The sequence below is a fragment of the Parabacteroides faecis genome, assembly GCF_014647375.1.
GTDB classification, from domain to species: Bacteria; Bacteroidota; Bacteroidia; order Bacteroidales; family Tannerellaceae; genus Parabacteroides; species Parabacteroides faecis.
Map to the genome: position 1 here is coordinate 173,014 of NZ_BMPB01000015.1, position 54,231 is coordinate 227,244.

General features: G+C 45.9%; 45 protein-coding genes (1 of these 45 only partly in view). 27 read left to right on the forward strand and 18 right to left on the reverse strand.

From position 1 onward, the window contains the following. Positions 1 to 53: the 3' portion of an MATE family efflux transporter gene (locus IEY67_RS20860; RefSeq protein WP_122376358.1), read on the forward strand. 1,231 nt of this gene lie to the left of the window's left edge; only the last 53 of its 1,284 coding nucleotides appear in the window; the start codon falls outside the window, past its left edge; its stop codon occupies positions 51 to 53. Between the two features lie 74 nt (positions 54 to 127). Here the strand turns inward: IEY67_RS20860 and IEY67_RS20865 are convergent, their stop codons facing one another. From IEY67_RS20865 to IEY67_RS20875, 3 genes are read right to left on the reverse strand one after another with little or no spacing between them, the layout of a single operon-like run. Continuing rightward, positions 128 to 1,834, reverse strand: a complete 1,707-nt coding sequence (locus IEY67_RS20865) for an acyl-CoA dehydrogenase family protein (RefSeq protein WP_183672269.1) — start codon at positions 1,832 to 1,834, stop codon at positions 128 to 130. Between the two features lie 3 nt (positions 1,835 to 1,837). Then, on the reverse strand, positions 1,838 to 2,857 hold the full coding sequence (locus IEY67_RS20870; RefSeq protein ID WP_122352331.1) for an electron transfer flavoprotein subunit alpha/FixB family protein: 1,020 nt from the start codon (positions 2,855 to 2,857) through the stop codon (positions 1,838 to 1,840). A gap of 4 nt (positions 2,858 to 2,861) precedes the next feature. Then, positions 2,862 to 3,770, reverse strand: a complete 909-nt coding sequence (locus IEY67_RS20875; protein ID WP_183672270.1) for an electron transfer flavoprotein subunit beta/FixA family protein — start codon at positions 3,768 to 3,770, stop codon at positions 2,862 to 2,864. A gap of 221 nt (positions 3,771 to 3,991) precedes the next feature. Here IEY67_RS20875 and IEY67_RS20880 point away from each other — a divergent pair, with 221 nt between their 5' ends. Then, positions 3,992 to 4,234, forward strand: coding sequence for a DUF6722 family protein (locus IEY67_RS20880; protein WP_122352333.1), 243 nt, complete (start codon positions 3,992 to 3,994; stop codon positions 4,232 to 4,234). A gap of 206 nt (positions 4,235 to 4,440) precedes the next feature. Here IEY67_RS20880 and IEY67_RS20885 read toward each other — a convergent pair whose 3' ends face one another. From IEY67_RS20885 to IEY67_RS20910, 6 genes are all read right to left on the reverse strand, one after another. Continuing rightward, positions 4,441 to 5,823 (reverse strand): MFS transporter, encoded by a 1,383-nt coding sequence (locus IEY67_RS20885; RefSeq protein WP_122352334.1) that lies wholly within the window; start codon positions 5,821 to 5,823, stop codon positions 4,441 to 4,443. Positions 5,824 to 5,940: 117 nt separating this feature from the next. Beyond that, on the reverse strand, positions 5,941 to 7,056 hold the full coding sequence (locus tag IEY67_RS20890; RefSeq protein WP_122352335.1) for a glycoside hydrolase family protein: 1,116 nt from the start codon (positions 7,054 to 7,056) through the stop codon (positions 5,941 to 5,943). A gap of 16 nt (positions 7,057 to 7,072) precedes the next feature. After that, entirely contained in the window at positions 7,073 to 9,925 is a 2,853-nt protein-coding gene (gcvP, locus tag IEY67_RS20895) for an aminomethyl-transferring glycine dehydrogenase (RefSeq protein WP_183672271.1), read from the reverse strand. A 15-nt stretch (positions 9,926 to 9,940) separates the two neighbouring features. After that, on the reverse strand, positions 9,941 to 10,579 hold the full coding sequence (locus tag IEY67_RS20900; RefSeq protein ID WP_183672272.1) for an MBL fold metallo-hydrolase: 639 nt from the start codon (positions 10,577 to 10,579) through the stop codon (positions 9,941 to 9,943). Next, positions 10,576 to 11,196 (reverse strand): 16S rRNA (guanine(527)-N(7))-methyltransferase RsmG, encoded by a 621-nt coding sequence (gene rsmG / locus IEY67_RS20905; protein WP_122363309.1) that lies wholly within the window; start codon positions 11,194 to 11,196, stop codon positions 10,576 to 10,578. Before rsmG ends, IEY67_RS20900 begins: the two co-directional genes overlap by 4 nt. A gap of 9 nt (positions 11,197 to 11,205) precedes the next feature. Next, the gene (locus IEY67_RS20910) at positions 11,206 to 12,054 is read right to left on the reverse strand and encodes a DUF3298 and DUF4163 domain-containing protein (RefSeq protein ID WP_122376349.1); all 849 of its coding nucleotides are present in this window, start codon (positions 12,052 to 12,054) and stop codon (positions 11,206 to 11,208) included. Positions 12,055 to 12,967: 913 nt separating this feature from the next. On the opposite strand from IEY67_RS20910, the gene IEY67_RS20915 reads away from it, so the two are divergent. Genes IEY67_RS20915 through IEY67_RS20930 form a run of 4 tightly spaced genes read left to right on the forward strand, consistent with a single transcriptional unit; the run spans position 12,968 to position 16,705 of the window. Beyond that, positions 12,968 to 14,194 (forward strand): quaternary amine ABC transporter ATP-binding protein, encoded by a 1,227-nt coding sequence (locus IEY67_RS20915; RefSeq protein WP_183672273.1) that lies wholly within the window; start codon positions 12,968 to 12,970, stop codon positions 14,192 to 14,194. Further along, positions 14,191 to 15,006 carry an ABC transporter permease gene (locus IEY67_RS20920; protein WP_122352341.1) on the forward strand — a complete coding sequence of 272 codons (816 nt, stop codon included), beginning with the start codon at positions 14,191 to 14,193 and terminating at the stop codon, positions 15,004 to 15,006. Before IEY67_RS20915 ends, IEY67_RS20920 begins: the two co-directional genes overlap by 4 nt. Positions 15,007 to 15,042: 36 nt before the next feature. After that, the gene (locus IEY67_RS20925; protein WP_183672274.1) at positions 15,043 to 15,981 is read left to right on the forward strand and encodes a glycine betaine ABC transporter substrate-binding protein; all 939 of its coding nucleotides are present in this window, start codon (positions 15,043 to 15,045) and stop codon (positions 15,979 to 15,981) included. Then, on the forward strand, positions 15,929 to 16,705 hold the full coding sequence (locus IEY67_RS20930) for an SGNH/GDSL hydrolase family protein (RefSeq protein WP_229801153.1): 777 nt from the start codon (positions 15,929 to 15,931) through the stop codon (positions 16,703 to 16,705). The genes IEY67_RS20925 and IEY67_RS20930 overlap by 53 nt, the downstream gene beginning before the upstream one ends. Positions 16,706 to 16,863: 158 nt before the next feature. Here the strand turns inward: IEY67_RS20930 and IEY67_RS20935 are convergent, their stop codons facing one another. Then, positions 16,864 to 17,346 (reverse strand): ferritin, encoded by a 483-nt coding sequence (locus tag IEY67_RS20935; RefSeq protein ID WP_183672275.1) that lies wholly within the window; start codon positions 17,344 to 17,346, stop codon positions 16,864 to 16,866. A 105-nt stretch (positions 17,347 to 17,451) separates the two neighbouring features. Here IEY67_RS20935 and IEY67_RS20940 point away from each other — a divergent pair, with 105 nt between their 5' ends. Beyond that, on the forward strand, positions 17,452 to 18,957 hold the full coding sequence (locus tag IEY67_RS20940; protein WP_183672276.1) for a DUF4153 domain-containing protein: 1,506 nt from the start codon (positions 17,452 to 17,454) through the stop codon (positions 18,955 to 18,957). 526 nt (positions 18,958 to 19,483) lie between these two features. Next, on the forward strand, positions 19,484 to 20,704 hold the full coding sequence (locus tag IEY67_RS20945) for a sugar MFS transporter (protein WP_183672277.1): 1,221 nt from the start codon (positions 19,484 to 19,486) through the stop codon (positions 20,702 to 20,704). A gap of 218 nt (positions 20,705 to 20,922) precedes the next feature. On the opposite strand, the gene IEY67_RS20950 is transcribed toward IEY67_RS20945, so the two are convergent. Beyond that, positions 20,923 to 21,774, reverse strand: coding sequence for an Rpn family recombination-promoting nuclease/putative transposase (locus tag IEY67_RS20950; RefSeq protein ID WP_183672278.1), 852 nt, complete (start codon positions 21,772 to 21,774; stop codon positions 20,923 to 20,925). 1,329 nt (positions 21,775 to 23,103) lie between these two features. Here IEY67_RS20950 and IEY67_RS20955 point away from each other — a divergent pair. From IEY67_RS20955 to IEY67_RS20965, 3 genes are all read left to right on the forward strand, one after another. Continuing rightward, on the forward strand, positions 23,104 to 23,895 hold the full coding sequence (locus IEY67_RS20955; RefSeq protein WP_183672279.1) for a DUF6261 family protein: 792 nt from the start codon (positions 23,104 to 23,106) through the stop codon (positions 23,893 to 23,895). Between the two features lie 45 nt (positions 23,896 to 23,940). Continuing rightward, positions 23,941 to 26,322 carry a hybrid sensor histidine kinase/response regulator gene (locus tag IEY67_RS20960; protein ID WP_183672280.1) on the forward strand — a complete coding sequence of 794 codons (2,382 nt, stop codon included), beginning with the start codon at positions 23,941 to 23,943 and terminating at the stop codon, positions 26,320 to 26,322. 297 nt (positions 26,323 to 26,619) lie between these two features. Then, positions 26,620 to 27,129 carry an RNA polymerase sigma factor gene (locus IEY67_RS20965; RefSeq protein ID WP_122376340.1) on the forward strand — a complete coding sequence of 170 codons (510 nt, stop codon included), beginning with the start codon at positions 26,620 to 26,622 and terminating at the stop codon, positions 27,127 to 27,129. A gap of 197 nt (positions 27,130 to 27,326) precedes the next feature. On the opposite strand, the gene IEY67_RS20970 is transcribed toward IEY67_RS20965, so the two are convergent. Next, positions 27,327 to 28,160 carry an OmpA/MotB family protein gene (locus tag IEY67_RS20970; protein WP_122357286.1) on the reverse strand — a complete coding sequence of 278 codons (834 nt, stop codon included), beginning with the start codon at positions 28,158 to 28,160 and terminating at the stop codon, positions 27,327 to 27,329. A 95-nt stretch (positions 28,161 to 28,255) separates the two neighbouring features. Between IEY67_RS20970 and nrfH the strand changes: the two genes are divergently transcribed. The 7 genes from nrfH to IEY67_RS21005 all read left to right on the forward strand — a co-directional run bounded on the left by nrfH (position 28,256) and on the right by IEY67_RS21005 (position 35,925). Beyond that, positions 28,256 to 28,843: a cytochrome c nitrite reductase small subunit gene (gene nrfH, locus IEY67_RS20975; protein ID WP_122357287.1), complete on the forward strand. Its 588-nt coding sequence runs from the start codon at positions 28,256 to 28,258 to the stop codon at positions 28,841 to 28,843. Positions 28,844 to 28,869: 26 nt separating this feature from the next. After that, complete coding sequence (gene nrfA, locus IEY67_RS20980; RefSeq protein WP_183672281.1) at positions 28,870 to 30,354, forward strand: ammonia-forming cytochrome c nitrite reductase; 1,485 nt, start codon at positions 28,870 to 28,872, stop codon at positions 30,352 to 30,354. A 4-nt stretch (positions 30,355 to 30,358) separates the two neighbouring features. Then, entirely contained in the window at positions 30,359 to 31,630 is a 1,272-nt protein-coding gene (locus IEY67_RS20985) for a cytochrome c biogenesis ResB family protein (RefSeq protein ID WP_183672282.1), read from the forward strand. Position 31,631: 1 nt separating this feature from the next. Next, positions 31,632 to 32,426 carry a cytochrome c biogenesis protein CcsA gene (gene ccsA / locus IEY67_RS20990; protein WP_183672283.1) on the forward strand — a complete coding sequence of 265 codons (795 nt, stop codon included), beginning with the start codon at positions 31,632 to 31,634 and terminating at the stop codon, positions 32,424 to 32,426. A gap of 37 nt (positions 32,427 to 32,463) precedes the next feature. Then, entirely contained in the window at positions 32,464 to 33,774 is a 1,311-nt protein-coding gene (locus tag IEY67_RS20995) for an alginate export family protein (protein ID WP_183672284.1), read from the forward strand. 63 nt (positions 33,775 to 33,837) lie between these two features. Then, the gene (locus IEY67_RS21000) at positions 33,838 to 34,503 is read left to right on the forward strand and encodes a Crp/Fnr family transcriptional regulator (protein WP_183672285.1); all 666 of its coding nucleotides are present in this window, start codon (positions 33,838 to 33,840) and stop codon (positions 34,501 to 34,503) included. A gap of 81 nt (positions 34,504 to 34,584) precedes the next feature. Beyond that, a complete protein-coding gene (locus IEY67_RS21005; RefSeq protein WP_183672286.1) occupies positions 34,585 to 35,925 on the forward strand; it encodes a sigma-54-dependent transcriptional regulator in 1,341 nt (446 codons plus the stop codon). 89 nt (positions 35,926 to 36,014) lie between these two features. Here the strand turns inward: IEY67_RS21005 and IEY67_RS21010 are convergent, their stop codons facing one another. Next, positions 36,015 to 36,683, reverse strand: a complete 669-nt coding sequence (locus IEY67_RS21010) for a CatA-like O-acetyltransferase (RefSeq protein WP_183672287.1) — start codon at positions 36,681 to 36,683, stop codon at positions 36,015 to 36,017. Positions 36,684 to 38,301: 1,618 nt separating this feature from the next. On the opposite strand from IEY67_RS21010, the gene IEY67_RS25465 reads away from it, so the two are divergent. The 8 genes from IEY67_RS25465 to IEY67_RS21050 are packed head-to-tail and all read left to right on the forward strand — an operon-like array spanning position 38,302 to position 47,882. Continuing rightward, a complete protein-coding gene (locus IEY67_RS25465) occupies positions 38,302 to 38,382 on the forward strand; it encodes a potassium-transporting ATPase subunit F (protein WP_122357294.1) in 81 nt (26 codons plus the stop codon). Positions 38,383 to 38,403: 21 nt separating this feature from the next. Continuing rightward, the gene (gene kdpA / locus IEY67_RS21020; protein ID WP_122363288.1) at positions 38,404 to 40,116 is read left to right on the forward strand and encodes a potassium-transporting ATPase subunit KdpA; all 1,713 of its coding nucleotides are present in this window, start codon (positions 38,404 to 38,406) and stop codon (positions 40,114 to 40,116) included. Between the two features lie 49 nt (positions 40,117 to 40,165). After that, positions 40,166 to 42,208 carry a potassium-transporting ATPase subunit KdpB gene (kdpB, locus tag IEY67_RS21025; RefSeq protein ID WP_122376332.1) on the forward strand — a complete coding sequence of 681 codons (2,043 nt, stop codon included), beginning with the start codon at positions 40,166 to 40,168 and terminating at the stop codon, positions 42,206 to 42,208. A 30-nt stretch (positions 42,209 to 42,238) separates the two neighbouring features. After that, a complete protein-coding gene (locus IEY67_RS21030) occupies positions 42,239 to 42,820 on the forward strand; it encodes a K(+)-transporting ATPase subunit C (RefSeq protein ID WP_183672288.1) in 582 nt (193 codons plus the stop codon). Positions 42,821 to 42,864: 44 nt separating this feature from the next. Next, the gene (locus IEY67_RS21035) at positions 42,865 to 43,638 is read left to right on the forward strand and encodes a TorF family putative porin (RefSeq protein WP_183672289.1); all 774 of its coding nucleotides are present in this window, start codon (positions 42,865 to 42,867) and stop codon (positions 43,636 to 43,638) included. Positions 43,639 to 43,655: 17 nt separating this feature from the next. Further along, positions 43,656 to 44,777 carry a sensor protein KdpD gene (locus IEY67_RS21040; RefSeq protein WP_183672290.1) on the forward strand — a complete coding sequence of 374 codons (1,122 nt, stop codon included), beginning with the start codon at positions 43,656 to 43,658 and terminating at the stop codon, positions 44,775 to 44,777. Positions 44,778 to 44,790: 13 nt separating this feature from the next. Further along, positions 44,791 to 46,509, forward strand: coding sequence for an ATP-binding protein (locus IEY67_RS21045; protein ID WP_183672299.1), 1,719 nt, complete (start codon positions 44,791 to 44,793; stop codon positions 46,507 to 46,509). A gap of 29 nt (positions 46,510 to 46,538) precedes the next feature. Beyond that, the gene (locus IEY67_RS21050) at positions 46,539 to 47,882 is read left to right on the forward strand and encodes an aspartate kinase (RefSeq protein ID WP_183672291.1); all 1,344 of its coding nucleotides are present in this window, start codon (positions 46,539 to 46,541) and stop codon (positions 47,880 to 47,882) included. An 85-nt stretch (positions 47,883 to 47,967) separates the two neighbouring features. On the opposite strand, the gene mscL is transcribed toward IEY67_RS21050, so the two are convergent. Both mscL and hcp read right to left on the reverse strand, forming a co-directional pair. Then, the gene (gene mscL / locus IEY67_RS21055; RefSeq protein ID WP_122357302.1) at positions 47,968 to 48,393 is read right to left on the reverse strand and encodes a large-conductance mechanosensitive channel protein MscL; all 426 of its coding nucleotides are present in this window, start codon (positions 48,391 to 48,393) and stop codon (positions 47,968 to 47,970) included. A gap of 74 nt (positions 48,394 to 48,467) precedes the next feature. Further along, positions 48,468 to 50,123: a hydroxylamine reductase gene (gene hcp, locus IEY67_RS21060; protein WP_183672292.1), complete on the reverse strand. Its 1,656-nt coding sequence runs from the start codon at positions 50,121 to 50,123 to the stop codon at positions 48,468 to 48,470. Positions 50,124 to 50,463: 340 nt separating this feature from the next. Between hcp and IEY67_RS21065 the strand changes: the two genes are divergently transcribed. Next, positions 50,464 to 51,132, forward strand: coding sequence for a Crp/Fnr family transcriptional regulator (locus IEY67_RS21065; protein ID WP_122357304.1), 669 nt, complete (start codon positions 50,464 to 50,466; stop codon positions 51,130 to 51,132). A 69-nt stretch (positions 51,133 to 51,201) separates the two neighbouring features. On the opposite strand, the gene IEY67_RS21070 is transcribed toward IEY67_RS21065, so the two are convergent. The 3 genes from IEY67_RS21070 to IEY67_RS21080 all read right to left on the reverse strand — a co-directional run bounded on the left by IEY67_RS21070 (position 51,202) and on the right by IEY67_RS21080 (position 53,992). After that, positions 51,202 to 51,711, reverse strand: coding sequence for a ferritin-like domain-containing protein (locus tag IEY67_RS21070; RefSeq protein WP_122376327.1), 510 nt, complete (start codon positions 51,709 to 51,711; stop codon positions 51,202 to 51,204). A gap of 114 nt (positions 51,712 to 51,825) precedes the next feature. Then, positions 51,826 to 52,986 carry a lactaldehyde reductase gene (fucO, locus tag IEY67_RS21075; RefSeq protein ID WP_183672293.1) on the reverse strand — a complete coding sequence of 387 codons (1,161 nt, stop codon included), beginning with the start codon at positions 52,984 to 52,986 and terminating at the stop codon, positions 51,826 to 51,828. A 127-nt stretch (positions 52,987 to 53,113) separates the two neighbouring features. After that, positions 53,114 to 53,992: a pirin family protein gene (locus tag IEY67_RS21080; RefSeq protein WP_122357307.1), complete on the reverse strand. Its 879-nt coding sequence runs from the start codon at positions 53,990 to 53,992 to the stop codon at positions 53,114 to 53,116. Between the last annotated feature and the right edge of the window lie 239 nt (positions 53,993 to 54,231).

The window sequence follows — 54,231 nt, forward strand, 5'->3', positions numbered from 1 at the left end:
ATTTATCGTTACGAGGATTTATGCAATGGATGTTATGGCATTACCATCGATAACACCTGCCTTTTTTGAAATAAAAAATCCGGATATCAAACGATACCCGGATTTTCTTTTTTATGAGATGGTTGTATTATGCTTGTCTGTAATACGCCAGATCTTCGCGGTTGAAGTTGTTGATGAAAGATTCGATCTTGTCAACTTCTGCCTGGCCGTAGTTGATATATACTTCGGCTGAACGGCGGTAACTGTCGTCTTTGTTGGCATCCTGCAGTAGCAGGTAACCGAAGACACAATGAGCGGCAGCTTCTACCATACGGCGTGCCTGGAAGTCGATGTATTCGTTGTCTTTGGTTTCTGTAACCGCGGCAACTACTTTTTCGTACTTGTCAGTCATTGCTTTCAGCTTGTTCTTCAGACCTTCCAGTTCCGGTTTGTATTCGATGGCTTCGTATTCACGGATCTGAGCCAGGTAAGTACCTGTGGTGACGTGGCGGATCGCTGCAACCACCTGCAACTGGGTAGTACCTTCGTAGATGTTTGTGATACGGGCATCACGGTAGATACGTTCGCAGGCATAGTCTTTCATAAAACCTGAACCACCGTGGATCTGGATCGCGTCATATGCATTCTGGTTGGCATATTCGGTGGTCATACCTTTACCCATCGGTGTATATGCATCAGCCAGTTTGCTGTATTTCTTCATTTCCTGACGTTCTTCCGGAGTCAGCTTACGTTCTTTGGATATATCGTCCAACGCCTTGTAAACGTCTACGAAACGAGCAGTTTCGTAAAGCATGGAACGGGAAGCATCCGCTTTGGCACGCATCAGGGCTACCATTTCATATACAGCCGGGAATTCGATGATCGCTTTGCCGAACTGTTTACGCTCTGTTGCATAGGTATAACCTTCGCGGTAAGCCGCTTCGCTCAAACCTACGGCCTGTGCCATGATACCCAGACGGGCACCGTTCATCAATGCCATTACATATTTGATCAAACCTAGTTTGCGGTCACCGCAAAGTTCGGCTTTAGCATTCTTGAATACCAATTCGCAAGTAGGGGATCCTTTGATACCCATCTTGTTCTCGATACGGCGAACATTCACACCACCGTTGCGTTTGTCGTAGATGAACATGGACAAACCACGACCGTCGCGTGTGCCTTCTTCGGAACGTGCCAGTACCAGGTGAATATCGGCATCACCGTTGGTAATGAAACGTTTTACTCCGTTCAGATACCAGCAATCGTCCTTTTCGCAGTAAGTAGCTTTCAGCATAACAGACTGCAGGTCGGAACCTGCATCCGGCTCTGTCAGGTCCATCGACATCGTTTCTCCGGCACAAACACGCGGGATATAACGCTGACGCTGGTCGTCGTTACCGAATTCGTATAATGTTTCCGCACAGTCCTGCAATCCCCAAAGGTTTTCAAAACCTGCATCGGCACGCGATACCATATCGGCTGCCATGATGTAAGGAACGATCGGGAAGTTCAGACCGTCGTAACGGCGGGGCATTGCGATACCCATCAGGCCGGCTTTGCGTACGGCATCCAGGTTTTCCTGGGTACCTTTGGCATACGTCACACGTCCGTTGGCAACAGACGGGCCTTCATGGTCTACGCCCTCAGCATTGGGAGCGATGATCTCACCACAGATTTCACCTACAATTTCCAGTACCTTTTCGTAGCTGTCCATTGCATCTTCGAAATCCTGAGGAGCATAGTCAAATTTATCCTTGTCGGCATAGCCGCGTTCTTTCAGCTCTACGATCCGCTGCATCAACGGGTGATGCAGGTGATGTTTCATGCTGGGATTATCTAAATAAAAGTTAGCCATATCTTATTTACTGTTCTGTTTGTAATACTTGATCATCTTCGGGATCACTTCTTCAACCGAACCGTTGATCACATAGTCAGCAATGGTGTTGATCGGAGCGTTCTCGTCGTTGTTGATAGAGATGATAATACCTGCGTCCTGCATACCGGCAATGTGCTGGATCTGTCCGGAAATACCGCAAGCGATATAGAGTTTCGGGCGAACGGTCAGACCGGTCTGTCCGATCTGGCGGTCGTGGTCACAGAAACCGGCGTCGACAGCAGCACGGCTGGCACCTACTTCTGCATGGAGTTCTTTAGCTAATTCGAACAGCAGGTTGAAGTTTTCTTTCGACCCTACGCCATAACCTCCGGCAACTACGATAGGAGCACCTTTCAGGTTGTGTTTCGCTTTTTCAACGTGACGGTCGATCACTTTTACTACATAATCAGCATCGGATACATATTTTGCTACGTCGTGTTTTACCACTTCGCCTTTATAATTGGCATCCAGGATCTCTTTCTTCATCACTCCTTCGCGAACGGTAGCCATCTGAGGACGGTGTTCCGGGTTGATGATGGTTGCCACGATGTTACCACCGAAAGCTGGACGGATCTGATACAACAGGTTTTCATATGTGATACCTGCCCGTTTATCTTCGTGAGGACCGATCTCCAATGAAGTACAGTCTGCAGTCAGACCGCTGGTCAGTGCAGAAGATACACGAGGACCCAGGTCGCGACCGATAACGGTAGCACCCATCAGGCAGATCTGAGGTTTTTCTTCCTTGAACAGGTTGATCAGGACAGAAGAATGGGGTAATGAAGTGTAAGGGAACAGGCCCGGAGCATCGAACACGTGTACTTTGTCGACGCCGTAAGGCAGTACCTGGCTTTCTATACCTTCGAGGCCGCTACCGGCAACAACTGCTTCCAGCTGGCAGCCTAACTGATTCGCTAACTTACGACCTTTGGTCAGAAGTTCGAGACTTACATCGGCAATGGTTGTGCCTTCAATCTCACAATATACAAATACGTTATTCATAATCTTATCCGATGGTATGGTTAGCTAACAGTTCAACAATCATCTCTTCTATATCCTTATCCGCGCTGGTCAGCGTTTTGCTTTCCTTTGCCTGGAACACGATATTCTGTATAGTCTTTACCTTTGTAGGTGAACCGGACAGACCGCACTGTGTCAGATCTCCGTTTACATCGTTCACGCTCCATTCCTGGATATTCAGATACGGACGTTTTTCGTAAAGATTTGCATACGGCAGTTCGCTCGGAACGTCCGGATGGCAGGCTGTCGGGTGGGCTGCTTTTTCCTGTGCACCCATGGCACGTTTGTATTTCTGTACCAGTCGGGCATTGCGCGGACGGCAGGGAGCTGCCGAGCCGTTTACTGTGATGACGATAGGCAGCGGACCTTCTACGGTTTCTACGCCTCCGTCGATATGACGTTTAACGGTGATACGGCGTGCTGCTTCATCCACATTCTGGATTTCTTCAGCGTAAGTGATCTGTGTCAATCCCAGCTTTTCTGCTACCTGGGGACCAACCTGTGCTGTATCTCCGTCGATAGCCTGACGGCCACCGATGATGATGTCATAATCATTAATTTTTTTGATAGCCGTAGCCAAAGCGTATGAAGTAGCCAGTGTATCGGCTCCGGCAAAGGCGCGGTCGGTTAACAAAAAGCCGCCGTCTGCTCCGCGGTATAAACCTTCACGGATAATTTCGGCGGCACGTCCCGGGCCCATAGTCAGTAATGTAACAGTTGATCCGGGGTAGGCATCTTTCAGGCGCAGAGCCTGTTCCAATGCGTTCAGGTCTTCCGGGTTAAAGATGGCGGGAAGTGCGGCACGGTTTACCGTGCCGTCTTCTTTCATCGCATCCTTTCCCACGTTGCGTGTGTCCGGAACCTGCTTCGCTAAAACAATAATTCTTAAACTCATATTAAATAGGAATATTAGATTTCTATTGTCTGAAAATTATTCGGTAATTAGTAAAAAAATTACCGATTGCAAAAGTAGTCAAACATTCTTTATATCAAACAACTTTAACCTGAAATGTGCACACTTTAGGGTTTTTTGAGCACTCTGAGACAGGTTTTTTCATATATTCTTTGTTGTGTAGATGATTAATTTTACCTTTGAATCGATAAAAATCTTAGCATATGGGAAAATGGAGTTTTCAACAGGAATTGAAGCGAGAGGAAAAGGAACTGAATATAGTTCGAAAAGAGAATCTCTGCAAGTTTGTTTATGATTTGGCAAAATTAATTTTTGCGGGTATTGTGATTGGAGGTGTTGTTCCATTGTATGGAAATCCTCAGAATCATATTCAATGGTATATTGTTCTGGGAGGTGTGTTTGGAACTATAGTATTGGCTTTATTTGCGAATAAAATTTTAAAATAGAAGGTATGACAACATTAGGATTTCTTTTTATTGTTGTAGATGTCATTGTGGTAATTTTGCTTCTTTGGACATCCTACACGAAGTCCGGGAAAAGATGGATAAAGAACTTGTAACCGGTTTTTTCGGTGAAGTATGTATACAGAGAGACTATGTCAAGAATAACATAGTCTCTCTTCTTTTTAATAAAATTATTTGTTTCTTTTTTCCTACCCTTTCCCAGCATCCAATCGTTTCACCACTTGCCCGTAAATGATCAGGGCGAATGCCGAAACGAGGGCGATTGCACCGAAATAATACCAGATATAATGGGCATTGGCACTGGCTGCCACCCATTCTTCATGCGTAGCGAACAGGGTCGGCTCCGGACAATATTTGCTTAGTAAGAAACCTGATAATCCGAATCCGAGAATGGACGACAGGAACGAGTGGAGATGACTGAAGCCTAGATATAACCCTTCTTCTCCTTTGGGGGCTTGTAATGAGAAATATTCGAGGAAACGGGGAGATATAAATGTCTCAGCCAATCCTTGGAAAACGATACCGACTACCATCATAAAGGCAACCGGATGCATACCCAGAATCGTTGTATTTCCATCGAGCATATTTCCCGAAGCCATACAAAGTGCGGATATCGGCATAATGAACATGCCGAATGTCATAGAGGTCAGTGCTGTCTTTTTACGCATTAACTGGGTGACCAGATTAACGGTCAGCACAACCACCAACGGGTTTACGTTGGCATACCAGGAGGGAGAAGCCCCTTCGCCTGCCAGACGTAAAACATACTTAGGCATGGTTGCATACAACTGGTGCTGAACCATCCAGAATCCGGAGATGATGATGATTAGCGTGATCAGGCGTCCGTTTGTACATACTTTGATCAATGCTTTCCATATCTGTCCGAATGTCTTTCCTTCTCCCGAGTGCTGGCTGCTTTTATAGAAGAACCAGATCGCAAGTAAGGCGAGAAAAGTCATCGAAGCGGAGAAATAGTTGAGGGTGATTAATCCTTCGTTCCCTAATGCTTCGCGCAATGGTTTTACAATCGTTTTGCCGGAGAAAGCTCCGATATTTACCATTGCATAGAATATGGAGAAACCTTTGGCACGGGTTTCGGGAGTCGTTTCTTTGGCTACCGTTCCGGAGATCACACTCTTGATGAATGAGCCGCCGATAACGATCAGTATCATGATCGGGATAATCCCATAACGAAGATTACTTTCAAGCAATCCGGTAAATGTAGTCGTAGTCCCGTATTCGACCAGTCCGGCAGACTGAAGCCAGGTAGGATAAAGTCCTAAACCGGCATAACCGATGGTCAGTAAAGAAAAAGCCAGCAGCATGGAATTACGGAATCCGATCTTATCGGCCAATGCACCGGCGAAAGTTGGAAGAAAATAAAGAAATGCAGAGAATGTTCCGGCGATAGTTGCCGCCTGTATGTCGTTGAACCCGAGGATGCGGCTGAGATAAAGGGTTATTACGATAAATACGCCGTAGTAGGCAGCACGCTCAAATAGTTCGACGGTATTGGCTACCCAAAACGCTTTACTGAATTTGATTTTCTCTTTCTTTGTCGTTGTATTCATATGATAGTTATTTGTTTTTAGAATATAGAATATAAAACGTAAAACGCAGGTATAGGCAGATGAGAAAATTAGAGCTGCGTATACCTGCGTGTATTTACATTTCGTGTAAGTCTTTTTTTATTTCTTTACAGTGTAAGTTTGATGAATAGCCTTGTCGAAAGCCTTCCAGTGTTCGTCAGTCATGCTACCTGGTGTGAACAGGGCTACACCGGCTGCACCGGCTTCCATCGATCCGCGAACGGCTTCTTCGATCTCTGATGGGATTAATCCGTGTCCTTCCGGATCTTTGATGTTGGCTTTGTTTTGCCAGTCACGACAGATGAACAGACCGCTGTAAACAGGTTTTTCCCCCTTGACAGAGTTCACTTCTTCTTTGGTCACTTCGCCTACCCAGGCAGCATCTTCCAGATAGAAATCGTTGTAGTTCATCGGGAAGAATGCATCGATATTCCATTTGTTCCATTCCTGGCGAACCATCCATTTGGCATGAGAGTCAGGACCGGGGAATACGGCAGCACTTACCTTCTTACCTTTTGCGTGAACAGTATCGGCAATGCGGTCGACCAGCTTCGTGATCAGGTCGCAGCGGAATTGTGCCCATTCTTTACATTTGGAAGGATCTTCAACCGATTTGATGTCGATGCCGGTAGCAGCTTTGAAGTCGGCTACACATTTATCGCAATAGCAATAGTCGGCAGTCGGATATTCTTCATCCATCACTAAGCCGTATTTTTCCCAAAGACCTTTTGCCAGGATCACGTCTACATAGCGGATGTAGTCTAGGTGGACATAATCCACTTCCGGGATATCAGCCACTTTGCCATACAGGTCAGTCAGGAATTCTGCCGTACCTTCATGGTTCGGGCAAAGACATTTGTAATAAGGAACATATGCCTGTACTTCGTAAGCAGGTTCACCTTTACGGTTTACGGCATAAAGGGTTGAATCCATATCCCCTTGCAGCATGGCAGGGATCCAGGCATGATACTCCATGCCGTTTGCATGAGCGACTTTCGCTGCACGCTGAATTTTCTGTAAGTCGTGTCCGGCATTATAGCACATACCGTCCAGGCCATGAGATTTCCATTTACTAAAATCGGCTTGTAAGGTCTCTTCGGTCGTGTTACCACCTTCGCCTTGCCAGCCGTACACTTTGATTTTTGATTCCGGTGCTTTCGTGCAAGCCGTTGCCAGAAGGGCAACGGCTGCTAAAGCGATAAATACTTTTTTCATTCAGATTTGTTTGTTATTAAATTTCACAAGCACAGAGAGTCGGGATCAGGTTACGGTCGCCGTATGCATTGTCTACGCGTGCCACATTGATCCAGAATTTACTGTCATGCAACCATTCCAGCGGGAAAGCTGCTTTACTACGAGGGTATTCATGCTTCCATTCATCGGCTGTTACTTCGTATTCAGGATGCGGAGCATTTTTGAGCACATTATCTTCTTTGGATGCCTTACCTTCTTCTACTTCTTTGATCTCTTTCCAGATGCAGTCCATTACTTCGGCGAAGCGGTCGAGTTCGGCTTTGCTTTCGCTTTCGGTCGGTTCGACCATCAAGGTACCGTGTACCGGGAATGAGAGCGTAGGAGCATGGTAACCGAAGTCCATCAGACGTTTGGCGATATCGCCTTCGTCGATACCGGATGCTTCTTTTACGCCGCGGCATTCGAGGATCAACTCATGGCCGACACGTCCTGTGGCACCTGTATAAACGATACCGTAAGTATCTTTGAATTTAGAAGCCAGATAGTTCGCATTCAGGATGGCTGTTTTTGTAACGGTTTCCAATCCTTCTGTACCCAGCATGCGGATATAAGCGTATGTGATCGGCAGGATACCGGCACTTCCGTAGGGAGCGGCAGAAACCGTATTCAGATCGCTGCCCCAGACCACCGGGTGAGAAGGCAGGAACGGAACCAGATGTTCGGCTACGCAGATCGGACCGACACCCGGGCCGCCACCACCGTGAGGCGATGCAAATGTCTTGTGCAGGTTCAGGTGGCAAACGTCTGCGCCGATGGTTCCCGGATTTGTCAATCCTACCTGGGCGTTCATGTTGGCACCGTCCATATATAACTGACCGCCGCAAGCGTGAACGATGTCGCACATTTCTTTAATGTCGGCTTCAAAAATACCGTGTGTAGACGGATAAGTGATCATGCTGGCAGCCAGATTCTCCTTGTTAGCTTCCGCTTTGGCACGGAAATCTTCCAGGTCGATATTGCCGTTCTCGTCACATTTAACGGTAACAGTCGCATAACCGCACTGGATGGCACTCGCCGGGTTTGTACCGTGAGCCGAAGCAGGTAGCAATACGATATTGCGATGTCCTTGTCCGATGCTTTCCTGGTAAGCGCGGATAACACGGAGACCTGTATATTCGCCGGCAGCACCTGAGTTCGGTTGTAAGGTAACACCTTTGAATCCGGTGATCTCAGCCAGGTAGCAGCATAGGTTCTCGATCAGCTCTTTGTAACCTTCTACCTGTTCTTCCGGGGCATACGGGTGAATATTCATAAACTCTGCACGGCTTAACGGAAGCATTTCAGAAGCAGCATTCAGCTTCATCGTACATGATCCCAGAGAGATCATTGACTGAGCCAGCGACACGTCTTTGCGTCCCAGACGGGTGATGTAACGCATCAACTCGGTTTCCGTACGATATTTCTTGAATACATCTTCTTGCAGGAAGTCCGAAGTACGGGCGAATTTCGGATCGAAATAAGTCTTTTCCGGGATCGCTTCTTCCAGCATATAATCTTTTCCGGCAGCACCGGCAAAGATATACAACAATACGCCTATATCGGTAGGCTGTGTTGTTTCGTCGATACTGATGCCTACCTGACCGCCTTCGAAGTAGCGAAGGTTCACCTTGCATTCCAATGCGATCTCGCGGAGCGCGTTGATGGATACGTTGGCAGGTAATTCGATCTTCAAGGTATCGAAATAATCTTTATTCAGCTGTTTGTAGCCTAACTTTTCCAATTCGGCAGCCAGGAATCCGGCAGAAGCATGGATACGTCCGGCGATGTTGCGCAAACCATCTGCTCCGTGATATACAGCGTAGAATCCGGCCATTGTTGCCAGTAAAGCCTGTGCGGTACAGATGTTGGAGGTCGCCTTTTCGCGTTTGATATGCTGTTCGCGTGTCTGTAAAGCCAGACGGTAAGCCGGGTGTCCGTAAGCATCTTTCGAGATACCGATGATACGTCCCGGGATAGCACGTTTGTATTCATCTTTCGTAGCGAAGAATGCAGCAGAAGGACCGCCGTAGAACATCGGTACACCGAAACGCTGGCTGCTACCGAATACGACATCGGCACCCCATTCTCCCGGAGGAGTCAGCAATACCAGGCTCATCAGGTCGGCAGCCACGGCAACACGGGTTTCGTTCGCATTGGCTTTCGCGATGAATTCTTTGTAATCTTCAACCGAACCGTCTGCATTCGGGAATTGTACGATCGCACCGAATACTTCAGGAGTGAATGTAAATGTCTTGTAATTGCCGACCACAACATTGATTCCCTGCGGAACCATACGTGTACGGATCACGGCCAATGTAGATTCAAAAACATTTTCATCTACAAATAAAGTGTTAGCTCCTGCCTTTACCTGTGCGCGGCTGCGAGTTCCGTAAAACATCGTGGCAGCCTCTGCAGCTGCGGTAGCTTCGTCCAATAGAGAACAGTTGGTCAGGGGCAGAGCTGTCAGTTCACTGATGACAGTCTGGAAGTTCAGCAACGCTTCGAGGCGTCCCTGAGAAACTTCCGCCTGATACGGGGTATATGAAGTGTACCATACCGGATTTTCAAAAACATTGCGCTGGATAGGAGCAGGACAAACTGTGTCATACCATCCCATTCCGATGTAAGATGTGAAGACTTCGTTTTTGGAGGCAAGTTCTGCGATATGTTCTGCAAACTCCCTTTCAGTCATTGGCTCCGGAAGGTTCAGAGGTTCTTTCAGACGAATATTGGCCGGGATTGTCTGGTCAATCAGTTCGTCAACCGATTTAACACCGATAGCTTCAAGCATAGCCGGAATATCTTCCTTTGCAATGCCGACGTGGCGGTTTACAAATTTATTTGTGTCCATAGTATTTAATGTGTTTTATAAATAAGGATTGTTTAATTTTTCGTCGATAACTCTCGTTTCCGGGCCATGTCCGGGGTAAATGACCGTTTCGTCCGGCAGTGACAACAACTTGTCGTTGATGGCAGCGATCAATACTTCCTGATTGCCGCCCCACAAGTCTGTACGCCCGATGCTTCCGGCAAATAAGGCATCTCCCACGATGGCGAAACCGTTCTTCTTATTATAGAAGGCAACACTTCCGGGAGAATGACCGGGAACAGTCAGTACCAGCAGCTCCGAATGGCCGAACTTGATCACTTCATTGCCGACCAATAGTTTCTGGACCGGAATATGCTGATAATGTCCCGGCAATCCGAAAGCCTGCGCCTGCTTGTCGGGAGGTGGAAGCTGTTCCACATCGAGCCTGTGTGCCTGCGGCGACAGCCCATATGTTTTGAATACGAACGGATTACCAAAGATATGGTCCAGATGCAAGTGAGTACATAACAGATGCTTTACCGTCAGTTTGTTCTCTGCAATGAAATCACTTAATTCTTTTTCTTCCGACGGACGAAGGCATCCGCAATCGATAATAACCGCCTCTTTGGTATCATCATACAACACGAATGTGTTTTCCTGGAAGTAATTGAACTCAAACGCTTTTATTGTGATCATAATGGTACGTAAACTACTTTTTTAGTACTAAAAAATTCTTCTTTGAAATGGTCGCCTAACTCGACAACAATCGCTTGTTTCCGAAAAGCCTGTATTTCGTGTTCCAACTCACCTCCTTTCAGACATATTAAACCATTCGGCAGTGCGTTCTGTTGTTCCTTCCGTATGTTTTTACGGGAAATTTTAACCAGATCGCCCAGCGGCATAACAGCCCGGCTGACAACAAAATCGAACAGTTGCTTTTCTTCTTCGGCGCGGCAATGGCGGAAAGTGACATTTTTCAAACCGATCGCTTCGGCAACGGCTTGCCCGACCTTGATCTTTTTTCCGATACTGTCTACCAGATGGAATTGTACTTCAGGAAAGAAGATAGCCAGCGGAATACCCGGAAATCCGCCTCCCGTACCGATATCCATTACGGTAGAACCGTTTTTGAATTTCATCATTTTGGTTAGCCCCAGCGAATGGAGTACATGATGCGGATAAAGATTCTCGATATCTTTGCGCGATATGACGTTAATCTTTGCATTCCAGTCTGTATATAAGTCGTACAGAGCTTCGTATTGTGCAAGTTGCGTTTCGTTTAGCTCCGGAAAATAAGTTTTTATCAGTTCCATAAATTGTATTTAAAATGCCAGATGTGCGATCGGACTCTCTTTCTTGAGCAGGTACTGTATCTCTTCATAAGGGAGATGTACACTCGTTGCGCCGACCACATAGGCTGCTATCTCATATTCATTAAATGTATAGGTAATCCCATTCTCGTCGATCAGGAAGTTGTTGTTCGGGAAAATCTCGTCGATGCTGAAGAAACCGATGTTTTCCAGATCCTTGGCATTCTCCACGCTGTTCTGTTTGGCGATCCGGTCTACAAGGATCTGCGCCAGGTCGTCCTGGAAATCTTCGATGAAAATATCGGATTCCGTAACCGGAGTACCGGTTTTCATGTTGATGACATGGTTGGCGGTCGCATGCGAGCCATGCGCCCCTCCGGTATAGTTTTCTACGTAGATTGAGTAACTGAGGATATCGTTCTGGTTATAGGCGATATCGTTGGTAGACATTTCGTAATAAGAGAACCAGGCTCCGACCGGCGTTTCGTCGGCTTTTGCCACTTCTTCTTTGTATTCGCCCTCCAGGTCCTTATAATTATTCAGATAATCCTCCGTGTACTTGGCTACCGCTTCTTCAGGAGATAGCTTTTCGTAACTGTCCCCGAAGTATGCAGACACAAATTGCTGCTGTATCTTTTTCAGGATCTCTTTGTCGTCGTATTTGGCCGGATAGGTAAAGTTTATCTGAAGGTTACAATTCGGATTCTCCGGGTTTTCCAGAAGATGATAGGTCTTGTCCACACTGATCGAATCAAATGTAATATCATTATCCGCCGTTTTTTTTGTCCCGGTGTTACAACCGCTGACAATTATACTTATGAGAAAAAGAGCTACAAGCTTTTGGCATAATTGCGTCTTCATTGTGATACAGATTTAATTGAATACTTTAAAATGCAAATGTACATGTTTATCTCCGAATTACCGAATAGATAAACGAAATTAGTTCGCGCTAAATCAGTTTTCAGCATCCTGAAAAACAGAAACGAGGGAGGCATAAAAAATTTCAACGTACCGTCAGACAAATCCCCTTTGAGATAACTAAATGAGGAGTAGGCAGGAAGCCATGTGCAGGGTGGAAGATATGTATATATTTTTTAGCGAAAAATTGATTATTTGAATCTTCTGTGTATCTTTGTTCCGCACATGAAATGCAAGGTGTTGCAACATGGGCGATTTGTTAGTTAGACATAAGCGTTTTTAAATATTATTTGACATTGAAATCTCGACAATTTCATCCCAACAAATAATAGTACTGTAAATGCAAATGTTCTTTTCTATTTATACACACCGAGAGAATTGTAGAAATTGATTCGTGTATATGGATAAGAGCGTGGTACTGTTATATATATTGTTGGGGGGCCTGTCGAGAGCCTCAATGTCTATATATCAACAGTTTCCACGCTTCTTTTGTTTAGCAGGCAACCGATAGGTTTCCTGAATATGATTGGTTATCACCTTTCGTCAGGTACGAATTTATTCACGTAATTTCATTCAAAAATAAGATAATTCTTTATTTCCTGAAACTAAGCCTATCGGATGCTTCCATCAGCATTAACTTCCTGATATAAATGAACAAATTCAAGGCTTACTTGTTATATAAACGAAAGAGTAAAATTTTCGTCTACCATTAAGGTATAAAAATTAGCAGATAAATTTACGATTAAAAAGTCATTCCGGATTCACTGCGTGCGTCCGGAAGAGGAACTTTGCTTATCCGGCCAGTATGAACCGGAGCACGACCCCTTGTATCATCAACCTAAATAATAATCGAGATATGGCAAAAATAGAAATAAAAAACTTATCCATCCTTTTCGGTCCCGAGAAGAGCCGGGCGAAAAAGATGATCCTGAAAGGAAAAAGCAAACAGGAAATACTAAAAGAAACAGGCTGTACCGTTGCCGTGCGTAACGCGAACCTGGAAATAGAAGAAGGCGAGATGTTCGTCATTATGGGCCTCTCCGGCAGCGGTAAATCGACATTATTACGCTGTATCAACCGGCTGAACGAGCCGACAATGGGAGAGATCCGGGTGAACGGGATAGATATAACCCGTTCGTCGGACAAGGAACTGTTGCAGATCCGGCGAAAAGAGCTGGCGATGGTTTTCCAACACTTCGGGCTGCTACCTCACCGCACCGTTCTGAATAACGTATCCTTCGGCCTCGAACTGCAAGGCGTCCCTAAACAGGAGCGCGAAAAGAAAGCCTTGGAGAGTATCCTTCAGGTCGGCCTGAAAGGGTACGAAAACCAGCGGGTCGATGAATTATCAGGCGGAATGCAGCAGCGTGTCGGACTGGCACGTGCCCTGGCAAACAATCCCGAGGTCCTTTTGATGGATGAAGCCTTCTCTGCACTCGACCCGCTGATCCGTGAACAGATGCAGGACGAGTTGCTGCTCCTTCAGGAGAAGATGAAAAGGACGATCGTCTTTATCACCCACGACCTGGACGAGGCGATCAAGCTGGGTGACCGTATCGCCATTATGAAAGACGGCGTCATCGTGCAGGTGGGAACACCGGAAGAGATACTGACCGACCCCGCCAACGATTACGTCACCCGTTTTACGGAAAGCGTGGACCGCGGCCGAATCGTAACAGCCTCGTCGATCATGCTCAGACAACCCATCGTTGTCAGAGTCAAAAGAGACGGTCCGGAAACCATTCTCCGGAAGATGCGTGAAAGACGCCTCTACGCACTGCCCGTCATCGGCAATGACGACCAATTCATCGGAGAGATACACTATAAAGATGTACTGAACCTGCGGAAAGAAGGCGGGAAGGATATCAGCCCCATTATCAAAAAGGAAGTCCCGTCCGTCCTCGAAAACACCATTGTGGAAGATATGCTCCCTCTGCTGTCCAAAGTACGGCAGGCATTGCCGGTAGTCGATGAGAACAACCGCTTACTGGGCGTTATCCCCCCATCCGCCATTATCATTGAAATGACAGGAAAGGATGAAAAAGAAATAGAAGAAATAATTCAAAACGCAATAGATTTATGATCAATATCGGAAAATATATAGAAATCGCCATCAACTGGATGACGGAACACTGGGCGCATTTTTTTGATGTCGTCAACAATATAATCGGAGGCTTTATCGACGCCTTCCAGAACGGCCTGCTATGGATACCCTTTTATATAATGATCGCGGCCCTGACCGTATTGGCTTGGTATAAAGCCGGAAAAGGAACAGCCGCCCTGACACTGCTGGGTTTGTTCCTTATCTATGGAATGGGCTTCTGGGAACAGACTATGCAGACCGTCGCATTGGTCCTGTCCTCTACCGTGATTGCCCTGATCCTCGGCGTACCGCTGGGAATATGGACGGCGCGTAACCGGGTTGCTGCCAAGATAATCCGCCCTGTCATGGACCTGATGCAGACCATGCCCGCCTTCGTTTACCTGATCCCCGCAGTCTTGTTCTTCGGACTGGGTCCCGTCCCGGGTGCATTCGCGACCGTTATTTTCGCCATGCCGCCCGTCGTTCGTCTGACGGACCTCGGTATCCGGCAGGTACCGGAAGATATCGTCGAGGCGACCCGTTCTTTTGGCGCCACCTCCGGACAGCTGCTATTCAAAGTACAGCTTCCTCTGGCATTGCCGACGATCATGACCGGCGTGAACCAGACAATCATGATGGCGCTCTCGATGGTAGTCATCGCCGCAATGATCTCGGCAGGCGGTTTGGGCGAGATAGTCCTCAAAGGAATCACACAGATGAAGATCGGCCTCGGTTTTGAAGGCGGTATTGCCGTTGTGATCCTTGCAATCATCCTCGACCGTATCACCCAGGGATTTGTCCGCAAGAAATAAGCGGAACTCAGTTATTCACTCCATAAAAGAATTTACATGAAAAGATTATTTATACTTATCAACCTGATCCTGCTGCTGGCTGTCCTGATGTTTCTGGTCAGCTGCAACCGTGCCAAAGACCCGAAAGAGATTTCGATCGGCTATGTGAACTGGTCGGAAGGCATCGCCATGAGTTATTTGGCCAAGGCGATGCTGGAGGAGCAGGGCTACAAGGTAACATTGAAGAATGCCGACATCGCCCCGATCTTCACCTCGGTAGCTTCCGGGAAAGTCGACCTCTTTCTGGATGCCTGGCTTCCGGATACCCATGTCGACTACATGAAAAAATACGGCGACCGCCTGGAAACGATCGGCATCCCTTTTGAGAACGCCCGTTTAGGTCTGGCCGTCCCATCCTACGTGACGATCAATACGATCGAAGAACTGAATGTCAATAAGGAACGCTTCAAAGGCGAAATTATCGGTATCGATATCGGTGCCAGCCTGATGAACCTGACGGAAGACGCCGTAAACGATTACGGCCTGCAACTCAAATTAATGCCTTCCAGCGGCCCGACCATGACAGCCTTCCTCCAGAAGTCCGTGGAGCATAACGACTGGATCGTCGTCACAGGCTGGACCCCCCACTGGATGTTCGCCCGTTATGACCTCAAGTTCCTTGACGACGACAAAGGTGTTTATGGCGATACCGAGCATATTGCAGCCGTTGCCACCAAAGGCTTCTCCGAGACGCACCCATTCGTGGCAGCCTTCTTCAAAAACTTCAGATTCACCAACGAGCAGTTGAGCGAACTGATGAACATCATGGAAGACTATCCTTTACGCGAATTGGAAGGCGCAAAAGTTTGGTTGAAAAAGCACCCCGAAATAGTGGATTTATTTTTACCTTCGCAGGCAAATAATCTAACTCAACTGAACGGATATGAAACAGATCGCGAAAATAGCCTGCCTGCTGCTGGGACTGGCAATCAGTAACCCTTTTATGAAGGCGGAAAATAAAAAGAGTATGAACATCGTATTTATAGGAAACAGCATTACTGCCGGTGCATTGATCGCAGACCCTGCGCACGATGCCCCTCCGGTGAAAGCTGCCTTGTACCTGACCAAACAACCCTCCGTCACCTCGGTCAAATACTCCAACCAGGGAGTAAGCGGCTGCACGACCACGGATTATCTTCCGGCTACGGAAACCCTGTTCCCGAAAGCGAGAGCCGCCGCCGACAAGTTTGCCGATGAAACCTGGGCGACCCTGATCTTCTCCATTATGCTGGGGACGAACGACAGCGCCATCACCGGTCCGAACGGTGCACCCGCTTCGCCGGAGAAATACGAGGAAAACATGAAAGCCATCATCAACCAGTTGCTCGCCTTGTACCCGAATTGCAAGATCGTCCTGAATCGTCCGGTATGGTACAGTCCGAACACATACAACGGGGCGATGTATCTGAAGGAGGGGCTGAACCGTTTGCAGAGTTACTACCCGGTACTGCAATCGCTCGTGGAAGAATATGCCAAACGTTTCCCCGGACAAGTGTTCATGGGCGACACGGAGGCATTCGATTATTTCAAGGCAAACTACCTGACCGACCTTTTCCCTGAAGACGGGAATGCCGGAACCTTCTATCTCCATCCCAACGAGAAAGGCGCAGCAGTGTTGGGCGAGTTCTGGGGAAAAGCCATCCTGAAGACTGTCGAATAAACCGGATACTTATTGATAACAAAATAAAAACCCTCCCGGCTGAAATCATCTTTCACGTCCGGAAGGGTTTCTTATTTTTCCCGAATGCAGCTTAATGGCAGAAAAGCCGCATCCGGTCATTCAATGTAAAAGTCTGTTGTAAGTAATAGGACATTCTTTTATCTTTTGGCGAGATGGTGGTCCATGATGGCCACATGATGTTCGCCGTATAATTTCAGTTTTTCGACAATATTCTTGGCAGTCGCTTCTTCTTCCACCTGTTCGCGGACGAATCCCCAAAGGAAATCCTGCGTAGCCTTGTCGTTTTCGGCATGGGCGATGTCGACCAATTTGTCGATCAGTTCCGACACATGCACTTCATGCTGGTAGACATGCTCGAACACCTCCAGCGGCGTACCGAAAGCCGTCGGCACCACATTGATCTGCTCCAACTTCACCTGTCCGCCACGCTGAACGGAATAGTCGATCATTTTATATGCATGTTCCAGTTCTTCCTGCGATTGCTTCTTCATCCAGTGCGCACAGCCGTCGAGGCCGATCTGTGTAAAGTGGATATACATTGATAAATAGAGATTGGAAGACCACATCTCTGCCAATATCTGCTCGTTGAGAGCATCGGATAATTTTCTACTTAGTGTCATAGCTGTATTTTATGTTATGTTTATTAATAAAACAAACAGCTATCTGATTTGTTCCAAAAATAAGAAGTTCTTATCTTCGTTTCACGCGAATAAATAGAAGCTCATATGAAAAAGAAAATAAAAGCCCTCGTGAACCGCCTGCTTTCGGCAGTCAGGCAACATCCGGTAGAGGTCGTGATGTCCGTCGTTTTCAGTCTGGTAGGATGCATCCACTACGAGAGCGGGTATGAATATAGTTTCCTTGTTGGCCCGCTGGTCTATTTTCCGGTGCTGTTCCTGGTGACCTATACGCTGAACGGGTTGATGCGGCAGAAGGGTACGAAGGGAGCCGTCGGGTTACGGGTACTGTATTATCTTTCCGCATTCTTCTTCATACCGTTCCTCTGGATGGACGACAAAGCTATCTGGACACCTACCTATCTCGTTTCGCTGGTCGTGGTGCAGCTCGTCTACCTGATAAGCGGATGGAAACGCGACAATGACGATTTTGTCCGTGTTGCCCTGCGCTATCTCAAAGCAGTGTTGTCGGCGGGGCTGCTTGCCGGGATCGCCTATCTGCTGGCGATATCCGTCAACGCATCCGTACGGTATATCTTTGAGATATGGGAAGACAGCTACAGATGGTTCTACACAGAGGCTGCCTATCTGATATTTATATGCGGGATGTCTTTGCTGTTCCTAATGTTCAACCAGGAGAAAGAGGAGGGGGACGAAGGAAGCAACCGGCTGTTTGAGGTCTTACTGAACTACGTGCTTTCGCCGGTGCTGCTGATCTATGCGGTGATATTGTACCTTTATTTTATAAAAGTAGCCGTACTATGGTCGCTGCCGAAAGGGGCGGTGGCTTATATCGTGGTCAGCTTTATATCCGCCACGTTCGTGTTGAAAGGGTGCCAGGTGTTCCTTTCCAAAAGGTATTACGACTGGTTTTATAAACAGGCGAGCTGGGTAGTATTGCCTGCGCTGGCGATGTATTGGATCGGGACTTATTACCGCATCAACCAGTACGGGTTCACGGAACCGCGTGTTTATCTGGTAGCCGTGGGAGGAATATTGACGGGACTGGTCGTGCTGTTTCTGACGAAGCGGTGGGGAAGGTATTTGTATGCGGCTTGCCTGGCGGTCGTCCTGCTGTCGGCGGTTACTTATATTCCGGGTATCACTGCGAAAGATATCGAAAGGATCTCTCAGGAAGGAAGGGAGAATGAGCCGGGGAACGCAAAAGGATACGACCGGAATTCGTATATGCAGATAGATAACAAATATCCGCTCGATCTGTCCGGCTACCGGACGTTGCTACCTGTGACGGGATATAAGAATGACGATTGTATGTATGCGGTCAATAGCAATGACACGTTGCGGCTGTTCGGTAAAAACGACGAAGTTTTATATACCAAAGATATTCCATCCTTCTGGGAGGGGCAATTGAAGAATGCAGGAGTGAATCCGTCGGATACGATCCCCGAATCCGCCTATCCCGACCTGCTCGTGCTGGATATGGATTCGGCAAAGCTGGTCTTCCAGAGTATCCATCTGTATCGCCCTTCTGCCGATTCGGCCTATACCGTTTCTTATATGATACCGTCGTTCTATCTGGAGAAGAAGAAATAAATATAATTCGTGCAAATATATGTGGCAAATGTTTGATAATAATAAGAATGAGTCTGTAAGGCGATCTGCCAATGCATCAATTTAAAAAGATTTAAGCCTATTCGAACATAGGCCATCAGTCATAAATAAGACATGCTTAGTTGCAGGTTTATTTGCCGTCTGCTTCAGCTGACGGATTACAAGTTGTTTCTCTTTTTGGCTTTAGCCACATTTCTCTTAGCATAGAGAGTGCGTTTAAAATGGGACTAAAGTTCAAAGAAGTAGATCATTTACCAAACCGTCAGCTGAAGCAGACGGCAAATGAACCTGTAATGGCGAAGTCTCTTTGATAAGGGAATAGCTCAAACTGACAATCTTTGAAACATTCAAATCTGATAATTTCCGCACCTGTTAATTTTAATTCGATAGCACTGCAACCGGATATTACAATCATCCTTCTTCCCAATCCCTTCATTTGTTAAATGAAAAACTTACCTTTGCAACCATTAAAATAAAAAGGTGAAAAAAACAATATCAAAATAATCCAATGGAAAAGAAAACTAAACAAAGCCTGTTCGCCGCTCCGAACGGCAAGTCGTATCTTGTCCCCTTCATCCTTATTACGAGCCTCTTCCTTTTATGGGGATTCGCTCACGGACTGCTGGACGTCCTCAACAAACATTTCCAGGGTGCTTTCACCATGACGAAAGCCGAGAGCGGCCTGGTGCAATTCTCCACCTATATCGCCTATTTCCTCATGGCACTGCCTGCAGGCATGTTCATGAAGCGCTACGGCTACAAAAAAGGAATCATCCTCGGCCTGCTACTTTTTGCAGCGGGCGCATTTGCTTTTATACCTGCCGCTTTCCTGCATTCGGCAACCCCTTTTCTGGTGGCATTGTTTGTCATCGCCTGCGGGTTATGCATTCTCGAGACGGCGGCAAATCCTTATTCGACTATCCTCGGCCCTGCGGAGTCGGGTGCACAGCGGTTGAACCTCTCGCAGTCGTTCAACGGGTTGGGATGGATATTAGGCCCGCTGGTAGGTGGCGCCCTGATATTCGGTGCTGCACAGGATGACCCGTTCACGTTGACCAAGCCTTATATCCTGGTTGGCGGAGTCGTGTTGCTGGTGGCTGTCCTGTTCTTTTTCACCCGTCTGCCGGAGGTAAGGGTAGAGGATCAGGAAGAAACAACCGCGTCTGCTGCCCTTCCTGCCACTTCCATGTGGCGGCACGGTCAGTTTGTGCGGGCAGTGCTGGCGCAGTTCTGTTATTGCGCGGCGCAGACGGGAATTTTCAGCTTCTTCATAAATTACGTGACCGAGGCTGATCCGCAAATGACAAACATCGAGGCTTCGCGGATACTGGCGTTCGGTGGGATGGCCTTGTTTATGATCGGCCGTCTTTCCGGCAGTTTCACAATGAAATGGATGTCACCCGGCAAGCTGTTGACATGGTTTGCACTGGCGGATGCGGTTTGTATGGCGTTAGTGATCGTTTCGGCCGGAGCGGTATCGTTGTATGCGTTGTATATTTCTTTCTTCTTCATGTCGATCATGTTCCCGACAATCTTTGCACTGGGACTGGAAGGGATGGGAGGTTATACCAAAAAGGCCTCTTCCTATATTGTGATGGGTGTTGCCGGAGGTGCTTTCAGTCCGATGCTGATGGGATATATCGGCGAGAACAATATGGCAATAGGGTTTGTCGTGCCGCTGGTAGCATTCCTATACATATTATATTTTGCGATTAAATGCAGGAAATAAAAATAAACAGACGGTTTCGTCCGTAGGGGCAGGTTCTAAACCTGCCCTTTTTTGTTTTATATATTGCTGCAAGGGTAGGGCTGAACCTGTTCCTACCGGTTGCAATGACTCAACTCCAGAGAGGATCTGCCAATTATAGAAGGAATATAAGACAAAATCAGCCAGGTTGTAAGAACATAACAACCTGGCTGATAAATTATTTATAGTCAATAGCGAAACTACAATTCGTCAATCTCTTTTACCGACAAACCGGTACAGCGGGCAATCGTTTCGATATCTACTCCCTGTTTCTTAAAATTCGCAGCAATAAGACGCTGTTCTTCCGCTTTACCTTCCTTCACGCCTTTTTTCAACCCTTTCTCTTCAGCTTCTTCCACTGCATACTCCAACGTATTGCGCCAATCGCGATAAATTTTCAGGTTTTCATCGTAGACGGCACGTTCGTGCGCTGTCATCGCTTCCAGGTTCGCCACATCGAGCAGGCGTTTGAAGGCATCGTTTTTCTCCTTGAACGGAGACATATCAAATAAATTCATATTCTTCAATATATAAACCATATTCTCAAGAGGTGTCTTACATTCCTCTTCACTCAAATTGAACAGGTCGAACGACAGATAAATCTGCTTCAGTTTGACCTCGCCGAAAGTTTTTCCTGTTGCCTCGTTGGCCAATACCACGTCGGTGCGCCAGCTCTGAAACTCCGGCAAGCAGAAATTTAACAGATAGATGCCATATACCGGAAGCAAGCTGTACTTCCAGTTATCGCCGGTTTCTCCCTGACGGGAAACCATCCTACAAATGTAATAAAATCCGCGGTTAAAGAAATAACGTTGCGGGCAATTCTGCATTTCGAGGATAAATTTGCTTCCATCCACGTCTTCACACAGGAGATCGAAGATCACCGTTCGTTGTTCTATTACCTCAGGTTGGATTTCTTTATCGAGATAGATCAGATCCTTGACCCGGCGCTCGCCTTCGAGGGCGGCATTGATAAAGTCGATTGCTACTTGCTTTTCACCGAAAACGGTTTTAAAAGCCCGGTCTAACATAATGTTAACGTACTTTTCCATATGTCAATGGTTTTAATGGTCTGCTGCCTACTAGCAGGCAACGAGACAAAGATAGTTGTTTTTCATTTACTTCAAGGGTAGAAGACGTTTTTTTTCATAGCTTCTGTGAGAAAAAGAACTTCAAACATAAGCGTTACTAAACGGATATAGAAATAATTGAACTATCCGAGTAAGCGATCAGTCATACATAAAACATGCTTAGTTACAGGTTTATTTGCCGTTGGTTTTAACCAACGGATTAGTAAATTCTCTCTCTCTTTGGACTTTAGTCCCATTTAAGCAGTCTCTCTATTGAAGAGAAATGTGGCTGAAGCCAAAAAAGAGAGAAAACATGTAAACCGTCAGTTAAAACTGACGGCAAATAGACCTGTAATAGCTAAGTCACTTTGATAAGGGGAATAGCTCGAAATTGATAATAATTGAAATAAATGAATTCTACCAATAGGTTAATACATTATTATATCTTTTGCAGCTGATCTGCTCTATATCATTCAAAAGACTTTTTCTAATTACTCTTTTTGTACTTTTCTTGTTAACTTTATGTATCTGAATTGTTTATGATGGGATTTTGATATTAACAATAGTCTGTATAGAGATAAAAAACTATTTCTACAAAGAAGGGGAAAGATATGTTAACAAAGGGTGTATTAATGGTATCTTGAAGTATGAAAAACAAGAGAATGAAACGTTAATTCATATGACGAAAATAATCGGTCGTTTTTTCTAGTCACTACAAAGCTAGTCAATATCTTTAATAAACAAAGGCTTTTTTGAAAAAAATATCATTGAAATTCAGATTTTTACTTGTTGATTTTTCGTGTTAGTTAAAAAAATGGATTTGATGAAAACCATGACTAGAAAAAACGACCGTTTTAGCTAGTCATTCTTTTAACAGAATAATATTGATATATTAACAATCTGCTCTTTAGGAGTAACCTACATGGTCGATTTAAGAAAAACACAACAACCAATATTCCTTGCACTTGACGATTTAATCGCAATACAAAGAAACTTTCCGCCGCGGCACTACGACGAAAAACAATCGATTGGGGAAATTTCACCGACCAGATACGAAACGACAAAAACGAAAAGAAAACAATCTCCGACCGTGTACGGAGAAATAAAAATCACACTTTTATTCGTTCTTACGCACATTAATACTATCGCTAAGAATGTATTGTACTTCAAATGGCATATGAAACATGTTGAGAAACACTTTTTGCTGTTCCGTACATGGTCGGTAGATGTTTTCCTATTGTTTTCGTCATTCTGTAGTACTACGGAAAAACAAAACGATCCATTTTTATTAAACTTAAAAAGAATACCATTATGGCAAAGATTCAAACTTTCCCAAAATCGCGGTTAAGAAACGGTGAATTATTAGATGCTACAAAAGCAATCATCCAAAAAATGAATAGTCTTGACGGTGTCATTACTCCTGTCAAGTCTTGTTACGATGTTTTCTCAGATAACGTCGACAAATATGAATATAGTATTGTAAAACGTTCTAAAAACGAATTTGTCCTTGAGGTGAATCAGGTAAAAAATGAAAACCTTAATAACCGGAGTACGATTTTCAAAATTGTCGATGGATATAAAAAATCGCGGATCAAAGAAAAAAGATTGGCGGCGATTTCTTTGGTAGCCGCTATCAGCGGATTTAGGAAAGTCCGTAACCTGTCACTGGAAAACTTAATACAGGATACGGTCCAATTTATCAAATTGTTGGAATCCGATCTTTACAAAGACAAAATAACAACTCTCGGACTCACCGAACAGGTAGCTTCCATTAAAACGATCAATAACGAATGTATAGAATTGATCAATAAAAAACTGTCTGTCTATGTCAGCCGTAAACGCCCGGTGAATACAGAAAATGCACGTATATGGGTAAACAAGTCGTACGACGAACTGGTGGACGAACTGAACGCCTACACTCGCTACAACGGTAACGACAAGTACTTTGAATTATTCACCTGGTGGAACGCCATGATCGACGAATATCGCTCCAAGATTTCCGACCGTTATGGTAGCAAGGCTGGCGGTAAGTTGGATAACGGTGTCAGCAACACGCCCTTCCCGGATAGTGGCAGCGGCGGCGACCGTCCTGAAATTGAATAATAACCCGCAAAAACAGTGGGTATAATAACAAATAACAACTACTCTATGGATGACGAATTTTTACAACCCAGGATAGACCTTGAGTATAACATGCTTACAAAGCTTATGGGGGTCAGTATCAGCAAGCATTTGCTGGACGAACATTTAACGCTTCTTTGGGCAAACGATGCTTATTATGAACTGATCGAATATGAAAAAGAAGAATACGAGGCTCTTTTTCATAATCGACCGGATTTATATATGGCCTCCTGTCCTGAATCTGCACAAATAATAAATAATAAAATATATGAAGCTCTCGAAAATCAGCAGAACGGTTATGAGATTGTAGTCCAGATGCCTGTGAAAAGCGGTTTGAAATGGGTTAAGTTGGCGACTACATTTACCGACCAGCTGGTAGATGGGAGAAGTATCGCTTATACTGTTATGACCAATGTCGATGAAAGCATGCAGGAACAACTCGTTAAAAAGATTACCTATAAGCATTTTCCCGGCTTTGTCACGAAACAAAAGATCTGCCGGGACGGAAATTTCATCCTGTTGGAAGCCAATAAGAAATTTATAGAATTTACAGGTATCGATGAGAAGTCGTTTGTCAGCGGCTTGCAGTTTTTTTATCTGGATGAGGAAAACGAGGTCTTGTTCGATAAATACCTTCCTGCCATGCAGAAAGGCGATCCGATCCATTTAACTTTCCACACGAACGACAAGGATGGTAACGATACCTATATGCAGTTGAACGGTACGTGTATCAAATGGGAAAATGATGAACCGATCTATCTCTTTGTCTATATTGACATTACTGAACAATATGAATTACAGAAGCAACTGAAAAAGCAATCTGTCGAATTGCAGAAGGCTTTGCAATTAGCTGAAAAGGCAAATAATGCGAAATCTGATTTTCTTGCCAGTATGAGCCACGATATCCGTACGCCTATGAATGCGATCATAGGTATGAGTTTTCTCGCCAAAGCGAATATAGGTAATGACGAGAAGGTGCTTGATTGCATAAATAAAATCGAAAGCTCGTCAAATATGCTTCTGGGGTTGATCAACGAAGTTCTGGACATGTCGAAGATCGAAAGCGGCAAGCTGCTTTTATCAAAAGACGAGATCAACATAGGTGTCTTGCTGGAAGAACTGGTCTTGATGATGCAACCCGAAATAAAAAAGAAAAAGCATACTTTACATATTCATATCACGAAAATGCAACATGAGAATGTTGTAGGAGACGCACAACGTATCAAACAGGTTTTTATGAATCTGTTGTCCAATGCTATTAAATATACACCCGAAAAGGGTCAGATCAATGTCACGATAGAAGAAAAAGACATTCAGAACAATACAGGGATGTACAAGTTTGTATTTGAAGATAACGGACGGGGTATGAAACCTGAATTTCTTGAAAAAATATTTCTCCCTTTTGAACGTGCCAAAGATACAGCAGTTTCAACGATTCAGGGAACCGGACTCGGCATGTCGATCAGTTATAAAATAATCGAAATGATGGGCGGTACGATCCGTGTGGAAAGCGAATACGGCAAGGGGTCGTGCTTCACGGTCATACTCCCGATGATATACAGGGAACAGGCTCCCGTTGAAGATATAGACACCAATGAACGTCCGATCCTGGTGGTAGATAACGATGAGCTTTCCTGCCTGAGCGTCTGCCATCATCTAACGGAACTAGGTATCGCCAATAAACATGTCCCTTCGGGGTATGAAGCCTTGAGGGAGGTACAAAAATACAAGAAGGAAGATAAATATTATTTTGCCATCATACTTGATTTGAAAATGCCGGGTATAGATGGATTAAGAACTGCCGACGGAATAAGGATGATCGTGGGTGAGGATATACCGATCATTATCTTATCGGCTTACGACATCGAAGAATATGAGGAAGAAGCCCGAAAAGCGAAAGTCGATGCTTGCATGACCAAGCCGGTGTACCGATCGAAACTGGTCAATACCCTGAAATCTTTTGTGAAAACGGAAGAAAAAGAGGTGAAGAAAGAGGTTCGGCCTAGTTTTTTTAACAACGATTATTCCGGCAAGCGCATCCTGGTGGTCGAAGACAACGAACTGAACCGTGAGATAGCCATCAGTATCCTAAGCATGAGCGGAGTTAGCGTAGAGGCTGCCGTTGATGGGCAGGACGCAATAAATATTGTGTCATGTTCGGAGGAAGGCTATTATGATTTGATCCTGATGGATGTTCAGATGCCTGTGTTGAACGGGTATGATGCGACGCGAAGGATCAGGTTGCTCCCGCGTTTGGATGTGTTGCGAATGCCGATTATTGCGATGACGGCAAATGCTTTTACAGAAGATATAAAGCTTGCGCTTCAGTCGGGGATGAACGCGCATCTGGCTAAACCGATCGATATTAAGGCATTGTCCGGTGTTTTAAATAAATATTTACGTCAATAGATCGGTATCGGGGGTGTACCGTCAGTCCGTTTTGTCATGTCGGACGCGGTGCACCCTTTTGCGTTTTCTGCAAGCCTTGTTCCGTGGTGGGTTGGGGCGTTATTGAAGAAACTGATCCGTTAGTTGTAAATATTGCTCATTATCAGCACTTTTAAGTATAAATATATTAAGATGGCGCCTTATTTATTAATGTATGCCAACGAATGAAAATCGTATTGTTAAGTTTCTTATATTTGTATCATATTTAACGCTGATTAATAGCGGATAATCGTTTTAATTACACAAAAAAATAATGATATGAATACACTCCAATTCCAACAAAAATTAGTAGGCTTGCAAGAGAACATGCTGAACTTTGCACTTATGCTTACTGCCGACCGGGACGATGCCCAGGATTTGTTGCAGGATACAACACTGAAAGTGTTGAATAATCAGGAAAAGTTCGTTGATAACGTCAACTTCAAGGGGTGGGTTTTAACTGTAATGCGCAATATTTTCATCAATAACTACCACAAAGTTGTACGTACGCAGACAATCGTCGATTCGAGTGCCGACCTGTATAATTTGAATGTAACAAGCGATTCAGGTTTCGACTCTCCCGATTCTTCCTACCAGATACAGGAAATATCCAAGGCGATCGAGCAACTGAACGATGATTTAAGAGTTCCGTTCTCTATGTTCGTAAGCGGTTACAAGTACCACGAAATAGCTGAAAAACTGAATCTCCCGTTAGGCACTATCAAGAGCCGTATCTTTTTTGCCCGCCAGGAGTTACAGAAGGTTCTGAAAGATTTCAGATTTATGTAAACGACTGTCTCTTCCATGACAATAAAGCCGTCGCAGGCTTCCGTAACAGGAAACGCAGACGGCGCAAAGTACGCAGGGTCTTACAGATTTATTCTTTTAATGAGTAATATGGTCTGGATTTCCCTGCGTATTTTGTGTTGTCTGCGTTCTTTTTTGCAGACTTTCGCGGCTGCCTTATTTTTTTATATTTATATATATTATTGTAACATCTGGTACAGCTTGTCCAGCTTCGGAGCCATGATGATTTCCGTACGGCGGTTCTTGCTGCGTCCCTCGGCCGATTCGTTGTCGGCTACCGGCATATATTCGCCGCGTCCGCTGGGCTGGATCTGCAACGGGTTCACGCCATAATCTTTGGTCAGGATGCGGACTACCGATGTAGCACGTATCACGCTCAAATCCCAGTTGTCCTTGAACTGTGCCGTATTGATCGGCTTGCTGTCGGTGTGCCCTTCGATATATACGTCTATATCCGACTGTTTGTTGAGGACTTCCGCCAGCTTTGCCAACGCTTCTTTTCCTCGTTTGTCCACGCGCGCGCTGCCCGATTCGAATAACAGCTTGTCGGACATGGCGACATACACCTTGCCATCTTTTTCAGTCACCGTCAGTTCGTCGCTGCTGAAGCCCAGCAGGGCATCCTTCACGCTGTTCAGCAGGTTGCGGACTTTCTCGTTCTGGGCGTTGATCATATCCTGCAGTTCGTTGATCGTCCGTTCACGTTCGTTCAGCTCTTCCATCTTCTGGCTGAGGAGGCTGTTCAGTTTCTCCTGTTGCGTCATGTTCGAACTGAGCATCGTCTGGTAATTGCGGATATTGCTGCCCATGCGTGTCGTGTCGCGCTGGAGGGCGGCGAGGCGCTCGTTCAGCTTGTCGCCGGTATCCCGGCAATCTACCAGTTGTTCCTGTAGCGCGTTGCCACGGCCGATGGCTTCGAGACGCCCGTTTTCAGCTTCCAGGTATTTCTTTTTCGTTACACATGAAGTGCACATCAGCAGTGCGGAGACTGCTATGAATAAAACTTTTCTCATTTCTTCTATAATTTTCGTGCAATGTAATATTTATTACATTTTACTTGTATCCGAATTAAGATATTTGTAATCAATTAAACTTTAATTAAGGCTGTATGAAGATAAAAGAGATCATAAACACGATTCTGCCTACCCGGCGCAGCAAGTTATTTGCGCTTGTGGCGAGTGGGGCGATCTGTGGTCTGGGCTTTTATACATTTTATGTATCGAGGGCCTGGAGTTACTTGTCGGATGAGCCGTCGACCTGTGTGAACTGCCATATCATGGGGCCTTATTATGCCACCTGGAAACATAGTTCGCACAGCAGGAACGCCACCTGCAACGACTGCCATGTGCCACACGAAAACGCCGCGAAGAAATGGTTCTTCAAAGGAATGGACGGCATGCGTCATGCCGCTGTATTTATGATGCGCGGGGAGCCGCAGGTGATCCAGGCTATCGACGAGAGTGCCGAAGTCATTATGAACAACTGTATCCGCTGCCATACGCAACTGAATACGGAATTTGTCAATACGGGCCGGATCGACCACGAAATGGCTATGGCAGGAGAGGGGAAGGCCTGCTGGGACTGCCATCGCGAAGTGCCTCACGGAGGATCGAACAGCCTTTCGTCGACACCGTCGGCCATCGTTCCTTACCCGAAAACCAATACGCCTGATTGGCTGAAAGAGATGCTTAAGTAAAACGAATAAAATAAAAATCAACGAATATGGAAAAGAAACTTAAATCATGGCAGGGCTGGTTGTTGTTTATCGGAACAATGGCCGTCGTTTTTGTACTGGGTGTACTGGCCGCTTCTATCAACGAGAGACGGGCTGAAATTGCCAGCGTTATGAATAACAAGAAGGTCGAAATCAAAGGGATTGAAGCGGTGAACGAAAAATTTGCCCCGAACTATCCGCGCGAATATGAAACATGGACGCAGACTGCCGATACCAGCTTCCGGAGTCAGTTCAACGGCAACCAGATGGTCGATGTACTCGAAGCGCGTCCTGAAATGGTGATCCTATGGGCGGGATATGCTTTCTCGAAAGATTATTCAACTCCGCGCGGTCATATGCATGCGATCGAGGATATGCGCCATACTTTGCGTGTCGGTTCCCCGATGACACCGGACGAAGGTCCGCAACCGGCAACTTGCTGGACTTGCAAGAGTCCGGACGTTCCGCGTATGATGCAGGCTATCGGTGTCGATAATTTCTATAAAGGAAAATGGGCTTCTATGGGCACGGAGATCGTGAACCCCATCGGTTGTGCCGATTGCCATGAGCCGGAGAATATGAATCTTCATATCAGCCGCCCGGCTTTGATAGAAGCCTTCCAGCGCCAGGGACGCGATATCAATAAAGCGACCCAACAGGAGATGCGTTCGCTGGTCTGCGCACAGTGCCATGTGGAATACTATTTCAAGGGGGACGGCAAATATCTGACTTTCCCCTGGGATAAAGGTTTTACGGTTGAGGATATGGAGGCTTACTACGATGAGGAAGGTTTTGCAGATTATACGCATAAATTAAGCCGCACACCGATACTGAAAGCGCAGCATCCGGACTATGAACTCTCCATGATGGGTATCCACGCACAGCGTGGTGTTTCGTGTGCCGACTGCCACATGCCTTACAAGAGCGAAGGCGGTGTGAAATATAGCGACCATCATATTATGAGTCCGCTGGCTATGATCGACCGTACCTGCCAGGTTTGCCACCGCGAAAGCGAAGAGACGCTCCGCAACAACGTTTATGAACGCCAGAACAAGGCAAACGAAATGCGTAACCGCCTCGAAACGGAACTGGCAAAGGCTCATATAGAAGCTAAATTTGCCTGGGATAAGGGCGCTACGGAAGATCAGATGGCTCCGGTATTGAAACTGCTTCGTCAGGCACAATGGCGCTGGGACTTCGGTGTTGCTTCCCACGGCGGTGCTTTTCATGCTCCCCAGGAGATACAGCGTATTTTGGGCAATGGCCTGGATAAGACTATGCAGGCTCGCCTGGCGGTATCGAAGGTGTTGTCGAAATTAGGTTACACGGACGATGTGCCGATGCCGGATATCTCTACAAAAGACAAAGCACAACAATATATCGGCCTGGATATGGCTGCCGAACGTCAGGCTAAGGAAAAGTTCATGAACACGATCGTTCCGGAATGGATCAAAGAGGCGAAGGCAAACAAACGTCTGGCTGATAAGATTTAAAGATATGTGGAGACAACCCTGGGGATATAAGGAAGGATGGGCAATCTGTATCGGCCTGTTCATTACCGGAGCGGTTCTGCAACTGACGGCCGGAAAGGTTGATCCGACGCTTTTCCGGTATCCCCTGAATGCTATAACGGGAGGTTTGTTCCTGTTTTTCTTGATAATGGTATATATCGCGAGCCGTAAAGCTGCTGCTTTGCAGTGGTTTTACAGCCTCACGGCGAGTATTACGTCTTTAACTGCATGGATGGTTTTGGTTATCATCATGGGACTGACCCGACAGGTGGCTCCCTCCGTAACGGTTACTCACGGAGGACTACTGCCTGGGTTGGGTTTCATGCAGATGACGCTCTCGTGGCCTTTTATGTTGTTGTTCCTTTACTTTCTTTCGGTATTAGGATTAGTGACTATTCGTAAAGTAGCTCATTTCAGAAAAAAAGATATCCCTTTTATCCTGAATCATGCAGGATTGTTCATCACTCTGCTGGCGGCTATCCTGGGAAACGGCGATTTGCAGCGCATGCGTATGACGGTTCCTTTAGAGCAACCCGAATGGCGGGCGACAGATGAGACTGGGGAAATGAAAGAACTGCCTTTGGCGATTGAATTGAAATCTTTTACGATTGATGAATATCCTCCGAAACTGCTGGCTATCGATAACACGACCGGAAATGCGTTACCGGAAAATAATCCTGAAAACATGTTGGTGGAAGAGACGCCTTTATCAGGTTCTTTATTGGATTGGGAGGTGGAAGTGATCCGCTCGCTTCCGATGGCTGCCTGTGTTCATGGGAAAGATACGGTAAACTTTGTCGAGTTTCATTCCGAAGGTGCCACTTCCGCTGTCTTTGTCAGGGTACGCAATAAGAAAGATGGTGTGGAGAAGAGCGGTTGGGTGAGTTGCGGCAGTTTCATGTTCCCGTACGTCTCCTTGCAACTGAACGACGAGATCAGCCTGGTGATGCCGGGTCGGGAGCCGAAACGCTTTGCTTCTGAAGTTTCCGTCTATACGCAGGACAAGAAGCAGGCCGATGCGCTTATCGAAGTCAACAAGCCTTTCAGCATAGCCGGATGGAAAATTTATCAGCTGAGCTATGACGAGACGAAGGGGAAGTGGAGCACTGTCAGCGTCTTTGAATTGGTTCGCGATCCGTGGCTTCCGGTGGTATACGCCGGCATCCTGATGCTGTTGCTCGGCTCTGTATGCCTGTTCATTCAGGCTCCGGGAAATAAGGAGGAGGAAGCGGCCGCTAACGACACAAAAACAGAATAATATGGATTGGAGTCATTTTATATATTTCGCTTTGCCGTCCGTTATCTGCTGGACGATAGGTGCGGCGATGGCCTACCGGACGAATAAGCCGGGGCAGGTCATCGGGTGGACGGTTGCCGGACTGGCGATATTCATGGCTTTCATTGTGGGCATGTGGATGTCGTTGGAACGTCCGCCGCTCCGGACGATGGGCGAGACGCGCTTGTGGTACTCGTTCTTCCTGCCGGTTGCGGGGATCATTACTTATATCCGCTGGCGGTATAAATGGATATTGTCGTTCAGTACGGTGCTGTCTTTTGTCTTTATCTGCATTAATCTGTTCAAGCCGGAGATACATAATAAAACGCTGATGCCTGCCTTGCAGAGTCCGTGGTTTGCACCGCATGTGATAGTATATATGTTTGCTTACGCGATGCTGGGAGCGGCGGCGATCGTGGCTGTCTATCTGTTGATCCGCTCGTGGAAGAGGCCGATAGACCGGAAGGTGATGAGCCTTTGCGACAACCTGGTCTATGTAGGGACTGCCTTTCTGACGATCGGCATGCTGTTCGGTGCACTTTGGGCGAAAGAGGCCTGGGGGCATTATTGGAGTTGGGACCCGAAAGAGACCTGGGCGGCTGCGACCTGGCTGGGCAACCTGCTGTACATTCATTTCAGGCTTCACAGGTACAAACTATATAAGGTTGCTCTCGGATTATTGGTGTTCGCTTTTGTCCTGCTACAGGTTTGCTGGTTCGGCGTGAATTACCTGCCTTCAGCACAGGAAAACAGCGTGCACGTATATAACATGGAATAAAAAGCAAATAGAAATATTAACTTTAAATAGAAACGATATGAAAAAACGGGTGATTGTTTTTTCCGGGCTTCTGTTACTAGGCTCGGTGTGGATGAAAGCAGATGAAAATGAAACATCCAAAGATAAGGAGAATACCTTCTCTATGAGTGCGCAGATACGCCCCAGGGCGGAATACCGCAACGGTGTATTAAATCCTCGTAGTGAAGGGCAGGGACCGGCAGGCTTTATCAACAACCGTGCCCGTCTTTCTATGAATTACGAGCGACAGAATCTCTCGCTGGGCCTTTCCGCACAGCATGTCGGTGTCTGGGGACAGGACCCGCAGATAGATAAGAACGGTCGCTTCATCCTGAACGAGGCATGGGCACAACTGGACTTCGGTTACGGCCTGTTTGCCAAACTCGGACGCCAGTCCCTGATCTACGATGACGAACGCGTCCTTGGCGGGCTTGACTGGAACATTGCCGGTCGTTACCACGACGCTCTCAAACTCGGTTACGAAAACAAAAAGAATAAACTCCACCTGATCCTCGCCTTCAACCAGAACGACGAAACTAAAATCGATGGCACCTTCTACGCCGACGGTGCGCAGCCCTACAAAAACACGCAGACACTATGGTACCAGCACGTCGCCAGCAAAGAGTTTAAAGCTTCGTTCTTATTTATGAATCTCGGACTGGAAGCCGGTGAGCAGAAAGAACAAAAGTCCGACACGAAGTTCATGCAGACGATGGGTGCGAATCTGTACTATCAGCCGGGCGACTGGACTTTCGGCGGTACTTTCTATTACCAGTCAGGAAAGAATAAGAACAAGCGTGACGTTTCCGCTTTTCTATGGGCGTTGAATGCCGCCTATAAATTCAATTCGCAGTGGAGCATGGGGATCGGTAGCGATTACCTGAGCGGTGCAGGCACAGCGGACGGTCCTGATGCCAAATACAAGGCTTTCGATCCGTTATACGGAACGCATCATAAGTTCTACGGTGCTATGGATTATTACTATGCCACACCGTTCAAGGACAACTTAAATCCGGGCTTGTGGGACAACCAGATAAAGGTCGCTTACAACGCTTCTTCAAAGGTAAACCTCGCCCTGACTTATCATTACTTCTCGATCACCAGCGATCTCACTGTAAACGGCAAGGATCTCGATCGCGGCCTGGGTTCCGAACTCGATCTTCAGGTCGACTGGCAGATCATGAAAGACGTGAAGCTCTCCGCAGGCTACTCTACCATGTTCGGAACATCGACGATGGAAGCTGTCAAAGGTGGCAGCAAAGATAGCTGGCAGGATTGGGGATGGTTGTCAATCAATATTAATCCAAGAATATTTACTGCCAAGTGGTAGTTTGTAGTATCGGAAATGTTCTTATCTTTGTATGGAACATTTCCGATACTAAATCAATGCCGAATGAATATAACCGATATCTTTAAAATACCACTGTTCCGGAATTTTACGCAGAAGATGCAGGACGAGTTTCTGGAGAATATAGAATATACTATTGAAGAGCATTCGAAAGGAAAAACCATTATCCACCAGGGTTCCCCCTGTCATGCCATACATGTATTGCTGGAAGGTAAGCTGAACGTAGATGTAGTCGACGTCTCAGGAGGCGAAGTACGGGTAGAGGTCATCAAGGCGCCCCGCACGTTTGCCACTCCGCATGTGTTTGCTGAAAAGAATCAGTTCCCTGCCACTTTCTCCGTCGAAGAAGATGTCGTTCTGATGAAGATACCCAAAGAATCATTCTTTAAGGTCATGCATACGACTCCCCTTTTACTCCATAATTTCCTTTGCGTCAGTACGAGTTGCAACAAATGCACGATGACCCGCCTGCGTGTTTTGTCTTTTCGTGGCATCCGTAGCCGTTACATCTATTATTTGCTCGACCATCTGAAGGAAGGTGAAGATATCGTAGAGATGGAACATAATCAGGTGCAGCTCGCCGAATACTTCGGAGTCACGCGCCCCGCCCTTTCCAAGGAAATCGGCAAGCTCGTAGACAGCAGCTTCATCAGCCTGGGCAGAGGAAAGGTGAAGATCCTGAACAAGCAAGCCCTGATAAACCTGTTATAGCTTTGAATATATTCTTTTGCATCCCCTTGTGGAAAAAAATAATCATTGTACATTTGCGACGGTTATCAGAAACCGGACAACATGGGAAAAGTACTGATTATTGACGACGAAAAACAAATTTTAGGTTTATTATCACGGATCATCGGACTGGAAGGATATGATGTTCTCCAGGCTGCCACCTGCAAAGCTGGCCTGAAGCAACTGGAGCAGCATACACCCGAAGTTATCCTGTGCGATGTCTGCCTGCCTGACGGCAGCGGCGTGGAACTTGTCAGCGAACTAAAGAAACTGCGCCCCTTCTCCGAAGTTATTTTACTGACGGCGCACGGTAATATCCCTGACGGTGTACAAGCGATCAAGAATGGTGCTTTCGACTACATTACCAAAGGCGATGATAACAATAAAATACTCCCCTTGATCGCAAAGGCGATGGAAAAAGCCTCTGCCGCCTATAAGCAGAGCAAGCTATCCACTTCGCTGGTCGGCAGACAATACTCATTCGATACCATCGTAGGCAAATCGCCTGCCATTCAGGAAGCGATTGCCCTGGCCCGTAAGGTTGCCCAGACCGATGTGCCTGTCCTCCTGACCGGCGAAACCGGGACGGGCAAGGAAGTCTTCGCCCAATCCATCCACCAACACAGTACCCGGAGCGGAAAAGCCTTTGTTGCGATCAATTGTTCTTCTTTCAGCCGCGATCTGTTGGAGAGCGAGATGTTCGGACACAAAGCCGGAGCCTTTACAGGCGCATTGAAAGAGACGAAAGGTCTTTTTGAAGAAGCCGACAACGGTACGATCTTCCTCGATGAGATCGGAGAAATGGCCTTCGACCTGCAAGCCAAGCTGCTCCGTATCCTTGAAACCGGCGAGTTCATCAAGATCGGCGATACCCGCCCCGTCAAGGTGAATGTCCGCGTCATAGCGGCTACAAACCGTGACCTGTCGAAAGAGATTGCCGAGGGACATTTCCGGGAGGATTTATTCTACCGCCTGTCTGTCTTCCAGATCCATTTGCCGGCATTACGGGAGAGGGTGGAGGATATTCCGCTGCATGTAAAGGCTTTTGTCTCTACCTTGTCTGCCAAGATGGGAAAAGATATCAAGGCGATCTCTCCGGATTATATTGATTTATTGAAAAAAAATCCCTGGAAAGGGAATGTGCGTGAGCTTCGCAATGTGGTAGAACGCAGCCTGATCATAGCCGATGGCGATACGCTGACCCCGGATTCATTGCCGTTAAATATACAGCGTACAGATGCAGTAGAAACAGATGCTTATGCCGGATTCGACCTAAGCGGCGTTGAGAAAATGCATATTCAGAAGGTACTTAAATATACGAAAGGAAATAAAACAGAGACTTCGCGCCTACTGGGGATCGGCTTGACAACGCTTTACAGGAAGATTGAAGAATATGGGTTGTGATTGGCTCTGACACACTCCTTTGCCCCTTCCCAAGAGCAAAGGGAGGTATTTTCGTCACTATAAGAAAAGGGAATATGAAGGACATTCGCTTATCGTAAATAGGCTTCTACTTTCTGATAGAATGTTGCCAGATGCGCACCATCTACAAAACCATGATGCACATTGATCGCAACAGGCATCACCAGTTTTCCTTCCCTCACGACGGCCTTTCCGACGTTCAGCAACGGGTAACTGCTTCCGCTCGGTCGCTCCTGCGTGTGCGTCATCGATGTAAAATACAGGTCTGGCGTTGCGCTCACCAGGATAACACTATACCGCTGGTCTTCGGTGGAGTCATTTTCGGTTCCGTACGGGTTTCCGTCTTCCGGAATAGAATCGATTATATGACGCGCTTCCCGATAGAAGGCCACAAAGTCCTCTTTCCACGGAATCCTCACCGTATAGAACTTCCCATTTGCTTGCATCCGGATAGGACACAACACATCGACAGTCTCAAAACATAGGATCTGCCCCTCATTATCCACTCTGAACCGCAACTCTTCTATCTCATTTGCCGCCCGCAGGATCGCGTATAAATAATGCAGGAAAAAGGACTCCCCATTCTGTTTCGCTTTCTCTTTTGCCCCCGAGCATTCAACCTCTGACGTAATAGTTATACACGGATTCAGGAAATTTCTGAAGAAGTTAAAGTTATCTTTACGTTCCCACGATTCAAAATCTACCATTCGCTTTTTAGGAAAAGTCGTTTGCTTGTCCATTCGATACTAAGTTTAATTGATTGCCTGCAAAGATAGCGATTTCATATGAACGGAATGAGTTTCTAAATTGGATAGGTTTATATTTTGAATAAATTCAGAGATATTACAGTCTCTTTTGTATCATCGAAAATATTCATTCACTTTTGCTGCAACTGATTGACGATATTATCGATCTGGGTTCTATACTCATTGTTCGTCCGGTCGGAGATAAATTAAAACATGCTTGATAGGATTTTGACAATGGAGATACTTATTGTAAAATAATATTTATTAAATAAATGCTTTTCGTGGAGAATAATACTGTTAAATGTGTGTTGCTTATAGTGTTTGTAGAACTTGAAAAATAGTCAATAAAAGTGTTAAATATGAATGACTAAAATAAACGAACGTTTTTTTCATTCATTTGCAAATGTATGATTTTATCTTAATTAAAAAAACAATTTCAAAGAAAAAAAATACAGAAGCATTGAATTTCCACAACTTCAAAAAAGCTAGGCAACAAAAATACAATATGTGAAGAGGTCTTAAAAAATGACTAGATAAAACGTTCGTTTTTTCTAGTCATTTAATCATTAACTATTAAATACAATAAACAAACAAACTCCCTTATCGGGTCATAACTAATATTAGAATAGTATGGAACAACAGCAATACGATCATCCTCCGGTTATTCATTTATCATTTGATAATCAATAAATATAAAGAATTTCTGTTTTTTATATCATATCAGTTGGTTTGAATTAGTATTGAATAAAGATCCGGTTTGTCGAAAGAGAAATCCTGCTGAAAAGTTTTTCTGAAAATTGTTCGGCTTTGGCAATTTAATACAAAGAGTCACTCAAAGACGATTTTTGAGGACTTTGAAGGAAAATACGGCTTTTTTAGTAATTGTATTAATTTGCTTGTAATCGACAGGATTATTCGACCGGCCTGAGATAGAATAAAAATAAAACGAAGATAAACCGTATTATCCGATTGTATAGATAATTGAATATATGAATGATAGCACTAAAGTTCAGTCGGAGATAGGGATATATATTAGTTTTAGGGTTTAGAGCTTTTTTGCCTGCTTTGCGGGTAAATTAGTTATAAGTAGGACGAAACCGTGAGGTTTTATGGAAATTCCCTGTCGTGATGACACGGAACATTAATACTAGACTAGGTGTATCAGATGGTTTGCGAGTCAGAAAATATGCTATACGCACTTAACATATTATTTTCTACTCATCATCCTTAAGCAAACTTATCTGGTACACCATTTTTTTGTAAAGAGTTTTTTTACTTCCCCGACGCTGTTTTCATCTTTCCGTTTTAATATGTTTTTCCGTTTTGGTAGGCTGACCCTTTCAAAATGGTAGGGTTGTATTCTCGTCTCCTAATCTTTGTTTTTAGGATAAGTGTTTATGTATCAAATCCTCATGTGTGTGTCTTCCTTTTCTGGCACGCCTTTGGCATATAGTAGGGCGAAACGATTAGTATTAACGATTAAATAACAAAGGTATGTTAGAAAATGAGATTGTATCATTGATTTTTGTATGCGGAGTAGGGAGTCTCTGCTATTGGTTCTTTTTCAAGTGTGTAGATTGGTTCGAAAAGATTTAAAGAAAGGAGAGAAGATATGTTTATCGCATTGTTTATACTCTGTCTCGTGATCTTCGGGTATCTGATGTATGTATTGGTGAAGCCCGAAAAGTTTTAAACAAATAATGAGGATGAAAAGATGAATACGGAATTAGTAGGTAGCATCACGCAAATAGTATTGATGATCGTCCTGGCGTATCCGCTGGGAATGTACATCGCAAAAGTATATAAAGGAGAGAAGACCTGGCTGGACTTCATGGCTCCGGTGGAACGTTTTATTTTCAGGCTGTGCGGCATCGACCCGAATGTGGAGATGAGTTGGAAAAGTTTCCTGAAAGCACTTCTGACAATCAATCTCTTCTGGTTTTTCTGGGGAGTCCTGCTCTTGTATTTCCAGCAGTATCTACCGCTGAACCCCGATGGCAACGCAGGACAGTCGTCGCATCTGTCGTTCAACACCTGCATCAGCTTCATGGTGAACTGTAACTTGCAGCATTACAGCGGTGAGAGCGGATTGACCTATTTTACACAGTTGTTCGTGATTATGCTGTTCCAGTTTATTACGGCGGCAACCGGTATGGCTGCGCTGGCGGGTGTCTTCAAGGCGATGGCATCGAAAACGACACAGACGATCGGTAACTTCTGGAATCTGTTGATGAAAAGCTGTACCCGTATCCTATTACCACTTGCCCTGATCGTTGGCTGTATCCTGATCGTGGAAGGTACGCCGATGGGATTTGACGGAAAGATGAAGTTGACGACACTGGAAGGTACCGAACAAATGGTTTCGCAGGGTCCGGCTGCCGCTATCATCCCGATCAAACAGTTGGGGACGAACGGAGGCGGTTACTTCGGAGTCAATTCATCGCATCCGCTGGAAAATCCGACATATCTGACCAATATGGTCGAATGCTGGGCAATCCTTGTCTTGCCGATGGCGATGGTCTTTGCATTGGGATTCTACCTGAAACGGAAGAAACTGGCTTATTCGATCTTCGGAGTGATGTTGTTTGCCTATCTGGCGAGCGTTGCGATCAATACGCACTATGAGACGAAGGGAAACCCGATGATCTCGGCGATGGGAATCGACCAGCGCGCGGGAGCGATGGAAGGAAAAGAGACGCGGCTCGGAGCGGCAGCCACTGCACTGTGGAGTTGTACGACGACGGTGACCTCCAACGGGTCGGTGAACGGTATGCACGACAGCACGATGCCTCTGTCGGGAATGATGGAGATGCTGAACATGCAGATCAATACCTGGTTCGGCGGCGTGGGCGTAGGATTCATGAATTATTACGCATTCCTGATCATTGCCGTCTTTATCAGCGGTTTAATGGTAGGGCGTACGCCGGAATTCCTGGGTAAAAAAGTAGAGGCGCGTGAAATGAAGATAGCAACGATCGTGGCGCTGGCACATCCGTTCGTGATATTAATCGGTACGGCGGTGGCTTGCTACTATTGGGTATATAACCCGGCTTTTGTGGAGGCGGAAGGTGGTTGGCTGAACAATCCGGGGTTCCACGGTTTCAGTGAGATGCTTTACGAATATACGTCGTCTTCAGCGAATAACGGTTCCGGTTTTGAAGGACTGGGCGATAATACTTACTTCTGGAACTTTACGACCGGTCTGGCTCTGATCATCAGCCGTTATCTTCCGATCGTGGGGCAGGTTGCCATTGCAGGACTGCTGGCTCAGAAGAAATATATACCGGAAAGTGCAGGGACATTAAAGACGGATACGGCGACATTTGCCGTGATGACATTCAGTGTGATCTTTATCGTAGCCGCTTTGTCTTTCTTCCCTGCACTGACGCTGGGACCGATTGCGGAGTATTTCTCGATTTACAGATAACAATTGATAGGTGTAATATTCATATCGATATACGAAAAGAATAAATAATATGAAAGATAAAAAAGCTGCTTCCTTATTTCCTAAGGAGCTTGTTATAGAAAGTTTTAAACAATCGTTCGTGAAGCTTGACCCGCGTACGATGTTCCGGAATCCGATCATGTTCATCGTAGAGATCGTGACGTTCGTAATGCTTCTTGTTACCCTTTGGGCCGCTGTGACAGGCGATCATACACAAGGTTCGTTCGGATATAACATATTGGTATTCATTGTGCTGTTTGTCACCTTGCTCTTTGCCAACTTCGCCGAAGCCATCGCCGAAGCCCGTGGCAAAGCGCAGGCAGACAGTTTACGGAAAACCCGTGAGGAAACACCAGCTAAGCTGGTTGGTGCGAATGAAAGCATTACGACAGTAAGCAGTTCGCAACTGAAGAAAGGCGATATCTTTATCTGTGAGGCAGGCGATACGATCCCGTCCGACGGCGAGATCATCGAAGGGCTGGCATCTATCGACGAGAGTGCCATTACAGGTGAGTCCGCTCCGGTGATCCGGGAAGCGGGCGGCGATAAAAGTTCGGTGACGGGCGGTACGAAAGTTTTGTCCGACCAGATACGGGTGAGAGTGACGACGCAGCCGGGAGAGAGCTTCTTGGATAAGATGATTGCCCTTGTCGAGGGTGCGTCCCGCAAGAAAACACCGAATGAGATTGCGTTGACGATCTTATTGGCAGGTTTTACACTGGTGTTTGTGGTAGTTTGCGGTACCTTGAAACCGATGGCGGATTATTCGAATACGCAGATCACGATCGCAGCCTTCATCTCTTTGTTCGTTTGTCTGATACCGACTACGATCGGGGGACTGCTTTCAGCGATTGGTATCGCTGGTATGGACCGGGCGTTGCGTGCAAATGTAATCACCAAGTCGGGTAAGGCTGTGGAGACGGCAGGCGATATCGATACCCTGCTGCTCGACAAAACGGGAACGATCACGATAGGTAACCGGAAGGCTACGCAGTTTTATCCGGTGACATGGATCGACGAACATTCATTTGTGCAGGCTTGCCTGCTGGCGTCCTTGTCCGACGAAACTCCGGAAGGTAAATCGATTGTAGAGTTGGGACGCGAAAAGGGTGTCCGCATCCGCGACCTGAGTACTTCGGGTTCACGCATGATCAAATTTACGGCGGAGACAAAATGTTCGGGTGTCGACCTGAAAGATGGTACGCGTATCCGTAAAGGTGCTTTCGATGCTATCCGTAAGATGAGTGAGGCGGCAGGAAACAAGTATCCGCAGGAAGTAGCCGAGCTGGTGGAGAAGATATCGGGTAACGGAGGTACGCCGCTGGTCGTTTCGCAGGATGATTTCATTATCGGTGTGATCGAATTGCAGGATATCATCAAGCCGGGTATCCAGGAACGTTTTGAACGCCTGCGCAAGATGGGGGTAAAAACGGTTATGGTAACGGGTGATAACCCTTTGACAGCTAAATATATTGCGGAAAAGGCAGGTGTGGACGATTATATCGCCGAAGCAAAGCCGGAAGATAAGATGAACTACATCAAGAAGGAGCAGGAAGCCGGAAAACTGGTCGCCATGATGGGTGACGGTACGAATGACGCTCCCGCACTGGCACAGGCGAATGTCGGCGTTGCGATGAACAGTGGTACGCAGGCAGCGAAGGAGGCTGGCAACATGGTGGATCTTGATAATGACCCAACAAAGCTGATCGAGATCGTGGAAATCGGTAAGCAGTTGCTGATGACACGCGGTACGTTGACTACATTCAGTATCGCAAACGATGTCGCCAAGTATTTTGCGATCGTACCGGCTTTGTTCATGGTAGCGATCCCGCAGTTGGCTGCACTGAACATTATGCATCTGCATAGTCCGGAGAGTGCCATCCTGAGCGCGGTTATTTTCAACGCGATCATCATCCCTATCCTGATACCGCTGGCTTTGCGCGGGGTCGCTTACAAGCCGATCGGTGCTTCTGCTTTGCTTCGTCGCAACCTGTTGATATATGGGGTGGGAGGTATAGTCGCTCCCTTCGTAGGCATCAAGCTGATCGATATGGTAGTCAGTCTTTTTATGTAATGCAGTAATAATTTTAAAATAACGAATAATATGATATCGACTCTTTTTAAATCATTTAAACTGACCGTAGCATTCTGTATTTTATTCAGTGTGTGCTACATCTTCATCCTGTGGATTTTTGCACAGGTCGCTGGTCCAAACAAAGGAAATGCAGATGTTGTCGAATTGAACGGAAAGATCGTAGGTGCCGCAAACGTCGGCCAGACCTTCACGCAGGACATTTATTTCTGGGGGCGTCCCTCCTGTGCGGGCGACGGCTATGATGCTTCCTCTTCCGGCGGCAGTAACAAAGGCCCTTCCAACGAAGAATACCTTGCCGAAGTAGAATCCCGCATCGACACTTTCCTGGTGCACCATCCTTATCTGAAACGTGGGGAAGTCCCTGCCGAGATGGTCACCGCCAGCGGTTCCGGACTCGATCCCGATATCTCTCCGAAAGCCGCATACGTGCAGGTACAACGGGTGGCGGCAGCACGCGGCCTCTCTCCTGAAAAAGTGATGGCCCTGGTGAGTGCTAATACGGAAGGATCCCTGTTAGGTTTGTTCGGTCCCGAAAAGGTCAATGTCCTGAAACTGAATGTCGCTTTGGAGAAAGCGGCAATGAATAAATAACCGGAATAAAACAGATGACAATAACAACTTGAATATATAAGAATATGAAATCTATCGTTAAAAATATCACATTAGCCTCTCTGATCTTCTCTTTATCTTCCTTTACTGCCTTGAAAGCGGAGGAAAACGAAAGCCCCGTAAACTTCACTGTCCAGGGTGACCTCGTGAGTTCCTATATCTGGAGAGGCTTCTACCAAACGGGAGCAAGTTTCCAACCGACACTGGCATTCAGTGCCGGAGGCTTCTCCCTGACAGCATGGGGATCGACCGATTTCGACGGTTACAAATCCTCGGAAGGTGCCGCCAACAAAGAGATCGACCTCACTGCCGCCTATACCTTTGGAAACTCCGGTCTGACCCTCTCCATCGCCGACCTCTGGTGGGCAGGTCAAGGTGCGAACAAGTACTTCAACTTCAAAAGCCATGAAACGGCACATCATTTTGAAGCGGGCGTAGCCTATACACTCCCGGTTGAGAAACTTCCCCTCTCGATCGCCTGGTACACTATGTTCGCCGGACAGGATAAGGATGCCGACGACAATCAAAATTATTCATCTTATGTCGAATTGAACTATCCTTTCTCAGTAAAAATGGTAGATTTGAATCTGACCTGCGGTTTTCTTCCTTATACTTCTTACGGCGTATATACCGGTACGAAGACCAACGACGGATTTGCTGTTACCAACGTCGCGCTCAAAGGAAGTACGGCAATAAAGTTCAGCGATTCATTCTCTTTGCCTATATTTGCGCAGGCTATTTGGAATCCTCGTATGGAAGACGCTCATTTAGTGTTTGGAATATCGTTAAGACCGTGGTAATCTGAAACAGGCAACTCATGGACAGAGAACAAAGCGTACAACACTTTTTAGATTTGCTGAAAAAGTCCCGTCGCGGCAATTTCAAGATCTACATCGGTATGATCGCCGGTGTAGGCAAGACATACCGCATGCTGCAGGAGGCGCACGAATTGCTTCGCAGCGGAATAGACGTGCAGGTCGGCTATGTGGAAACCCACGGCAGGACTGAAACGGAGGCGTTGGTAGAAGGTTTACCTTTGATACCGCGCCGCCGGTCGTTTTACAAGGGGAAGGAAGTGGAGGAGATGGATTTGCAGGCAATCCTGAATATCCATCCGGAGGTCGTGATCGTGGACGAACTGGCACATACCAATATCGATGGAAGCAAGAACGAAAAGCGTTGGCAGGATGTGACGGATATTTTAGAAGCAGGTATCAGCGTGATTACGGCAGTAAATATCCAGCATCTGGAAGGTCTGAACGAAGATGTGCAGGATATCACCGGCATCGAGATCAAAGAACGCATCCCCGACAGTGTCCTGGAGCAGGCGGATGAGGTCGTGAATATCGACCTGACAGCCGATGAACTGGTGAAACGCTTGAAAGCGGGCAAGATATACAAGCCGGAAAAGATTCCGACGGCACTGAATAACTTCTTTAAATCCGAAAACATTCTCCAGCTACGCGAACTGGCCTTGAAGGAGGTTGCCCTCCGTGTCGAGAAGAAGGTGGAGAGCGCTGTCCCGGTCAATACCGGTGTCCGCCACGAGAAGTTCCTGGCCTGCATCAGCAGTAATGAAAAGACGCCGAGGAAAGTGATCCGCAAGGCGGCGCGGCTGGCTACCCGCTACAACACGAAGTTCTTTGTTCTTTACGTGCAAACGCCGCGCGAAAGTATCGAGCGCATTCCGCTGGCAAACCAGCGTTATCTGTCCAACCATTTCAAACTGGCGGCAGAGTTGGGAGGCGAGGTGATGCAGGTCCAGTCGAAAAGTATCCCCGACAGCATTATCGAGGTATGCCACGAAAAGCAGATCACGACCGTCTGTATCGGAAAGCCTGTTTTTACGCTCACTTCCGTCCTTCGCGCTTGTTTCCAGTACCGGAAATTGCTGAATAGCTTGTCACAAATGAATATTGACCTGATAATATTGGCATAACATGTTACAGTCTATTAGTTTAAAGATTAAAACGAAGCTCACCTACGGAATAGGTCTGCTGTTTGCAATGATCGTCCTGTTGGGCGGTCTGTCGGTAAAGAATATCTACCGTATGTCGGCAGATACGCAGAATATCCTTGCGGATAATTACAACACATTGCTGTATTCCCGCCGTATGTTGGATGCGCTCGAACGCATCAAGACCGACCCGGTGGCACGGAACGAATTTGAAAAGAACCTGGGCCTGCAAAAGGAGAATATAACAGAGGTGGACGAGAATGCAGCGACCACTCATCTGGTCACACAATATGAATCGATGAAGAAAGACATGAACGATGCTTCCATCCAACGTGTCCGCATCGCTTTGAACGAGGTGATGAGCCTGAACATGGCTTCTATCTACCGAAAAAGCCAGGTAGCGGAACATACTGCGCATGAAGCGTTGCTATGGATCTGCATCATCGGTATCACCTGTATTCTGATTGCCTTTGCTTTCCTGATACGTCTCCCGCGATCCATCAATACTCCGATTCGTAAGCTGACAGACGGTATCATGGAAATTGCCAACCATAATTATGAGAAGCGTCTCGACCTGGGAAAATACGAGGAATTTACCGAAGTTGCCCAATCGTTCAACCGGATGGCGGAGCGTCTGACCGAATACCGTAAAAGTACGCTTTCCGATATTATTCAGGGTAAGAAATACATCGAAGCCATCGTAAACAGCATTACCGAACCGATCATCGGCCTGGATGGTAACCGTATCATTCTTTTTGCCAACGACGTGGCGTTAACTATCCTCAATCTGAAACGTGAAAATGTGATTGGCAAATCCGCCGCCGAACTCGCTTTAAAGAACGATCTGTTGCGCCGCCTCGTCCGTGAATTGGTTCAGCCGAACGAAAAGGAAGAACCGCTCAAGATCTATGCCGATAATAAAGAAAGTTATTTCAAAGTCCAGTATATCCCTATTCATGTAACGGACGACCAGAAAAACGGCAGCCAGTATGTCGGCGACGTAATTCTTCTGAAGAATATCACAGAGTTCAAGGAGCTCGATTCAGCAAAGACAACCTTCATCTCGACCATCTCCCATGAGCTGAAAACACCTATCTCTGCCATTATGATGAGCCTCAAGCTCCTGGAAGATAACCGTGTCGGCAATATGAACGACGAGCAAAAGGCGTTGGCTGAAAGTATCAAGGAAAGCAGCGACCGCCTTCTGGAAATAACCGGCGAACTGCTTAAAATGACGCAGGTGGAAACCGGTAAACTACAGTTGAACCCGAAGATCACCAAGCCGATCGAACTGATCGACTACGCGATTAAGGCAAACCGTGTGCAAGCGGAGCGGTTCGGCTGCCACATTGAAGTCGAGTATCCGGAGAAGATCTCCAAGCTGTTTGTCGATAGCGAAAAGATTGCCTGGGTATTGACCAACCTGTTATCGAACGCCATCCATTACACGCCGGAAAACGGTCGTATCATCATTGGAGCCCGTCAGGAGGGCAAATCCCTGGAGATATTCGTCCGCGATTTCGGTAAAGGCATCGATTCCCGTTACCATCAAAGCATCTTCGACCGTTACTTCCGTGTCCCCGGAACCAAAGTGCAGGGTAGCGGCCTCGGACTGGCGATCAGCAAAGACTTTGTCGAAGCGCATGGCGGTACGATCCGTGTGGAAAGCGAAGTCGGTAAAGGGAGTACGTTCATTATAAAATTTGAAGTCTGATAGTAATTTAGATAACACAGTAAACAATCATGAAAGTATTGAAATTTGGCGGTACATCTGTTGGCTCAGCCCAACGGATGAAGAACGTCGTATCTATAATCCGTAATGGAGAACCTAAAATTGTCGTCTTATCAGCTATGTCCGGAACGACCAATTCGCTGGTCGACATCACCCGCTGTTTCTACCGTAAGGAGGCTGATGAAGCAAATAAGATCATCACCCGTCTGGAGCAGACCTATGCCGGACATATCGAGGATTTATATTCTTCTGTCGCCTATAAGGAAAAGGCTCTGGAACTGGTCATGGAGCGCTTCAACGTAATCTGGGCGTTCGCCGATACACCTTTTACCATATTTGATGAGAAAGTGGTCCTGGCACAGGGTGAATTGATCTCGACCGGAATGATGCACTTATACTTGCAGGAGCAGGGAATAAAATCCGCTTTGCTTCCGGCTCTCGATTTTATGCGGATCAATGCTGATGGAGAACCGGATATGGCATATATCTCAGAGCATCTCAATAACCAGCTTTCCCGCTTCCCCGGTACCGGAATCTTCATCACACAGGGTTTCATTTGCCGGAATGCATACGGAGAGACGGACAATCTGCAACGTGGCGGAAGTGACTATTCCGCTTCCCTGATCGGAGCTGCCATCCATGCTGAAGAAATACAGATATGGACGGATATTGACGGTATGCATAACAACGATCCCCGCGTAGTGGATCACACGGCACCTGTCCGCCAATTGAATTTTGAAGAGGCAGCGAAGCTCGCATATTTCGGCGCGAAAATACTCCATCCTTTCTGTATCCGCCCGGCAAAGGATAACAATATCCCTGTCCGCCTGCTAAGCTCTTTGCAGCCGGAGGTTCCCGGAACACTGATCTCCAATACGGCAGAGAAGGGAAGGATCAAGGCGGTAGCGGCGAAAGATAATATCGTGTTCATTAAGATGAAGTCGTTGAATATTTTACCACCTCATAAGTTCCTGAATGTGGTTTTTGAAACGTTCGCTCTTTATAAAACGGCTGTCGACATGGTGACGACATCGGATATCGGTGTCTCTGTGACCATAGATAATCCTGAACATTTACAGGAAATAGTTACAAACCTGGAAAAGTATGCAACGATCTATGTGGAAAGGGATATGGTGATCGTATGTGTTGTCGGAGATCTTGAATGGCAGAATGTCGGCTTTGAAGCCCGTATCATAGATGCGTTAAAAGATATCCCTGTGCGGATGATCTCTTACGGAGGAAGTAGCAGTAACGTCTCGCTGGTTATGAAGTCTGCCGATAAAGCTCGGGCGCTGCAAGCATTAAGCTCTCGCCTGTTCCCGAAACCGGATGTACCGGAACCTGTCGGTGCATAGAAAATAAAAGCGTGTCAAAAGAGGCAGACCTCTGTTTTGACACGCTTCCCTATCTTTGTGGAAACCTTATTCGTAAGGCTTTTGCTTATTTCTTTTCTTTCAGTAAGTCACGTATTTCAGTCAGCAACTGAACATCAGCCGGTGGAGCGGGAGGGGCGGCGGGAGTTTCCTCTGCCTTCTTCTTGTTGAGGGCATTCATCCCTTTTATCATCAGAAAGATTGCAAACGCAATGATGATAAAGTCCAATGTCACTTGTAAAAAGTTCCCGTAGTTGATGGATACGGCAGGAGTGATTACTTTGTCACCTTCCATTACCGCGTGCTTCAATACGATTTTCAAATCCGTAAAGTTCACACCACCCACCAGTAACCCTACTGCTGGCATAATAATATCTCCAACGACAGAAGATACGATCTTTCCGAAAGCACCACCGATGATGATACCGACAGCCATGTCAACGACGTTGCCGCGCATGGCGAACTGCTTAAATTCTTGTAAAAACTTCCCCATATATATTCGCCTTTTTATGATATAACCATTCTTATCCGGATTTGGTTGCGAATATACAAAGTTTCGTTAAAATATCAGGCAAGAATCAGTTTTTCAATATCCTCGTCTACAGTGCTGATCGTCCCGATACCGAAGTTCTCAACCAGTACCTTTGCCACGTTGGGAGAAAGGAAAGCCGGAAGCGTCGGACCCAGGTGAATATTTTTGACTCCAAGACTCAGCAGGGCGAGCAGGACGATCACCGCCTTTTGTTCGTACCAGGCGATATTATAGACGATCGGCAGTTGGTTGATATCTTCCAGTCCGAAAGCCTCCTGCAGCTTCATGGCTATAACGGCAAGTGAATAACTGTCGTTACATTGTCCGGCATCCAATACGCGGGGAATACCGCCTATATCTCCCAATGGCAATTTGTTGTAACGGTATTTGGCACAACCGGCAGTCAGGATCACGCAGTCGGAGGGTAATTCGCTGGCGAATTCCGTATAATAGTTACGGCTCTTCATACGTCCGTCGCATCCGGCCATCACCACGAACTTACGGATTGCACCGCTTTTAACGGCATCGATCACTTTATCAGCCAAAGCCATTACCTGGTTATGGGCAAAACCTCCGGTGATCTGTCCATGTTCGATCTCTTTCGGTGCTGCACAACGTTTGGCATGTGCTATGATCTCTGAAAAGTCTTTTGTTTTACCATCTTCTCTGGAAGGTATATGTTTCCATCCCGGGAAACCGGTCGAGTTGGTTGTATAGACACGGTCTTTGTAGGAAGCTCCTTCCAGCGGCGGTACGATACAGTTTGTTGTGAACAGGATCGGTCCGTTAAAGCTCTCGAACTCTTCCCGTTGCTGCCACCAGGCATTTCCGTAGTTGCCGACAAAATGTTTGTACTTCTTGAAAGCCGGATAATAATTGGCCGGTAACATTTCACTATGTGTATAAACATCGACTCCGGTTCCTTCTGTCTGTGCAAGCAGTTCTTCCATATCCTTCAGATCATGACCGCTGATAAGGATTGCCGGATTATTGCGGACACCGATGTTCACCTGTGTGATTTCCGGGTTACCGTAACTGCTGGTGTTTGCCTTGTCTAATAAAGCCATGGCCTTCACACCATAACTTCCGGTTTCCAGAACCAATGCTGTTAATTGCTCTGCGGAAAGGTCTTTTCTTAAAGTTTCCGCCAGGGCATATTGGATAAATCGGTGCAGGTCTTTATCCTCGAATCCCAGGTTTCCGGCATGTTCCACATAAGCTGCCATGCCTTTCAATCCGTAGATGGTTAGTTCTTTCAACGAACGGATGTCCGGGTTAGCTTCGCGTAAAACACCGACGGTCAGTGCTTTCCCTTCAAAACTGCTTTCATCGCCTATCCATACCAGTTCGTCGATGACCGGAAGTTCGATTGCCTGTTTGCGGGCTTCTTCCTTTAACCGGTCTCTTAAAGTGATACCTTCGACAATTCGTTTAGTAATACTTTCTATGTCAAAGTTCGCATTCGTGATTGTAGAGAAAAGGGCATCGACAACGAAGTGGTCGATATGTGAGGGAATTTCAACTCCGGCGTTCCGTAATAGAGTAGCTACAACGGAAACACCTTTAGTAACAAATAAAAGCAGGTCCATCCGGTTGGCTGTTTCATCATCTTTTCCACAGACACCTTTGATTGTACAACCTGTACCTTTTGCGGCTTCCTGACACTGAAAACAAAACATTTTTGCATCCATACTATTCTATAATTTATTGGTTTATATTATTCTGGAAACAAAAGTAAGGTGGTAAGGTTTCTTATATTGTACCAAATGTTACAAACGTGGATATTTTTTAGATAGACACGGTAAAACTTTTAGCAGGATAGGAATGAAAGCAGTATGGGACCTTATATAACTTTGTTTAGTTGCCGATGAAAGTTGTTGCCGACAGTGTCAACAATATTGTCGACACTGTCGAAAGCTTTGCCGACGCTGTCGATTATTTTGCCGACACTGTCGGCAACAACTTTCCCTTGCAGAAAAAGAAGCTTTCCTCCATATCTTTTGTTATATTTGCCTGTATATATAATTGAATATGATAGCTATTCTTTCTAAATCCATCCTATTCCGGGATATTCCGGAATCTGAGATTTCCGCTTTGTTGGAAACGGCGGCTTACCGGGTTGTTACTTACCGGACAAAAGATGTCGTTGCTTTACAGGGAACGCCCTGTAATCATCTGATGATCGTTTTGAACGGACTTTTACAAGGGCAAATGGTGAATGATGCAGGTAAACTCGTTGTTATTGAAGAGTTGGAAGCCGCTCAATTATTAGCCCCTGCATTTTTATATGCTCCGAAAAATAATCTGCCGGTAAACATTATTGCTATGGAATCGTCGGAGATCTTATTTATTCATCGGGATGATTTTACCGTTTGGATGCAACAGAACAGGCAACTTCTTCAGAACTTCCTGATGTTGATATCCGGAAGAAGCCATTTCCTGAGCGATAAGATCATGTTCCTGTCCCTGAAGAACATAAAGAATAAGATTGCGGATTATTTGTTGCGTAAGTTACCGGATGCATTGTCGACTGTGATTCATTTAACAGAAACACAGCAGGAGATAGCCGATTCGTTCGGTGTTACCCGGCCGTCATTGGCACGGGCGCTGGCAGAGATGGAGCAGGAGGGAATCATCTCTATAGACAGGAAAGTGGTAAAAGTATGTAATATGCCTGCATTGAAGCAGATGGCACAATAAAAAATAAACCCACAGCTTTCTATTGAAAGGAGCGGGTTTATTTTTCAGTAATTTATACCGGACCAGGTATTACTTTAAGAAAGAACTTTTCATTCTGGCAATATCTGTCAAGTAGTCTTGCAAATCCTGTTCATGATCTTCTTCCATACCCAGGATATGTTTGGCGATTTCGCAGGTAGTAAAGTCCTTACCGTCTGTGAATTCGGCGATTTGCTGATATCTGACGATAGCGCAACGTTCAGAAGCGATGTTTTGGTTCAGCAGGCTGACAACGTCAAAATCATTTGGTACGTCATATTTACATCTTGCCAGTTCAAACCATTGTTTCGGATCGAGAACAGGAACGCCTTCCAGTTCGATGATACGGTCAGCCAACAGTTTTGCGTGACCAAATTCTGAGATGGCGTGTTTTTCAAATTCAGCCTGTACGTTTGCACGCATAGCACCTTCTGCAACCAAAGCGCCTACCCAATATTGATAGTATGCTAACCATTCTTCTGATAATGCAGCGTTAAGCTGTGATAATAAACTTTCTACGTCTAGTTTCTGCTGTAGAATCTTAACACTTTCTTTTGCCATAACTGTAAAATTTAGTTTAGTATAATGCTCGTTTGTCTTGTTCAAACAATGCTGCCGGGCGTTTGTTCATACTAAACTAAATTGAAACAGTAATTTATTATTTTTTCTATTCTGTTAGATATACGCTTTCCGATATAGGGTTAAAAGGTCTTCAACGGTGATATCTCTGGGGTTACCAGGTGTACAAACGTCTGCATAAGCAGATTGTGCCAATTGCTCCAGGTCTTCTTCTTTGACGCCTATTTCGCTTAGTTTTTGAGGAATACCGATTTTGAGGGATAATTTTTTGACTGCTTTTACGGCTGCAACAGCTGCCTCGTCGTCATTCATCCCTTGTACGTTGCATCCCATTGCCTCAGCTATTTTTTTGTATTTCTCTATGGAAGACGGCATATTATATTCCATAACGTAAGGCAACAAAAGTGCGTTGGCAACCCCGTGAGGTATATTATAGAATGCTCCCAGCGGATGAGCCATTCCATGTACGGCGCCTAATCCGACATTGCTGAATCCCATACCTGCTATATACTGGGCAACGGCCATACCGTTCCGTGCTTCCAGATCATGACCGTTTTCTACGGCGGCTGGCAGGTAACGGGCTATCATTTCAATGGCTTTTAATTCAAACATGTCCGACATTTCCCAGGCTCCTTTTGTAATATATCCCTCGATCGCATGGGTAAGGGCATCCATTCCGGTTGCTGCGGTTAATGATTTAGGCATGGAACTCATTAGTTCTGCATCGACAATAGCCAGAACAGGAATATCGTTAGGATCTACACAGACCATCTTTTTGACATTCTCTTCGTCTGTAATGACATAGTTGATAGTGACTTCTGCTGCTGTTCCGGCTGTTGTTGGCAATGCAATAACGGGTACGGATTTGTTTTTTGTGTTGGCTACACCTTCCAAGGAAACGACGTCAGCGAATTCCGGATTATTGGTGATAATACCTATTGCCTTTGCTGTATCTGTGGGAGAACCTCCGCCTATGGCAATGATGAAATCGGCACCGGAAGCGGCATAAGCTTTAACTCCGCTCTTTACATTAGTTACTGTCGGGTTTTGTTTAACTTCCGGGAAAATGGAGTAGGGAATAGCTGCCTGCTCCAATACGTCGGTAATTAATTTTACAACCCCAAATTTTACAAGATCATTGTCTGTAACGATAAATGCTTTCTTCAGATTCCTTCTTTTAACTTCTTCGGGAATAATAGCTCTTGCCCCCGGGCCAAAGTAAGAAGTTTCATTTAATATGATTCTGTTCATGCTCATATAGTTTTTCTTTAGGTTATAACTGTAACAGGGGGGCAAAAGTAAAGCATTGTCTGTTCCTGAAACTTATAAATATGATATTTATGGTTTCAAAACTGACAATGCTTTTATGTTGGGTTATAATGGCTTAATCTTCCAGTTTACCGAACTTACCGGCTGCCAGGTCGATATAGGCTTGTTTCAATTCTGCCACATTATTCATGACAAACGGACCGTAAGCGGCAATAGCTTCTTTGATAGGTTCTCCGCTCAGGACTAGGATGGTCGCTTTGTTTACAGCCTGGAGGTTGAAACTTTCTCCTTTATTTTCAAATAAGGCAAAATAGTCGGTTGGAACCAGTTCGTTATTATTGATTTTGACAGAGCCTTCAATAACCAGTATTGCTGTATTGTAATTTGCCGGAAACGAAAAATCGGCATTTCCACCCTTATTCAGTTTTACATTAAGTAAATGCATGGGAGTAAAAGTGGATGCTATTCCATTTGTTTCCTGATAGCTTCCGGCAATGACTTCGACCAGCCCGGCATTGTCGGGTAATTCAACTTTCGGTATCTGGCTGTTGACGATAGACTGGTATTTGGGATCAGCCTTTTTATCTTTAGCCGGGAGATTGATCCATAGTTGTACGACATGGAATTCTCCTCCTTTCTGGCTGAATTGTTCTTCATGGTATTCTTTGTGAAGAACACCGGATGCTGCTGTCATCCACTGGATATCGCCCGGACCGATCACACCGCTGTTTCCTCTGCTGTCATGGTGGGCAACCTTACCTTTATATACGATCGTGACGGTTTCAAACCCACGATGTGGATGAACTCCGACTCCTCTTGGCTCTTTTCGTGGTGAAAATTCCATTTTTGCATTATAGTCGAGTAGGATAAAAGGATTCATACGTTCTCTACTTAATTCTTCCAGATGAGGTATGAAGTTATGTACTCTGAATCCGTCTCCGACCATGTGCGGTGCCGGAGGTGCTATGATACTTTCTACTTTTTTTATTGTCATAAATAATCTCCTTATTTTTTAGTAAAACAAAAAAGAAGAAGGCTTTGTTGTATCTGCCGGCTTCTCACATATTATAATGTATAGTAATGCCGGACTTTTGGGTAAAGAATGGTCATAGGCACTGAATTTTGAGGGAACGTTGTTGGTGTGTCCAATGTTGAATTTATTTTCGTTTGTAATAGTCAGTTCTTCAGAATTATAGTGTGATGATAACGTTATTATCTAAAAAATAGTTTCTA

Excerpts from the sequence above, each read along its gene's own strand:
- IEY67_RS20865 (WP_183672269.1), bottom strand. The coding sequence starts at position 1,834 with ATGGCTAACTTTTATTTAGATAATCCCAGCATGAAACATCACCTGCAT.
- IEY67_RS20870 (WP_122352331.1), bottom strand. The coding sequence starts at position 2,857 with ATGAATAACGTATTTGTATATTGTGAGATTGAAGGCACAACCATTGCC.
- IEY67_RS20875 (WP_183672270.1), bottom strand. The coding sequence starts at position 3,770 with ATGAGTTTAAGAATTATTGTTTTAGCGAAGCAGGTTCCGGACACACGC.
- IEY67_RS20880 (WP_122352333.1), top strand. The coding sequence starts at position 3,992 with ATGGGAAAATGGAGTTTTCAACAGGAATTGAAGCGAGAGGAAAAGGAA.
- IEY67_RS20885 (WP_122352334.1), bottom strand. The coding sequence starts at position 5,823 with ATGAATACAACGACAAAGAAAGAGAAAATCAAATTCAGTAAAGCGTTT.
- IEY67_RS20890 (WP_122352335.1), bottom strand. The coding sequence starts at position 7,056 with ATGAAAAAAGTATTTATCGCTTTAGCAGCCGTTGCCCTTCTGGCAACG.
- gcvP (WP_183672271.1), bottom strand. The coding sequence starts at position 9,925 with ATGGACACAAATAAATTTGTAAACCGCCACGTCGGCATTGCAAAGGAA.
- IEY67_RS20900 (WP_183672272.1), bottom strand. The coding sequence starts at position 10,579 with ATGATCACAATAAAAGCGTTTGAGTTCAATTACTTCCAGGAAAACACA.
- rsmG (WP_122363309.1), bottom strand. The coding sequence starts at position 11,196 with ATGGAACTGATAAAAACTTATTTTCCGGAGCTAAACGAAACGCAACTT.
- IEY67_RS20910 (WP_122376349.1), bottom strand. The coding sequence starts at position 12,054 with ATGAAGACGCAATTATGCCAAAAGCTTGTAGCTCTTTTTCTCATAAGT.
- IEY67_RS20915 (WP_183672273.1), top strand. The coding sequence starts at position 12,968 with ATGGCAAAAATAGAAATAAAAAACTTATCCATCCTTTTCGGTCCCGAG.
- IEY67_RS20920 (WP_122352341.1), top strand. The coding sequence starts at position 14,191 with ATGATCAATATCGGAAAATATATAGAAATCGCCATCAACTGGATGACG.
- IEY67_RS20925 (WP_183672274.1), top strand. The coding sequence starts at position 15,043 with ATGAAAAGATTATTTATACTTATCAACCTGATCCTGCTGCTGGCTGTC.
- IEY67_RS20930 (WP_229801153.1), top strand. The coding sequence starts at position 15,929 with ATGAAACAGATCGCGAAAATAGCCTGCCTGCTGCTGGGACTGGCAATC.
- IEY67_RS20935 (WP_183672275.1), bottom strand. The coding sequence starts at position 17,346 with ATGACACTAAGTAGAAAATTATCCGATGCTCTCAACGAGCAGATATTG.
- IEY67_RS20940 (WP_183672276.1), top strand. The coding sequence starts at position 17,452 with ATGAAAAAGAAAATAAAAGCCCTCGTGAACCGCCTGCTTTCGGCAGTC.
- IEY67_RS20945 (WP_183672277.1), top strand. The coding sequence starts at position 19,484 with ATGGAAAAGAAAACTAAACAAAGCCTGTTCGCCGCTCCGAACGGCAAG.
- IEY67_RS20950 (WP_183672278.1), bottom strand. The coding sequence starts at position 21,774 with ATGGAAAAGTACGTTAACATTATGTTAGACCGGGCTTTTAAAACCGTT.
- IEY67_RS20955 (WP_183672279.1), top strand. The coding sequence starts at position 23,104 with ATGGCAAAGATTCAAACTTTCCCAAAATCGCGGTTAAGAAACGGTGAA.
- IEY67_RS20960 (WP_183672280.1), top strand. The coding sequence starts at position 23,941 with ATGGATGACGAATTTTTACAACCCAGGATAGACCTTGAGTATAACATG.
- IEY67_RS20965 (WP_122376340.1), top strand. The coding sequence starts at position 26,620 with ATGAATACACTCCAATTCCAACAAAAATTAGTAGGCTTGCAAGAGAAC.
- IEY67_RS20970 (WP_122357286.1), bottom strand. The coding sequence starts at position 28,160 with ATGAGAAAAGTTTTATTCATAGCAGTCTCCGCACTGCTGATGTGCACT.
- nrfH (WP_122357287.1), top strand. The coding sequence starts at position 28,256 with ATGAAGATAAAAGAGATCATAAACACGATTCTGCCTACCCGGCGCAGC.
- nrfA (WP_183672281.1), top strand. The coding sequence starts at position 28,870 with ATGGAAAAGAAACTTAAATCATGGCAGGGCTGGTTGTTGTTTATCGGA.
- IEY67_RS20985 (WP_183672282.1), top strand. The coding sequence starts at position 30,359 with ATGTGGAGACAACCCTGGGGATATAAGGAAGGATGGGCAATCTGTATC.
- ccsA (WP_183672283.1), top strand. The coding sequence starts at position 31,632 with ATGGATTGGAGTCATTTTATATATTTCGCTTTGCCGTCCGTTATCTGC.
- IEY67_RS20995 (WP_183672284.1), top strand. The coding sequence starts at position 32,464 with ATGAAAAAACGGGTGATTGTTTTTTCCGGGCTTCTGTTACTAGGCTCG.
- IEY67_RS21000 (WP_183672285.1), top strand. The coding sequence starts at position 33,838 with ATGAATATAACCGATATCTTTAAAATACCACTGTTCCGGAATTTTACG.
- IEY67_RS21005 (WP_183672286.1), top strand. The coding sequence starts at position 34,585 with ATGGGAAAAGTACTGATTATTGACGACGAAAAACAAATTTTAGGTTTA.
- IEY67_RS21010 (WP_183672287.1), bottom strand. The coding sequence starts at position 36,683 with ATGGACAAGCAAACGACTTTTCCTAAAAAGCGAATGGTAGATTTTGAA.
- IEY67_RS25465 (WP_122357294.1), top strand. The coding sequence starts at position 38,302 with ATGTTTATCGCATTGTTTATACTCTGTCTCGTGATCTTCGGGTATCTG.
- kdpA (WP_122363288.1), top strand. The coding sequence starts at position 38,404 with ATGAATACGGAATTAGTAGGTAGCATCACGCAAATAGTATTGATGATC.
- kdpB (WP_122376332.1), top strand. The coding sequence starts at position 40,166 with ATGAAAGATAAAAAAGCTGCTTCCTTATTTCCTAAGGAGCTTGTTATA.
- IEY67_RS21030 (WP_183672288.1), top strand. The coding sequence starts at position 42,239 with ATGATATCGACTCTTTTTAAATCATTTAAACTGACCGTAGCATTCTGT.
- IEY67_RS21035 (WP_183672289.1), top strand. The coding sequence starts at position 42,865 with ATGAAATCTATCGTTAAAAATATCACATTAGCCTCTCTGATCTTCTCT.
- IEY67_RS21040 (WP_183672290.1), top strand. The coding sequence starts at position 43,656 with ATGGACAGAGAACAAAGCGTACAACACTTTTTAGATTTGCTGAAAAAG.
- IEY67_RS21050 (WP_183672291.1), top strand. The coding sequence starts at position 46,539 with ATGAAAGTATTGAAATTTGGCGGTACATCTGTTGGCTCAGCCCAACGG.
- mscL (WP_122357302.1), bottom strand. The coding sequence starts at position 48,393 with ATGGGGAAGTTTTTACAAGAATTTAAGCAGTTCGCCATGCGCGGCAAC.
- hcp (WP_183672292.1), bottom strand. The coding sequence starts at position 50,123 with ATGGATGCAAAAATGTTTTGTTTTCAGTGTCAGGAAGCCGCAAAAGGT.
- IEY67_RS21065 (WP_122357304.1), top strand. The coding sequence starts at position 50,464 with ATGATAGCTATTCTTTCTAAATCCATCCTATTCCGGGATATTCCGGAA.
- IEY67_RS21070 (WP_122376327.1), bottom strand. The coding sequence starts at position 51,711 with ATGGCAAAAGAAAGTGTTAAGATTCTACAGCAGAAACTAGACGTAGAA.
- fucO (WP_183672293.1), bottom strand. The coding sequence starts at position 52,986 with ATGAGCATGAACAGAATCATATTAAATGAAACTTCTTACTTTGGCCCG.
- IEY67_RS21080 (WP_122357307.1), bottom strand. The coding sequence starts at position 53,992 with ATGACAATAAAAAAAGTAGAAAGTATCATAGCACCTCCGGCACCGCAC.